Source organism: Williamsia herbipolensis, assembly GCF_000964005.1.
Taxonomy (GTDB): Bacteria; Actinomycetota; Actinomycetes; order Mycobacteriales; family Mycobacteriaceae; genus Williamsia_A; species Williamsia_A herbipolensis.
In genome coordinates, this window is sequence record NZ_JXYP01000030.1 from 56,789 (window position 1) to 114,459 (window position 57,671).

Here is a 57,671-nt window from a genome sequence, read left to right on the forward strand (position 1 = left end):
TATCGCAGCCTGACCCCGTACTCCGAGGCCGACGGCGACATCTTCTTCGGCCGCACCGACCTGTGGCGTCGGCTGCACGTCCGCGCGGTGCCCGGCGGCGGTCTGGTCACCGTCGTCGGTCCGACCGGAGCGGGCAAGACCTCACTGGTCCACGCCGGACTCGTCCCCGAGGTCCGCCGCAGCGGTTTGCGACGCGACGGCGAGCGTGTCGCCGCCACCGTCGCCACCATGACCCCGGGCTCCGCGCCGATGAGCGCGCTCGACGCCGCCCGCGGTGCCGCCGATCCGGACGATCACCCCCACGCCACGGCGTGCCTGCTGGTCGTCGACCAGGCCGAGGAACTGTTCTCCCTCTGCGATCGCACGACGCGTACGGAATTCCTCGCCGCGCTAAACCGTTTCGCCGCCGACCGACGTTTCGCGGTCGTCATCGTCCTGCGCGCCGACTTCTACGCCCGCGCGGTGGCCGAACCGGTGCTCGTCGGCACCCTCGACGATCGCGCGGTCGTCGTGCGCACGATGAGCGACGACGAACTCCTCGCCGCGATCGAATCGCCGGCCCGCACCCGTGGCGCCTCGGTCGAGGCGGGTCTCGGGCCCCAGATCATCGCCGATCTCCACGCCGCCGAGTCCGGCGCGCCGGACCTCGTCGCGCTCGGCATGACGATGGACCACCTCTGGCGCACCCGCGCCGACGACACGCTGACCGTGGCCGCCTACCGCGTTTCGGACCCGCTCGACTCGGTCGTCGCCGACACCGCCGAACGCGCCTGGACCCGGCTCACCGAGGCCGATCGGCGCACGGCACGGCTCGTCCTGCTCGCGACCGTGCGCGTCACCGCCGACGGCGAGGTGGTCGCGGCCGACGTCGCGCGGACCGATCTGCACACCCGGTTGGGCCGACACCGTCGTCTCGACACCGTCATCGACCACCTGGTCGGCGCGAACATCGTGCGGGTCGTCGACGGTCAGCTCCGACTCACCCACGACTCCCTGCTCTTCGCATGGCCCCGGTTGGCCGACTGGGCGGCGCAGCGCCGCGCCGACGCCCCGATCCGTGCCGCGGTGATCGCCGACGCCGGCCGCTGGGACGCCGGCGGCCATCCCGCCGACGAGCTCTACGACGAGGCGCGACTGCAGTCCGCCGACCGCGCCGTCGAACCGGTCGACGTCCTCGGTGCGCCGGCCGAGGCGTTCCTCGCCCGTTCCCGCGAGCGGGCGGCGTTGCGCCGATCCCGCCGTCGCGTGCTGCTCGGCGTGCTCGTGTTCGTCGCCGTCGTGTTCCTCGTCGTCGCGGTCACCTCGGTGATCGGTGGCAGCCATACGGCGTCGGAGCGCGACGCCGCCCGCACCGACGCCGCCCTCGCGCGGATCGGGGCGACGACCGCCTCCGATCCGACCGCATCGGCACGCCTGGCCCTGCAGGCCTTCCGTGCCGCCCCCGGCGATCCGCGCGCCGAGTCGGCGTTGCTATCCACGCAGTCGACGCCCTTGGCGCGTCCGCTGTCGTCGCTGCCGCCCTCGGTCGCGGTCGCCACCACCGGATCCGCCCGCTCGGACCGTGTGGCCCTCACCTCGGCCGACGGCACCGTCCGCATCACCGGCCCGGACGCCGCGGTGACCGCCACCGTCGACGACGCGACCACCGCCCGCGGACCGCAGTCGGTCGCCCTCGACGCGGGGGCCACGCTGCTCGCCGCCGCCGGTGACGCCGGCGCGGTGCGCCTGTGGCCCGTCGACGCCGCGGGCGCGATCACCGGTGCACCCGTCGTGGTCGGCGACGGACCGGCACCGGTCGAGTCGCTGACGTTCGCACCGAACCGTCCCTGGCTCGCCGCCGTCGACGCCGCCGGTGCGGTACGCGTCATCGACGTCGACGATCCACGCCGGCCGCTCATCCTGGCGACGCTTCCCGGCGGATCCGCCGCGCGCACCGCGGTGTTCGCGCCCCCGGCCACCCCCGCGGCCGCACCGACGCTCGTGGTCGGTTCGGCCGATCGCCGCGTCACCGCGTGGGATCTGTCCGATCCCCGTTCCCCCGTCGCCGACGACGCCCGGCTGGTGCTCGACAACCCGGTCGCGGCGGTCGCCGTGACCGCGGGAGGCGACACCCTCGCCGCCGCCGACGCCTCGGGCTCGGTCACGCTCGCCTCGCTGTCGGCGTCGGGACTGACCCGGGTCGGACCGGGGCTCGGCCGGTCGGGCGCCGTCGACCCCGGCGTCGACGACACCGTCGTCGGGGTGTCGAGCCTGTCGTTCGCACCCACCGGACACCGACTCGCGGTGACCTCGGCCGACGGCTCGACACGGGTCTGGGACGTCACGCACGCCGGTCTGCCCCGCGTGCTCACCGGTGACCTCCGGTCGGAGTCGACGACCATCGCCGCGGCGCGCTTCACCGACGCCTCGACGCTGGTCACCACGGGCAGCGGTGTGCCGCAGGTGTGGTCGCTGCCGCGCGGTTTGCTCGACGGTGGTTTCGGTGGCGTCGCGACCCCGGCGTGTTCGACGGCCAAGGCCGCGTGCGCGACGTCGTTCGTCGACGGACCGGTGCAGGTGTGGAACGCCGCCGATCCGTCGGTGCCGTTGGGCGGGTTGGTCATCGACGCCCCCGATCACTTCGACGGTGCGGCGATGAGCCCCGACGGCCGATGGATGATGACCGTCGACGCCGGGCACCTCGCCCAGCTGTGGGACGTCTCCGGTCCCGGTGCCCCCCTCGCGGTCGGTGCGCCCGTCGCGCTCGGACCGCAGCCGGTGGGCACCATCCGGTTCAGCCCCACGTCGTCGATGCTGGCGATGAGCCTGCGCGGCAACACCTCCGTGGGCGTCTACGGCGTCGATCGTCGCGGCCTCACCCCGGTCGCCGACCTCGATCTCGGTGGAGCACCGGTCGTCGCGGTGGCGTTCTCGGCCGACGCCGGACAGATCGCGCTCGGCGGCTCCACCGGCGTCCTCCGCACCCGCCTCACCCCGTCGGGCACCGGTCAGGTCTCGGGTCGGCTCACCCCGGGCTCGCCGGTCACCGCGCTCGGCTACGTCGACGGCGATGTCGTCGTCGGTGACAGCACCGGCGGCATCACCCGCTACCGGGCCGACACCGGCGGGCAGGTCGGACCGCGGACCCCGCTGGGTCGGTGGGCGGTCACCTCGATCGTCGCCCTGGGCACCACGACGGCCACGGCGTCGGCCGACGGCACCGTGCACCGCATCGGCGCCGACGGTTCGGTGCGTCGGGTCGGCAACCTCTACGGCACCGCCGATCAGGGCCCCGCGCGGCTGACCGCACTCGGCGACGACACCGTACTCGTCACCGGCGACGGAGGCGCGCAACAGTTCTGGTCGTTGCGCACCGACGACGTCGCCGCACAGGTGTGCCGGGCGACGGCGTCGGACGGGTGCGCGACGCCCTGACGCCCTAGGCGGGCCGCCAGTTCGACGACAGCTCGACCGCACGCGCCCACGTCGCGACCTGACGATCCCGCTCGTCGGCCGGCATCCGCGGCGACCACCGGGCGGCGGCCTGCCAGTTGCGGCGCAGCTGCGCGGTGTCGGTCCAGAACCCGGCGGTGAGACCGGCACCGTAGGCCGCACCGAGGGCGACGGCCTCGGCCATCCGCGGACGCACCACGGGCAGCCCGCAGATGTCGGCGATCATCTGCATCAGGAGGTTGTTGGCGGTCATCCCGCCGTCGACGACGAGCTCGGTCAGGCGGGTCGCGGCATCGGCGGCGGTGAGATCGTCGTTGACCGCCGCGATCATGGCCTGCGCCCCGAAAGCGTTCGTCTCCAACGCCGCCCGCGCGAGATGACCCCGGGTGACATAGGCCGTGAGACCGACGATCAGTCCCCGACTGCCCGACACCCAGTGCGGCGCATGCAGACCCGAGAACGCCGGCACGATGTAGCAGCCGCCGTTGTCAGCGACGGTGCCCGCGAGGGTCTCGATCGCCGCCGCGGTCTCGATCAGCCCGAGGTTCTCCTTGAGCCACTCGACCAACGCGCCTGCGGTCGGGTTCGAGCCCTCCAGCGCGTAACAGAGGGGTTCGCCGTCGATCTGGTAGGCGACGGTCGTGATCAGGCCGTTGCGCGAACGCACCAGCTCGGCACCGGTGTTGAACAGCAGGAAGCCACCCGTGCCGAGGGTGTACTTCGATTCGCCGCTCTCCAGCGCCGTCTGCCCCACCAGCGCCGACTGCTGGTCGCCGATCATCGTGGTGATCGCGACCCCCGCGACCGGTTCGGTGGTCACCCCCACCGCGCTCAGCGAGGGACGGATGTCGGGCAGCATCTGCTCGGGGATGTCGAACGCGGCCAACAGCTCCCGGTCCCACCGACCGGTCTCGATGTTCATCAGCATGGTGCGTCCGGCGTTGGTGGGGTCGGTGACGTGCAGACCGCCGTCGGGCCCACCGGTCAGGTTCCACACCAACCAGCTGTCCATGGTGCCGAACAGGACACGTCCCGCCCGCGCCCCCTCACGCGCCCCGGGGACCGTGTCGAGCAGCCACCGCAGCCTCGGTGCCGAGACGTAGTTCGACAGCGGCGTCCCGCTGCGGCGCTGGAGCTCGTCGGCGTGGCCGTGCGACCGGAGGTCCTCGACGAGATCGGATGTGCGTGTGTCCTCCCAGACGATGGCCCGGTGCAGGGGGATCCCGGTCTCGCGGTCCCAGATCACCGTCGTCTCACGCTGGTTGGTGATCCCGAGACCCACGATCTGTTCGGCCGTCGCGCCCGCCGACCGCAGCGCCTCGGGGATCAGCAGGCGCACCAGTGACCAGATCTCCGAGGCGTCGTGCTCGACCCAGCCCGGCCGGGGGAAGTACTGGCGGTGTCGGCGCTGGGCCACCGACACCAGCACACCCCCGCGGTCGTAGACGATGCAGCGGGTCGAGGTGGTGCCCTGGTCGATCGCGGCGACGTAGCGAGTGCTCACCGGATCCGCCCCCCGGTCGCGACACCGTGCCCGAGTTCCCGGGAGATCGATCGGGCCGCGCTGATCACGTTGTCCGCGATCGCGGTGCGCGGGAGCTCACCACGACCGCAGATGTCGTCGACACCCCCCATCACACCCACCGCGGCCATCACCGTGCCGCCGGCGTCGCGGATCGGGGCGGCCACCGCGGCCTGGTCGTGGACGAGATCACCCACCGCGACCGCCCATCCGGTGTCGCGGACACGCGCGAGCTCGGCGACCAGGACGCCCGCGTCGACGATCGTGCGCTGGGTGTGGGCCACGAGGTCGGTCCGCAGCACCGACCGCGCGAGGTGCGCGTCGTAGGCCAGGTGGACACGCCCCAGGGCACCGGCGTGTGCGGGCACCACCGAACCGGTCATCAGCGGTCGGGCACCGGCTCCGCGGGTTGCGAGCACGTCGTGCACCACCTGCACGGCGCCGCCCCGCACCACCGTCACCTGCGTGGCCATCGTCGACCGCGACGCCAACGCGTCGGTCCAGTTGAGGGCACGCGACCGGATCTCGTTGACATCCCACACGTCGCGGCGCGGGCCGAACGGATCGTCGGCCAGGCGGTATCGACCACTGCGTTCGTCCTGATCGACCACCCCGCCGGCCACCAAGGTGCGCACCAGGCCGTGCGCGGTGGACTTCACGACGCCGACCGCGGAGGCGATCTCGGCCAGGGTCATCGGCTCGTCGCGCGCGGCCAACAGATGCATCACCGCGGTGGCACGTTCGACCGACTGGATGAGACCCGGCACGTGGCCGACGCTACCCGCTGCGGGCCGTTCGACAATGCCGAACGCTGTCTCTCGTCACACCGCATGCCGGTGCATACCGTCAGAGTCACGGTGAGATCCAGATCACCGGTTCTCGATTTTCCCCACACAGCGTTGTGACTGACGGAAAAGGACCCATGACCAGCTACGTAGGCGCCATCGACCAGGGTACGACCAGTACCCGCTTCATGATCTTCGACCACAAGGGCGCCGAGGTCGCGCGCCACCAGCTCGAGCACGAACAGGTGATGCCGCAGGCCGGCTGGGTCGAGCACGATCCGATCGAGATCTGGGAGCGGACCTCGTCGGTGCTGCAGAACGGGTTGCGCAAGAAGAACCTCAAGGCCACCGACCTCGCCGCGCTGGGCATCACCAACCAGCGTGAGACCACCGTCGTGTGGAACAAGAACACCGGTCGGCCATACTACAACGCCATCGTCTGGCAGGACACCCGCACCGACAAGATCGCCTCGGCGCTCGAGCGGTCCGGCGCGGGAGACATCATCCGCGAGAAGGCGGGCATCCCGCCGGCCACCTACTTCGCCGCCGGCAAGGCGCAGTGGATCCTCGAGAACGTCGAGGGTGTCCGGGCCGACGCCGAGGCGGGCGACGCGCTGTTCGGGACCATCGACACCTGGGTGATCTGGAACCTGACCGGCGGCGTCGACGGCGGCGTCCACGTCACCGACGTCACCAACGCCAGCCGCACCATGCTGATGAACCTCGAGACCCTCGACTGGGACGACGAACTCATCGCCCTGTTCGACATCCCCAAGGCCATGCTGCCGACGATCGTGCCGTCGTCGCCGAGCGAGCCCTACGGTCACACCACCCGGACCGGCCCGCTGGCCGGCGAGGTCCCCATCGCCAGTGCGCTGGGCGACCAGCAGGCCGCCATGGTGGGCCAGGTGTGCTTCTCGCCCGGTCAGGCCAAGAACACCTACGGCACGGGAAACTTCCTGCTGCTCAACACCGGCGAGAAGCTGGTGCGGTCGAAGAACGGGTTGTTGACCACCGTCTGCTACCAGTTCGGTGACCAGCCGCCCGTGTACGCGCTGGAGGGCTCGATCGCGGTCACCGGCTCGGCCGTGCAGTGGCTGCGCGATCAGCTCGGCATCATCTCCGGTGCGGCACAGAGCGAATCGCTCGCCCGCGAGGTCCCCGACAACGGTGGCGTCTACTTCGTGCCCGCGTTCTCCGGACTCTTCGCCCCCTACTGGCGGTCGGATGCCCGCGGCGCGATCGTCGGGCTGTCCCGCTTCAACAACAACGCCCACATCGCCCGGGCCACACTGGAATCCATCTGCTACCAGAGCCGCGACGTCGCCGACGCGATGGAGAAGGACTCCGGGGTGAAGCTGGAGGTGCTGCGCGTCGACGGCGGCGTCACCGCCAACTCGCTGTGCATGCAGATCCAGTCCGACGTGCTCGGCATCCCCGTGAGCCGACCGGTGGTCGCCGAGACCACGGCGCTCGGCGCCGCCTACGCCGCCGGGCTGTCGGTCGGGTTCTGGGCGAACACCGACGAGCTCGAGACCCATTGGAAAGAGGACTCCCGCTGGGAGCCGCACTGGACCGAGGACGAACGCGCCGACTACTACGGCCGCTGGCAGAAGGCGGTCACCCGCACCCTCGACTGGGTCGACGTGTGATCCACATGCCCACGGCACCGTCACATCTCATCATCAGGAGAACACTCGCATGACCTTGCAACCCATAGCCCTCAACCCCGAATCGCGCCGCTCCGCACTCGCGTCGATGGCGGCCCAGGAGCTCGACGTGCTCGTCATCGGAGGTGGTGTCGTCGGTGGCGGCGCCGCCCTCGACGCCGCCACCCGCGGTCTGCGCGTCGGCCTCGTAGAGGCCATCGACTACGGCGCCGGCACCTCGAGCCGGAGCTCGAAGCTGTTCCACGGCGGTCTGCGCTACCTCAAGCAGCTCAACTTCTCCCTCGTCTTCGAGGCGCTGCGCGAGCGCAAGTTGATGCTCAACACCGTCGCGCCGCATCTCGTGCGTCCAGTGGAGTTCATCTTCCCGCTCGTCACCCCCGTTTACGACCGTGCCTACGCCGGCGCCGGCATCGGCTTCTACGACATCCTCGGCGCGGGACGCGGTGTGCCCCATCACCTCCGGCACATCGGCAAGAAGAAGACGTTCTCGATCTTCCCCGGCGCCAAGCGCGGCACCATCCGCGGCGGCGTGCTGTTCTACGAGGGTCAGGTCGACGACGCCCGGCACACGATGATGTTGTCGCGCACCGCGGCGAGCTACGGCGCACTGTGTGCCTCGAGCGCCCGCGTGACCAGCTACCTGCGTGAAGGCGACCGCGTCGTCGGCGCCCGCATCGAGGATCTCGAGTCCGGCGAGCAGATCCAGGTCCGGGCGAAGCACGTGGTCAACGCCGCGGGCGTGTGGACCGACGAGCTGCAGGAGATGGTGGGCACCACCAGCGGACTGCGCGTCAAGGCGTCGAAGGGCGTGCACATCGTGGTCCCGCGCGACCGCATCGACTCCGAGGTCGGCCTCATCACCGAGACCGAGAAGAGCCTGCTGTTCGTGATCCCGTGTCCGTGGAGCGACGACTTCTGGATCATCGGCACCACCGACACCGAGTGGAACCTCGATCTCGCGCACCCCGCGGCGAGCAGCGCCGATCTCGACTACATCCTGGCCGAGGTCAACGTGATGCTGGAGAAGCCGCTGGTGCGCGACGACATCGTCGGCGTGTACGCGGGCCTGCGTCCGCTGCTGGCCGGCGAGTCCGATCAGACCAGCAAGCTCTCGCGCGAGCACGCCGTGGTCCCGGCCGCGCCGGGTCTCACCGTGATCGCGGGCGGCAAGTACACCACCTACCGGGTGATGGCGGCCGACGCCATCGATGCCGCGGTCGAGGGTGTGCGCGGTGTCGAGCCGTCGCGGACCGACCGCGTCGCGCTCATCGGCGCCGACGGGTACGACGACCTGTGGGAGGCACGGGTGCGTCTGGCCAACGAGCACGACCTGCCGGTGAAGACCGTCGAGCACCTCCTGCACCGCTACGGCAGCGCGATCTCGGAGATCTTCGCGATCATCGCCGCCGAGCCCGAGCTGGCCCGCCCGGTCGCCGCGAGCGACAACCGGTACCTCGGTGCCGAGATCCGTTATGCGGTCACCCACGAGGGCGCCCTGCACCTCGTCGACATCCTCGCGCGGCGTACGCGTATGTCGATCGAGACCACCGACCGCGGTACCGGTGCCGCGGTGGAGGTCGCCGACATCGTCGCCGGCCCGCTGGGCTGGGATGCCGATCAGCGCGCGCGGGAGATCGAGAACTACCGTGCGCGTGTCGCGGCGGAGATCGAGTCGCAGCGTCAGCCCGATGACGCGACCGCCGACGCCGCCCGCATGGGCGCGCCAGGTGTTCGCGGCTCCGCCGCCGTCGCCGACGTCTCCGCGTGAGCGCCGTGAGCGACGGCCAGATCTGGCTGTGGGAGATCATCGGCACCGCGGTGCTGATCCTCCTCGGTGCCGGCGTCGTCGCGGGCAACAACCTGGTGAAGTCGGGCTTCCACAACAGTGGCGGCCTGTTCATCAACTTCGGTTGGGGTCTGGCGGTGTTCGCCGGTGCCTCCATCGCATGGCAGTCGGGTGCGCACCTGAACCCGGCGGTGACGCTGGGGCTTGCGATCGCGGACAAGACCCCGTGGTCGCAGGTCCCGATCTACATCTGCGCGCAGATGATCGGTGCGTTCATCGGGGCCATGCTCTGTTATGCGGCGTACAAGAAGAACTTCGACGCCGATCCACACCCGGAGAACACGCGTGGCATCTTCTGCACGGGCCCGCAGGTCAAGAACTACTTCTGGAACACCGTCACCGAGGTGATCGGCACCTTCGTGCTGGTGTTCTGGATCCTGCGGTCGCCGGCGATCTCGCAGAACGGCGGCACCCTCGATCTGGGAAACTCCGGACTGGGTTACGCCGGAGTCGCTTTCGTGGTGCTCGTGATCGGCAACAGTCTCGGTGGTCCCACCGGGTACGCCATCAACCCGGCACGTGATCTCGCTCCTCGTATCGCGTACGCCCTGATGCCCATCAAGGGCAAGGGCAGCCTCGAGTGGAACTACGCGTGGGTCCCGGTGGTCGGGCCGATCATCGGTGGTGCACTCGCCGGTGGCCTGTTCCTGCTCACCCAGAACGTCTGAGGCCGGACCCCTCGGCGCCGAGAACCGACACGACACATCCACCCGCCCCGAGCACAATGGGGCGGGTGGATGTGGATGTGATCGTCGTCGGCGCCGGTATCGCCGGTGTCTCGGCGGCCTACGAACTCTGTTCGGACCGTTCGGTGCTCGTGCTCGAGCAGGAGGCCACCGCGGCCTTCCACTCCACCGGTCGCTCGGCGGCGTTGTTCCTGGAGTCCTACGGCAACAGGCCGATCCGCGCGCTGACCACCGGTAGCCGTGGCGCGCTGGTCGACCCGCCCGACTGCTTCGACCGCCCCCTGCTGACGCCGCGCCCGATGCTGCAGTTCGCGCGACCCGGACGCGGTGACGCCGTACAAGACATGTTCGCGTCGGTCCGCACACTGGCCCCCGACGTCGAACTGCTCTCCCCCACCGATGCCGTCGCGTTGTTCCCGGCGTTGCGTGTCGAGGCCGTCGAGGCCGCACTCCACGAGCCGGGATCGATGGAGATCGATGTCCACGCCGTGCACCAGGGTTTCCTGCGCGGGCTGCGGCAGCGGGGCGGGCACCTCAGCGCCTCGTCGGCGATGACGCGCATCGGGGGCGTGTGGGAGGTGACGACCACAGCAGGCGACGTCCACCGGGCCTCGGAGGTGGTGAACGCCGCCGGGGCGTGGGCCGAAGCGGTGGCCGCGATCTCCGGCGCGCGGCCGGTCGGACTGAGTCCCCGTCGCCGCACCGTGTTCAGGGTCGCCCGGCCCGACGACCTCACCGGCGAGACGCTCCCCACGGTCAGCGACATCGACAAGTCCTTCTACCTCAAACCCGACGGCGCGCAACTGCTGTGCTCGCCGGCCGACGAGACCCCGGTCGATCCCCACGACGCACGCCCCGACGACCTCGAGATCGCCCGCGCACTCGATGCCATCGACGAGTGCACCACGATCGGTGCGCGACACGTGCGGTCGTCGTGGGCGGGACTGCGCTCGTTCGTGGCCGATCGCACCCCGGTCGTCGGACCCGATCCGGACGTGGTCGGCCTGCACTGGTGCGCGGGACGGGGCGGGTACGGGATCCAGACCTGCGCGGCCATGGCACGGGTGACCGCGGCCGCGGTCCGTGGCGACGCCGTCCCCGCCGATCTGGCCGCGCTGGGGGTGTCGTTCGACGACCTGTCGCCGGCCCGCGACGGCCTGCGAACTCCGTGAACGCGACACCCCTGTAGGCGCATTGTCCGAAAGGTCGCGAAACCTCCGCACCTGACAGCTCTTTCACAGGAAACCGATATCCGATTGTCAGGACGGCCGACCAGCGTGCAGTCGTGACCACCGACATCGCGCCTCCCACGAGCCCACCCGTAGCGACCAGCCCCTCGCCCGCGCAGCCGGCCCTGCCACCCGCGCGACCCCGCGACCGGATCGCCGTCGGCGTGCTGCTGGTCGCCACCGCCGTGTTCTACCTGTGGAACATCACCGTCAACGGCAGCGCCAACGTGTTCTACGCGGGCGCGGCGTGGGCGGGGTCGCGGAACTGGGAGGCGCTGCTGTTCGGGTCGGTCGATCCGTCGAACTTCATCACCGTCGACAAACCGCCCGTCTCCCAGTGGGTGATGGGTCTGTCGGGGCATATCTTCGGCTACTCGAGTGCGAGCATGCTGATCCCCGAGGCGCTCATGGGTGTCGCATCGGTGGCGCTGATGTACGCCGCGGGGACCCGGATCGCCGGTCGCCCCGCCGGTCTCGTCGCCGGCGCCGCCCTCGCACTCACCCCGGTCGCGGCCATGATGTTCCGGTTCAACAACCCCGACGCGGCGATGGTGCTGCTGATGACCGCGGGTGCGTACTGCGCCATCCGGGCCACCGCCGTCGCCTCGGCACGCTGGCTCGCGCTCGCCGGGGTCGCGGTCGGGTTCGCGTTCCTGGCGAAGATGCTCGAGGGCCTCATGGTGCTGCCCGCACTCGGCCTCGTGTACCTCGTCGCGGCGCCGACCGGTATCGGTAAGCGCATCCGGGACCTGCTCATCGCCGCGGTCGCGATGATCGTCTCGGCCGGCTGGTACGTGCTGCTGACCCTGTTGTGGCCCGCGTCGTCGCGCCCCTACCTGGCGGGGTCGACCGACAACAACTTCATGAACCTGGTGCTCGGCTACAACGGCCTCGCCCGTATCGAGGGCAAGCAGGGCGGCGGCGCGAGTCGATCGATCGCCGACTCACCGTTGGCGACAGAGTTGATGGAGCGGGTGCGCAGTCGTGCCGGTTCGCGCGGCGGTGGGTCGATGTTCGCCGACGGCCCCGGCATCACACGCCTGTTCACCGGCGAGTTCGGCATCGAGATCTCCTGGCTGCTCCCTGCCGCCCTCGTCGCCCTCTTCGCGGTGATCGCCCTGCGCGGACGGCTCCCCCGCACCGACATCGTGCGTGCCGGGGCCATCCTCTTCGGCACGTGGCTCATCGTCGACGGACTCGTGCTGTCGTACATGAAGTCCAACCCGCACCCCTACTACTCGCTCGCCATCGCCCCGCCGATCGCCGGTCTCGTCGGCATCGGTGTCGTGGAGTGCTGGCGGCAGCGACACCGCGCGGCGGCCGTCGTCGGTCTCGCGGCGATCGTGGCCGCGGCCGGGGTCTGGGGCTTCGTCCTGATGGAGCGTCAGTCGAGTTGGCTGCCCGGCATCGCCTGGACGGCACTGGTCTTCACGGTGATCGCGGTCGTAGCGATCCTGGTGATCGGCCTGCGCAGTGACCGACGACTGCTGGGGCGTCGTGCGCTCATCGGCGTCGCGGCCGTCGCGGTGTTCGCCGCGCTCGCCGCGCCGGCGGCCTACGCGGCCGAGGTCGTCGCGACACCGCACACCGGCGGCGGTCCGTCGGTGAGCCCGGCGTCGGAGGACCATCCCTCGAAGGGCGGCGGCGGGTTCGGGTCGTTCTTCGGGGGCGGCGGCGAGAAGTCGGCCGCGCTGACCTCGCTGCTCGACGCCACCACCTCGCGCTGGTCGGCGGCGGTCAGTCGGTCCTCGGCCGCCGCACAGATCGAACTCGACACCCGCACACCGGTGATGGCGATCGGCGGCTTCAACAACGATCCGGCGCCGACGCTCGCGCAGTTCCAGCAGTACGTCCGCAACGGCGACGTGACCTACTACCTGCTCTCGTCGTCGTCGAGCGGCCGGTCGGGGCGAACCTCGAGCCAGGCGACCCTCGGGCGCAGCCTCGGCCTCACCGCCCGCGAGACGTCGCAGGCGCAGGAACTGTTCTCCCGCTACAACTCCGGCTCGGTCACCGGCCAGATCCAACAGTGGGTCCAGGCGCACTACCGCGCGGAGAAGGTCGGCGGCTACGAGGTCTACGACCTTCGCCACCCGACCGCCTGAGCGCCGCTCGCGCTCCACTTCTCCAGTCGCGCTCCGCTTGCAAGTGGTGCGCAGCTCGGAAAGTGGAGCGCGAAGCCTCGATCCACAGATCGCAGGCCATGCACAGACGCGAACTGACCCGGGCGCTGCGTGGATGATCTCCGGTCGCCGACTGGTCTCATGTGGCGATGCGAGACCTGTCACCCGACCCCAGTGGACTCATACGACGCCGCGACGTCATCGCGGCCGGTGTCGTCGACGACTGGTCGCTCGCCGCCGCGACCCGAGACGGTGACCTCGACCGCCTCTACCGCGGGGTGTACGCCCTCTCGATGTCCGACAGCAGTCATGCCGCCCTCGACGAGCGGTACCTGTCGCGTGTGCGCGCGGCGGTGTCGATGGGCGAACCCGGCAAGGTCGTCAGCCATCACTCGGCTGCGGCCCTGCATCGGTTACCGACACTCGGCCGCACAGACGCACTGCATTTCAGCGTCAACCGTCGATCGGGTGGGCGTCGCAAGCAGCGCGCCTTCGTGCTGCACGCGACGCCGTGGGAGCCCGATGAGGTCACCGTGGTGGACGGGATCGCCGTCACCTCGATGGCGCGCACCGCCATCGACGTGTCGCGTTCGGGCACGTTCGTCCAAGCTGTGACCGTGCTCGACGGCACACTGCGACGGTCGGTGTCACCCGGGGAACTGGTGGCGGTGTCCGATCGCGGGCGGCGCCGTGTCGGTGCACCGGTGGCCAGACGCGCGTTGGCGATCGCCGACGGCCGATCGGAGAGTGTCGGGGAATCGGTGAGTCGGGCGCTGATGCGCGGGTTCACCGACGTTCCGGTGCCGGATCTGCAGGTCGACTACGTGATCGGGTTCGACGGACGCATCGCTCGTGTCGACTTCGACTGGGGTGGAGTCCTGGTGGGCGAGTTCGACGGTCGGACGAAGTACGGACGCGACGGCGATTCCGCAGACGACGTGTGGCGCGAGAAGGTGCGCGAGGACGCCCTGCGTGACCTCGGACTCGTCGTCATCCGATGGACTTGGGATGACCTCATGCACCCGGAGCGGTTCCACGCGCTGCTGCTCCGGGGCCTGAGACGCGCAGGACTCATCTGACGTTCGCTCGCGCTCCACTTCCACAGCCGCGCTCCACGTACAAGTGGCGCGCGGCTCGGAAAGTGGAGCGCGAAAGGTCTCAGTGGGCGAAGTGCCGAGATCCGGTGAGGTAGAGGGTGACACCGGCCTCGGTGGCGGCGTCGATGACCTCGTTGTCGCGGATCGACCCGCCGGGCTGCACGATGGCGCGGACGCCGGCGGCGGTCAGCACCTGCAGGCCGTCGGGGAACGGGAAGAACGCATCCGACGCACCGACGCTGCCCGCGGCGCGGTCACCGGCGCGCTGGACGGCGAGGTGCGCGGAGTCGACGCGATTGACCTGCCCCATGCCGACGCCGACCGACGCACCGTCGGAGGCCAGCAGGATGGCGTTGCTCTTCACCGAACGGCATGCACGCCAGGCGAACTGCAGATCGGCGAGGGTGGCGGCGTCGGCCGGTTCACCGGTGGCGAGCTGCCAGTTCTGCGGGTCGTCGCCGTCGGCGTCGACGATGTCGCGCTGCTGCACCAGGAGGCCGCCCGAGATGGGACGCAGCTCGTTGCCCGCCCGCTCCGGCGGGGTCGCCAGCAGGATCCGGATGTTCTTCTTCCGGGTCAGCACCCCGAGGGCGCCGTCGTCGAAGCCGGGAGCGACGAGGACCTCGGTGAAGATCTCGGCCACCTGCTCGGCCATCGCGACGCTCACCGAGGTGTTGGTCGCGATGACGCCGCCGTAGGCGCTCACGGGGTCACACTCGTGCGCCTTGCGATGGGCCTCGGCGATGTCGCCGGTCTCGCCGGCGACGGCGATGCCACAGGGGTTGGCGTGCTTGATGATCGCGACCGCGGGGCGGTCGAAGTCGTGCGCGGCGCGCCAGGCGGCGTCGGCGTCGGTGTAGTTGTTGTAGCTCATCTCCTTGCCGTGCAGCTGCTCGGCGCGGGCGAGGCCACCGGTGCCGGTGCCGTCGACGTAGAGGGCGGCGGACTGGTGCGGGTTCTCGCCGTATCGCAGGGGCGCCGAGAGGGTCCAGGAGCGCCCGGTCCACTCCGGTGCGGCGTCGCCGGCGAGCTGCGAGGCCAACCAACCGGCCACCGCGACATCGTATTCCGCGGTGTGCGCGAACGCCTTCGCGGCCAGGGAGGTCCGCTCGGCGAGGGTGAACCCGCCGTCGCCGACCGCCGCGATCACCTGCGCGTAGTCCGACGGGTCGACGACCACGGCCACCGAGGGATGGTTCTTCGCCGCACCGCGCACCATCGACGGACCGCCGATGTCGATCTGCTCGACACACTCGTCGAACCCCGCGCCGGAGGCGACGGTCGCCGAGAACGGGTACAGGTTGCCCACGACGAGGTCGAACGGCGCGATCTCCAGGTCGGCGAGCTGATCACGGTGGGACTGCTTGCGGGAGTCGGCGAGGATTCCCGCGTGCACCCGCGGGTGCAGCGTCTTCACGCGGCCGTCGAGGCACTCCGGGAAGCCGGTGAGGTCGGACACCTCGATCACCGGGACACCCGCGGCGGCAATTGTCTTCGCCGTCGACCCGGTGGACACGATCTCCACCCCCGCACCGTGCAGCGCGGCGGCGAGGTCGGCGAGACCGGCCTTGTCGTACACGCTGATCAGCGCGCGACGGATGGGGATGCGGGGGCCTTCACTCACGAGAAACGAACCTTTCGTCCTTCGGACACAACAGCTTTGGTCACAAACGAGGCGATGACCTGCACCAGCAGGACACGCTCGACGGTCTTGATGCGATCGTGCAGGGAGAACTCGTCGTCGGTGTCGTCGATCATCACCGGCGCCTGCGCGAGGATGGGGCCGGTGTCGACACCGTCGTCGACGAGGTGCACCGTCGCGCCGGTCACCTTGACGCCGTGCGCGAGCGCGTCGCGAACGGCATGCGCACCGGGGAACGACGGCAGCAGGGCCGGATGAGAATTGATGATCCGCCCGGCGAACCGGTCCAGGAAGGCCCGGCCGAGGATCTTCATGAACCCCGCGGTGACGACCAGATCGGCGCCGAGGTCGGCGACGACCTCGGTGAGCGCGGCGTCCCAGGCCGCGCGGTCGGCGTGATCGGCGACGACGCAACGGCGCAGCTCGATCCCCGCCGCACCGGCGAGCTCGGCGGCACGGCAGTCACGGTCGACGACGACGCCGGTGACCCGGGCGGGAAAGTCCTGGGCCGAGGTGGCGTCGATGATCGCCGCGAGCAGCGAACCCGTACCCGATGCCAGCACGACCACCGCGGGGCGGCCGTCGGGTGACGTGGCGTTCAGGGTCGACTCCTCGCGATGGCGTGTCGAGTCCGTCCCGCGATGCGGTCGGAGCTCGTGGCGCTTCCGAGACTAGTGGGCTGTCCGGTCGGCGAATCCACCGGATGCCACCCCGACCGAGCGCACGCCCGGAACCACGTCAGCCGACGATCAGCCGCGACCGTCGGGGTCGGTGTACTGCACGCCGAACACCATCGACGCCGGTGCGCGCACCGGCTCGACCTCCACGGTCGGGTCGTCGTCACCCGGGAAGGCGTCGCGGCCCTCGGCATCGAGGTCGCCCGACCCCGTTGCCAGGAGCCCGTCCGTGTCGTGATCGTCGGTGTCGTGATCGTCGGTGTCGAAGCGATCCCGGTCGAGATCATCCGAGTCGAGGTCGCCGTACTCGAGGTCCTCGGCATCGAGGTCGTTGTCGAGATCCGCGACCCCGTCATCGCCGGCGTACCAGGCGCGGCGTGCGGCGCGGGTCGACGGCAGGAGGCCGTGCACGAGGGTCACGACCATGCCGACGACGGCGAACCAGCCGAAGGTGAAGACACCGGTGGCGGGCACCGTCGCACCCGCGGAGCCCAGTTCACCGAGTTCGCCGCCACCGATCCAGGTGAGCAACACCATCGCGACGGCGGCGAGACCGGCGGTGGCGGCGACGGTCCGGGTGGCGCGCATCGGGTCGACGTGTGAGGCGCGGCGGGCGGCGACGATCGCGACGATCGCGGTGAGGAGCATGAGACCGGGCGCGGCCACCGAGACCGTCGAGGGCAGGACGGCGGCGATCGGCAACGGGGGCACCGACCCGCCGTGTGCGGAGAACAGGTCGCCGCCCGCGGTGCCGATGTGGGCGTCGGCGCCCACGAGGACCGCTGCCGCTCCGATGACCATGTTGGGTAGATAGAGGATCGACAGGACGGTGAGTCCGAGCGCCCCGGCGACGCCGTTGCCCTGCGTGAGGACGTCGCCGACGACCGAGAACTGCCAGACCAGCCGCACCACCAGCAGGAGTGCGCCCGCACTCAGCAGGCCGACGACCGCGACGGCGGCGGCGCGCAGCGCGTTCGGCGCCCAGTCGGCGACACCGAGACGCGCGCCGATCTCTGCCCACCGGCCATGGCAGACGCCGAGACCAGCACCGACACCGTGTACCGCAACGGTGCAGGCGAGCGCGACGAGGACGTTCGGGCTCGCGACCGTGAGGACGGTGGAGCCGTCCATCACCAGGGCGAGACTCAGGACGGTGATGAGCAGGGGTCCCGCGACGGCGGCGAGGAGGACCGCGGCGATCTCGGAGCGTCCGCGACGAGATGCGGCGCCGGCGGTCACACGGGCGACGATCGCGACGATCACCAGCGTCGGCAGCAGCGGGAGGATGCCGATGGTCACCTCGCTGATGGTCAGCGGGACCTGGTGGACGGAGAGCCACATGGCTCCGGCGGCGGCGGTCAACCCGGTCAGCGAGCTGCCCGCGGCGAGGAGGGACGCCAGGGCGAGGACGACGATGAGCAGCATCGTCGCGGCGCCGACACCGAAGGCGACGACGACGAGCTCGCGCGTGGAACCGGCACTGTGCGCGTCGTGTCGACGTTGCGCACGGCGCAGTTCCCGCAGACGGGTGGACAGGGTGTCGCCGGTGGAGATGACCATCGACGATCAGGGTGTCACCGAAGGGCCCTGACCTGGGTCAGGCGCGCCGAGTCACCTCGACGCGCCTGTCCGGTGGATCAGCGTGCGTCCGACGACCCGGGGTGTTCCGGGCTCTGGAACGAGGTGGTGCGCTCGCCGTACGGCGAGGGACCGGGCTGGGTTCCCGCGGTGGGCAGCCCGCTCGTGGCGTCGCCGCCCGTCGCCGACGCGCCCGTGCCGGACTCGGTGCCTGCCGACTGACCGTAGGTCGGCTGGGCGGTCTGCGACGGCTGCGCCTGGGCCGACTGTCCCTGCGCCGGGGTGGCTGCGGTCTGGCTCGCCGAGCCACCGGTGTGCGCGTCGGCGGAACCGGTCGACTGACCCGCGGACTGCCCCGTCGACTGGCCGTAACCGTAGGCCGAGGGGGTGACGGTGGTCTGCGCGGACGAGTCGGCGGTGGTCGACGCACGACCGGCATCGGCGGTGTGGTCGGAGTCCTGGCCGGCCGAGCCCTGCAGCGGCGCGGTCTTGAGGACCTTCGCGTCGACGAGCAGGAGGACGACGGCCACGACGGCCTGGATGAGACCGAACACCAGGAGCAGGATCGAACCGATACCGGCGCTGACGCCCTCGGGCAGGGTCACGATCTGGAAGAGCGCCATCAACGCGGCGACCACCGACAGCGGCGCGACGACATGGGAGACCTTCGCGGTGATGTTCGGCAGCAGCGTGGTGCCTGCGATCAGACCGGCACCGGCGAGCACGAGCAGCGGCACGCCGATGATCGATTGGAACAGCGTGCTGCTGCCCGCCGTGTCACCGAAGCTGATGCCGTTCGCGAAGCCGAGGAACAGGTTCACCAGGCCGAGCGCGGTCAGGATGTAGACGAGATAGGTGCCGATCGCCGCGGGCAGGCCCTGGCTGGGCTTCTTCGCCGGCGCGGGCTGACCCCACGGCTGCTGGCCGCCCTGTTGGCCCTGGCCCCAGCCCTGCTGGCCCCACGGCTGCTGGCCGTAGCCCTGCTGGCCGTACCCCTGCTGACCGGCGCCCTGCTGTGCGGGCTGCTGGCCGTAGCCCTGGTATCCCTGCTGGCCGGGCTGGCCGTAGGTCGGCTGCTGGCCGTAGCCCTGCTGACCGGGCTGCTGCGGCTGTCCGTAACCCTGCTGACCGCCACCCTGCGCGCCGGGCTGCTGGCCGTAGCCCTGGTACCCCTGCTGACCGGGCTGGCCGTAGGTGGGCTGGCCCGCCTGCTGGCCGGGCTGCTGGCCGTACCCCTGGGGGTAGCCCTGCTGGCCCCACTGCTGGCCGTAGGAACCCGGGTTCCCGTACTCCGAGCCGCTCGCGGGTGTCGATCCCGAGCCTGGTCGGTCGTGGCCCCCGCCGGATTGATACGTCATGTGGTGTCTCCTCACCGGATTCGTTCGCGTGTGACCGCGTTGGTGCACTCGTGACCTCAGGCGACCGCGTTCCCGCGATCGGCCGGCGGTCGATCGTCGCTGCCCACGCTAACGTACCGATGTCCGCGAGCAACCCCTCTGACATCGACGAAACCCGACACGACCGGCGGGTTCACCGGTCGTGTCGGGTGTGGTGTGTTTCAGCTGTACCAGGTGGGTTCGGGCAGTTCACCGATGAGCTGGTGGCGCCCGACCTCGCGACGCTTGTAGGCGACCGGGTCGTGGAGCGTGTGCGTCCGGACGTTGCGGAAGAACAGGTCGAGCCCCACCTTCGACGAGGTCGACCGGGCGCCGGTGACCTCGAAGATGCGCGTGGTGATCTCGAGCGCGACGTCGGTGGCGGCGGCCTTCGCGGCGGCCACGCGCACCTCGTGGGCGCCGCGCTCTTCGGCGGTGACGTCCCACGCGTTGTCGTGGATCCTCTGCTGCTCGACGGCCACGGCGTCGGCGAGCGCCTCGGCGGCCCACAGCTTCGTGGTCAGGTCACCGTAGGTGTCGATGACGTAGGGCTCGTCGACGGCACGGTCGAATCCCCCGTGCAGCCACGGGCGGGTCGTGTCGCGGGTGTAGTCGGCGGCGGTCTGCAGGGCGCCGCGGGCGATGCCGAGGTAGAAGTTGACGAACACCAACTGGATGATCGGCACGTTGAGCGTGTTGTAGACGCGGGGCTGGAACTCCTTGTCCACGAACCCGGCCGCCGAGGCCCACTCGGTGGTGACGTTGTCGATGGTGACGCTGCCGCTCTCGGTGAGGCGCTGGCCGAGATTGTCCCAGTCGTGGTGGAAGGTGAGGCCCTCGCTGTTGCTGGGCACGATCGCGAAGATGTGGGCGCCGGTGGTCTCGAGGACGCCCTCGAGGACGGTGACGTCGGAGACGTGCGAGCCGGTCGAGAACGACTTGCGGCCGGTGTAGCTGATGGTGTCGCCGTTGTCGGTGATCGTCACGTCGCTGTCGCGGGGGTTGACCGCGCCGCCGAAGAACCACGTGTTCTGCGTCGCCGCGGTTTCCACGGCCTCGATCTGCTCGCGCGTCCCGACGAGTCGCGCCGCCCAGAACCAGAGCAGGTGGTAGCCCAGGAGCTGGCCGATCGATCCGTCGCCGGCGGCGACGGCACGGATCACCTCGTAGGCGGTGACCCAGTTCTGGCCACCTCCGCCGTGCTCGACGGGGCCGAGGAGGGTGACCAGGCCCGACTCCTTGAGCAGGGCGACCTCGGCGTGCGGGGTCGCGCCGGCGCGGTCGCGCTCCACGGCGTCGGCGGCGAGGATCGAGGCGACCTCGTGGGCGCGTCGGATCCAGCCGGCGGAGTCGCTCGGCGTCTCGGTCCAGGCGCTGCGGTCGGGATGGACGGTGGTGTCACGGGAAAGGGTGGAAGTCATGGAGGACATGACAGCAACCGAACAGGTGTCTGTGACCCGTTGCGCGCGCGGTGAGTCCAACCCCGCTCACCAGCGGTGCGCGGCCCCCTGGGCGGTGAACCACTCGAGCAGTGACGGATCGTCCATCGATCGCGGGTCGATCGCGACGTCGGTGCGACCGGCCAGGATCCCGGTGACCGGGACCTCGAGTTTCTTGCCGGTGCGCGTGTGCGGGATGCCGGGGGCCTCGATCACCTCGTCGGGGACGTGCCGCGGGGACAGGCGTGTGCGGACGTCGGAGGCGATGCGCGCGATGAGTGCGTCGTCGAGGACGGCACCGTCGACGAGGGTGACGAACAACGGCATCCAGTAGGCGCCGTCGGGTCCGTCGACACCGAGGACGAAGGCCTCGGCGACCTCGGGTACGGCCTCGACGACCTCGTAGATGTCGGCCGATCCCATGCGGATGCCGTGGCGGTTGAGCGTCGCGTCGCTGCGTCCGTGGATCACGACCGATCCGCGGTCGGTGACCGTCACCCAGTCGCCGTGACGCCACACCCCCGGCGCCGGACCCTGGTCCCACTCGTGCTCGAAATAGGCTGCGCGGTAGCGGCTGCCGTCGTCATCGGCCCAGAACGACACCGGCATCGACGGCATCGGGGTGGTGATGACCATCTCCCCGACCTCGTCGACCAGTTCGGTCCGGTCGGGCGCCCAGCTGTGCAGGGCCACGCCGAGGTAGCGCACCGAGAGCTCGCCGGGGACCACCGGTTCACCGACGGATCCACCGGCGAAGGCGGTGACGACGTCGGTGCCCCCGCTGACCGACGACACCGCGACGTCGGCGCCGACGTTCTCGTCGACCCAGTCGAACAGGTCGGCGGCCAGCGTCGAGCCGGTGCTGCCCAGGGTCGCGAGGCGGTGCAGGTCGTGATCGGTGCCGGGGTGCAGTCCCGCCTTGCGGGAGGCCTGCAGCTGGCCCGGACTGGTCCCGAAGTAGGTGACGCCCTCGCGCTCGAGCAGCGACCACAGCTGGTCGGCGTCGGGATATAGCGGGGAGCCCGAATAGCAGATCACCGTTGCGCCGCAGAGCAATCCAGCGACCCGGTAGTTCCACATCATCCAGCTGAGCGCGGTCTGCCAGAAGAAGACGTCTCCCGGGCCGAGGTCGGAGTGCAGCGAGATGACCTTGAGGTGTTCCAGCACGACGCCGCCGTGGCCGTGGACGATGCCCTTCGGCCGGCCGGTGGTCCCGGAGCTGAAGAGCACCCACAGCGGGTGGTCGAAGGCGACGTCGGCGACCTGCGGGGTGCGGGCCTCGGCGACGACGGCGGCGTGATCGATGACGGTGACCTCACCCCATCCGTCGGTGCACAGGTCGGGGCCGCCCTCGATGTGCACCGTGACGATCGCGCGCAGGGTGGGCAGCGCGGCGACGAGTTCATCGACGTGCGACCGTTTGTCGATCCACTTGCCGTTGTAGCGGTAGCCGTTCGCGACGATCAGCGCGCTCGGGGCGAGCTGGCCGAGGCGGGCGGCGGCGCCGTCGGGTGCGTAGTCGGCGCCGCAGCCCGACCAGATGGCGCCGAGCGATGCGGTCGCGAGGAAGACGGTCATCGCCTCGACGACGTCGGGCAGGTAGCCGACGACCACGTCGCCGCGCCCCACGCCGGCATCGGCGAGAGCCGCGGCGAGAGCGCCGATCTGTCCGGGCAGGTCGGCACGGTCGACGACCGTCCGCTCCCCTGCCTCGTCGATCCCGACGAGCGCGGGTCCCTTCGCGTCCCGGGCGTGCCGCAGGACCTCGTCGACGTAGTTCAGCTCGACACCGGGGAACCACCGGGCCCCGGGCATCCCCGGGTCCGGGAGGACGGCGTCGTCGCCGGAATCCAGTGGTGCGCCGCGGTTCTCCAGGTCGAAGAAATCCCACAGTGCACGCCAGAATCGTGCGGGCTCGTCGATCGACCACTGCCACATCGCGGCGTAGTCGCCTCTCACACCGTCGGGGAGTCCGTCGGCGAACCGTTCGATCGCCGTGGTCATCGGGCGCTCACACCCAGCATCTGCGCCGCCTGTTCGCGCATCACCACCTTGCGCACCTTGCCGGTCACGGTCATCGGGAACTCGTCGACGACGTGGACATACCTCGGGATCTTGTGCTTCGCGATCACCCCGGACGCGAAGTCCCGCAACGACTCCGCCGTCATCGCGGGCGCGCCGTCACGCAGGCGCACCCACGCCATGATCTCCTCGCCGTATCGCTCGTCGGGGACACCGATCACCTGGGCGTCGAGGATGTCGGGGTGGGTGTACAGGAACTCCTCGATCTCGCGGGGGTAGATGTTCTCGCCACCCCGGATCACCATGTCCTTGATCCGTCCGGTGATCTGCACGTAGCCGTCGGCGTCCATCACGGCGATGTCGCCGGTGTGCATCCATCCGTCGTCGCCGAGCACCTCGGCCGTCTTCGCAGGCTCGTTCCAGTAGCCGCTCATCACGCTGTACCCGCGCGTGCAGAACTCGCCGGCGACCCCGCGGTCGACGATGGCGTCGTCGCCGTCGACGATCTTGATCTCGAGGTGCGGACCCACGCGCCCGACCGTGCCGACACGGCGGTCGAGGGAGTCGTCGGTGCGGGTCTGCGTCGAGACCGGTGACGTCTCGGTCATGCCGTAGCAGATCGACACCTCGTCCATGTTCATCCGCGTGACCACCTGGCGCATCACGTGTTCCGGACACGGCGAACCCGCCATGATCCCCGTGCGCAACGACGACAGGTCGTGGTCGTCGGCGTCTGGCGAATCGAGGAGGGCGAGCTCGGCGATGAACATGGTCGGCACACCGTACAGACTGGTACATCTGTGCTGCTCGACCGCACGCAGGGTCGCCGCCGGGTCGAAAGCCGGGGCGGGGATCACCATCGCGGCACCGTGACTCGTCGCCGCGAGATTGCCCATCACCATGCCGAAACAGTGATAGAACGGCACCGGGATCGCGATCCGGTCGGCCTCGGTGTACCCGCACAGCTCCCCGACGAGGTACCCGTTGTTGCCGATGTTCCGATGCGACAACGTCGCGCCCTTCGGGAAACCCGTTGTGCCCGAAGTGTACTGGATGTTGATCGGGTCGTCAGGGGACAGTCCCGCCGTCACCTCGGCGACCGCCGCCGACACCTCGGGTGTCGGCGGGGCGAGCAACTCGTCCCACTCCGGGTCACCCATCACGACGACCTCGCGCAGTTCCGGGCACGACGCACGCGCCGTGGCGAGCATGGCGCGGTAGTCGGAGTCCTTGAACGACGGCGCCGCGATGACCGTCGACGCCCCCGACTGCACGAGTGCGTACTCGATCTCGCGCTGCCGGTACGCGGGGTTGAGGTTGACGAGAATGACGCCGATCTCGGCGCACGCGTACTGGGTGACCACCCACTCCCACCGGTTCGGCGACCACAGTCCGAGGCGGTCGGCCGGGCGCAGGCCATGCGTGTACAGGCCGGCGGCGAGGGCGTGCACCGTCTCGGCGAACTCGCGATAGGTCCACCGCCGATCGGCCGCGCAGTCGATGAGCGCGTCGTTGTCGGGGACGCGGGCGACCGTGGCGGCGAGGGTGGCGGGGATGGTCGTCTCGAGCAGAGGCGGTCGTGCCTCGCCGCGCGCGTACGAGGGCTCAGGGGCGGACGGGGCGGAGGACTCGGTCATACCGACATGATGCATCCCTACGTGACACACGTCACGATCGCCGCCTACGGTGGTGTCACCGACACACGGTGACCCACCGAACACAAAGGACGGCCGCCCCCACCACCCCCGGGGCCGCGGCCGGACACATACGCAAAGGCCCAGGTGACCCCTATGACCCTCGCAACCGACCGTCGCAACGACGGCCCGACCGACCCGCACCGAGACGGTGCGACCGCGTTCTCCCTCGACGACCGCTACACCCGGGAGTCCGGCACGATCTACCTCACCGGCATCCAGGCGCTGGTCCGCATGGTCACAGACCGCGCCCGGCTCGATCGCCGCACCGGCCTCCACACCGCGTCGTTCATCTCCGGCTACGAGGGATCCCCACTCGCCGGCTACGACCTCGAGATCGGACGCCGACGTCGACACCTCGAACCGTGGGACGTCACCCATCGCCCCGCCCTGAACGAGGAACTCGCCGCGACCTCGGTGATGGGTTCACAGGTCGCCGCCCGGGTCGGCCACCTCGCCGCTGACGCCGGCGGCCACGACCGCGACGGCGTCGTCGGGTACTGGTACGGCAAGGCACCCGGTCTCGACCGCGCATCGGACGCCCTGCGCCACGCGAACCTCATCGGCACCCACCACCACGGGGGCGCGGTGGCCCTCGTCGGCGACGACCCGGGCGCGAAGAGCTCCACGGTCCCGTGCGCGTCGGAGATGGCGCTGGCCGACCTGTACATGCCGATCCTCTACCCCGCCGACTCGCAGGACATCCTCGACTTCGGCATCCACGCGGCGATGATGTCGCGGGTGTCGGGACTGTGGACGTCGATGAAGATCTCCGCCCACGTCGCCGACGGCGCATCGACCGCGGTCGTCGACCCCGAACGGATCGTGCCGGTCTACGGCGATCTGGGGACCAGCCCGCACATCCCGAGCGGCAAACTGCTCGGCGCAAACCTGATGGAGCTCGAACAGAACCAGCTGACCATCCGCAAGCCGCGCGCCGAGGAATACGCGCGGCTGAACCGGCTCAACAGGATCGTGTCGCGCACGGCCGACGATCGCATCGGCATCGTCGCCGCGGGCAAGACCTACCTCGACGTACGAGAGGCGTTGCGACTCATCGGTGTCGGCGACGACGAGCTGGGCGCGCTGGGGATCCGGATCCTGAAGCTCGGCATGGTCTACCCGTTCGAGCGCCAGATCCTCGACGAGTTCGTCGCCGGTCTCGACGAGGTGATCGTGGTGGAGGAGAAGCGCGATTTCATCGAGACGATGATGCGCGACATCCTATTTCGTCGACCAGAAGCCCCGGCGATCGTCGGCAAGACCAACGAGGATGGGTCCACCCTGTTCTCGCGGTTCGGGGAACTCGACACCGACGCGGTGGTACGCGGACTGGCGTCGCGCCTCGCCCGCCGCCACCACGTGCCCGCCGCGGTCGACTGGATCGAGCGCCAGAGCCGCAAACGCACCCGCATCGAACTGCCGCTCGCCGTGCGCAGTCCCTACTTCTGTTCGGGGTGCCCGCACAACAGTTCCACCAAGGTCTCCGACGACACCCTCGTCGGAGCCGGGATCGGTTGCCACGCCATGGTTCTGCTGATGGATCCGGCGCAGGTCGGCGACGTCACCGGCGTCACCCAGATGGGCGGGGAGGGCGCGCAGTGGTTGGGCATGGCGCCCTTCCTCACCGAACGCCACTTCGTGCAGAACGTCGGCGACGGCACCTTCATGCACTCGGGGTCCCTCGCGCTGCGCTACGCCGTCGCCTCCGGCGAGAACATCACCTACAAGTTGCTCTACAACGGCACCGTCGCGATGACCGGCGGCCAGGACGCCGTCGGCGCGCAGGGACTACCGCAACTGACGGCGTTGCTGCTCGCCGAAGGGGTCCGCCGCGTCGTGATCACCTCCGACGACCCGACCCGCACCCGCGCACTGGGTCTGCCGGCGGGGGTGACCGTCCGGCACCGCGACGACATGCTCGAGGTGCAGAACGAGCTGGCCGCGGTCACGGGCGTCACCGTTCTCGTGCACGATCAGCACTGCGCTGCGGAGAAGCGACGGAAGCGCAAGCGCGGCACCGCGCCGGTCCCGACCCAGCGCGTGATGATCAACGAACGCATCTGCGAGGGGTGCGGCGACTGCGGCGAGACGTCCAACTGCCTGTCGGTGCACCCGGTGGAGACCGAGTTCGGGCGCAAGACCCACATCGACCAGAGCTCGTGCAATCTCGACTTCTCGTGCCTCAAGGGCGACTGCCCGTCGTTCGTGACCGTGACACCCGGAACCGCACCGACCCGTCGCGCGGCCGTCGATGATCTCGCGGCCGACTCGGTGGCCGAACCGGCACACCGGCGCACCGCGACCGACGGCTTCCGCCTGCGTGTGACGGGTATCGGCGGCACCGGTGTCGTCACGGTGTCGCAGGTGCTCGCCACCGCGGGTGTCCTCGACGGCCACGACGCACGCACCGTCGACATGACCGGTCTCGCCCAGAAGGGCGGAGCGGTGGTGAGCGACGTCAAGATCGGGCCGCCCACATCCGACGGCCCGATCGAGCAGGCGGCGAAGATCGCCTCCGGTGACTGCGACCTGTACCTGTCGTGCGATCCGCTCGTCGGTGCCGACCCTGTGAACCTCAAGGTGGCGAGTCCGGACCGGACGACAGCCGTTGTGTCGACGAGCGCGATCCCGACCGGCGCCATGGTCGTCGACACCTCCGTCGGCTTCCCCTCCGACCAGCAGATCCACGACGCGATCGACCGTGCGACCGGACGGGCGGTCTACCTCGACCCGATGGCGTTGGCCACCGACCTGTTCGGCGACGAGCAGTACGCCAACATGCTGATGGTCGGGGCGGCGTATCAGACGGGGGCGCTGGCGATCTCGGCCGAGTCACTGGAACAGGCGATCGAGCTCAACGGTGTCGCGGTGGCCGCGAACCTGCAGGCGTTCCGACGCGGACGTCACGTGGTCGCCGAGCCCGATGCCGTGCGCGAGGCGATCGCGCAACGGCACCCGCAGCCGGTCGCGACGCAGCCCTCGGCCATCGCACGAGAGATGATCGCACCGCTGGGTGATCTCGACGACGAGGTGCGCGAGCTCGTGCTTCGGCGGGTCGACGAGCTGATCGCGTACCAGGATCGGCGCTACGCGCAGGCCTTCCTGGACGACGTCGAACGGGTCCGGGTGGCCGAGGCGGCCCTGGGCTCCTCGCGTCTCACGGTCGCCGTCGTGCGCCACCTGTTCAAGCTCATGGCCTACAAGGATGAGTACGAGGTGGCCCGGCTGACCGCCGACGCCACCTTCGCGGTCGAGGTCGCCGGCCAGTTCGGCGACGACGCGAAGGTCGCGGTGCGCTTGCACCCGCCGACGTTGCGGGCGATGGGCATGCGGAACAAGCTGTCGCTGGGCGGCTGGGCGCGACCGGCGCTCTCGGGTCTGGCGCGGGCGAAGAGGCTGCGGGGCACCCGACTCGACCCGTTCGGTCGGGCCGAGGTGCGCCGTACCGAGCGCGCACTCGTCGCGGAGTACCGCGAGCTCCTCGGCGCGATGGTCACAGCACTGCGGAGCGGGGAGATCGACAGAGATCGACTCGACGCCGCCGTGGCGCTGGCCGAGCTGCCCGACATGGTGCGCGGATACGAGTCGATCAAGATGGCGAACGTCGAGCGTTATCGGGCGGAACTGTCGCGACAGCGGGGTGCGCTGGGCGTCTGAGCGTCACCGCACCGGATGGGTGGTGAGCTCGGCAACGGTGTCGCGGTGGGTCCAGGTGATCGACCGGTCGGGGTGCATGTGGGCATGCCAGAGCCCAACGGTCTTCACGTGGTGATGGAGCACGCACAGCAACGCGAGGTTGATCCTGATCGTCCACCCGCCGGCGGTCGGGTTCGTGTGGTCGAACGGGATCTGGTGGTCGATCTCGCAGGCACCGGGCGGTTGGTTGCAGTACGGGAACCGGCAGTGCTGATCGTGATCGGTGATCCAGTTCCGTAGCGACCGTGACGGTGTGTAGGCGAGCGCACCTGGGGGCGGTCCGGGAGCCGGCGTGTGACCGGACGTCTGACGATGACCGTCGCGGATGCAGCCGACGGTGCCCGCGGGCTGGAGCGGTCCACGACGGGCACCAGCGGCCGACGTCGACGACTGGGCGGTGAGGATGTCATCGTACAACATTCGCCACGGCGCGTCCGCCGAGAGTGACAGCGCCAGTGCGGGGTCGATGGCACCGTGACCGTCGATCCACGGGGTCATCTCACCGCCATGGCCAATGAGCGTCGAGGCGTCGGCGTGCACGACGACGAGAGTGGGGGCCGGCACCAGCTCGGTGGAGGGTGCACCGGACGCACCGGGGCAATCGTCGGCGCCGCACCAGCACGACAGCGTGGTCTCGCCACGGATGAGTGCGAGGTGAGCTGCGGCTCGCTTCTGGCCGATGCGTCGGGAATCACCAGGGCACAGTGTGGCGACGAGCGCAGCGATGCGCCCGTCGATCTCGACGCCATCCTGCGCCGGAACACATCCGGTGATGGCGGAGTGGCCGTGCCGGTCGGGCTTCACGCGGAAGTCCTGCTGCTCGGCGAAGTCCCGTCGATCGCGTGCGGCCTGCTCGGGATCGAGCTCGATGCACATCTCTTCGAGCCTGTCGCGGAGTTGTCGGTGCGACATCGCCGTGTCGGCGTCGAGCCGGATGGCCTCGGCCTCGAGCTGTTTGCGCACGAGCGGCTCGTGGCCGGCGATGGTGGTGGCGATCATGTTCACGCGATAGAAGTCCATGTCGCCGTGGAGAAATGCGGCACGGAGGTCTGGGAGGTCGTCGAGCAGAATCGACAACCCGATGATCGTCGTGGCCTTCGACGTCGACACGCCGAGTGCGGTGGCGACCTCGACGGTGGCGCCCTTGTCGGCGATGTTGCCGAACTGCGGACCCATCCCGTCGTCGCCCGCCGAGATCGCCGCGAACCTGATCGCATGCAGACGACCCGCCGCGATGACCTTGGCTGCTGCGCAACGGTTCTCCGACCGCTGAGCGTCCTGCGCCATCTGCGTCGCGATACGGGCGGACGGCGACGCCACCAGGTCGTCGACCCCCGTGACATCCACCCCCGCGAACATGACATCAGCGTAGGGGCACCCTCCGACAACGCACCTCGGACGACAACTGCCACGGCACTCTGTCCACAGGAGCACTCCGTCCACAGACGCGCATCGGAGCGATACACCGGGTCCATTTTCTGACACCAGTGACAAATTATGAACAAGACTGCTAAATTCGAGCCGTGGCCACGACACCGACAGCCAAGCCGTCGACCTTCATCCAGGAGAAGCGCCGTCGGCAACTCGTCGACGCGACCATCACGGTGCTCGCCGAGACCGGTGTCGCAGGAGCCACCTTCGTGGCCATCGCCGCACGCGCGGGCGTGAGTCGCGGGGTCATCAACTACCACTTCGCCGATCGTGCGGCCCTGCTCGACGCCGTGGTGGTGCACATCTACTCGCTCGGCCGCGACGAGGTCGAGTCGTCCGTCCGGGGCGCGAGCTCACCGGCCGCCGCGATACGAGCGATGATCACCGGCAGCATCGCCTTCTACGCCCGGCACATCCACGAGATGATCGCGCTGTCGGCGATCTACCGCTCCGACGATGTCGACACCGTCGGACGTGGCGATCGCGGCGAGCACTCCGCCGAGATGGCAAAGCTGACGGCGATCCTGCGGCGCGGGCAGCGTGCTCGCGAGTTCCGCCGGTTCGATGTCGACGTGATGGCCGCGTCGATTCGCGCCGTTCTCGATTCGGCCATCGGCCAGTTGGCCGGCGGCGCCGATCCCACCCGCCTGGGTCGCGAGATCGGCAACCTGTTCGACGCAGCGACCCGATCGGAGACGTCATGAGGAAGACCCTCTGCACCCTCACCGCGCTCGCAGTGATGGCCACCGCGGCATGTGGTGACGACAACCGGCCCGCTTCGGTCCCCACCGACGCACCGCTGCGCGTGGAGACCAGCAGCGGTGTGCTGCAAGGGAGGGCCGACACGACCACCCGGCAGTTCCTCGGCATCCGGTACGCCCAGCCGCCCACCGGCGCGCAGCGGTGGACGCTGCCCACATCGGTCGACACCCCCGACGCCCGCGTGGACGCCACCAGACCCGGTGCGCAATGCGAGCAGGTCCCGACGCCGGGTGTCACGTCCACGTCGAGCGAGGACTGCCTCTTCGTGAACGTCACGACCCCGCGAAAGATCACGGCGGGCACGCCGCTACCCGTGATGGTCTGGTGGCACGGAGGCGGTTACACGACGGGCTCCGGCTCCGCCTACGACGCACAGCGACTCGCCGACACCGGCGACGTCATGGTCGTGACGGTGAACTACCGTCTCGGCATCTTCGGCTATCTCGCACTCCCCGGACTCAAGGGCGGCGGGGACTTCGGGTTGGCCGACCAGCTCGAGTCACTGCGATGGGTGGAGCGGAACGCGAAGGCGTTCGGCGGCGACCCCGGCAACGTCACCGTCTTCGGCGAGTCCGCCGGCGGGATGTCGACATGCGCAGCGCTCACCTCGCCGGCCGCGCGCGGCCTCATCGACAAGGCCATCGTCTCGTCGGGATCGTGTGCACTGGTGTTCCCCGCGGGGGCCTTCTATCCCGGAGTGCCGCAGCAGCGACCGTACGTACCCGCCGCGACCGCCATCGCGACGGGGACGACTGCCGCGCAGGCCCTGGGATGCGCCGGCACCACGACCCTCGACTGCCTGCGATCGCGGCCGACGTCGGCGCTTCTCGAGCAGAACGAGAACTTCAGCAACGATCTCGCCTTCGGGACCGACCTGCTCCCCCGTGATCCTCGAGCCGCCGTCACCTCGGGTGACACGCTACGTGTCCCGATGATCTCCGGCGGCAACCGCGACGAGAACGACGCCTTCACCGCCGGCGCGCTCGCCGCGACGCCGACCGCGTACACCACGGAGTCGTTCGCGAACGATCTCCGGGCCGCCTACGGCGCACGCGCCGGCGATGTCGCGCAACGGTATCCGCTGTCGCGTTTCGCCGGCGCACCGGCCGCCCTCGCCCGTACGTTCACCGATGCCGGTTGGGCCTGTCCGACAACGCGTTCCGCACAGCAGTACGCGGCGCACGCACCGGTGTTCAGCTACGAGTTCTCCGACGAGACCGGGCCCAACGTGAGCGGTGGATCGTCACCGCAGATCCCGAAGGCGGCATTCCACGCCAACGATCTGCCGTACATCTTCGACATCGGCGGACGGGATCTCGTGCCGAACGACCCGCAGGCAGCGTTGTCGCGCAGCATGATCGAGTATTGGACGTCGTTCGCGCACACGGGCACTCCCAGCACCGAGAACGCGCCGACCTGGCCCCGGACCACCACCGCGTCAGCGCCCGTTCTCGGGTTCACGTCGTCGGGCGTTCGCCTGGTCGACCATGCCGCCGACCACCAATGCTCGTTCTGGGCAGGTGTGGCTGTGCGCTGACAATGTGTATCAGCTGACGTAGCTGCTTCCGTTCCAGCGCAGGACCTTCGAGGTGACCGTGCCTCCCGCACAGGACGGTTCGCAGTCGTTGCTCGATTCCTTGATCGCGTACGCACCCGACGCATCGGGGCCCTGGAGGTCGGCGTAGTAATACCGCAACGGGCCGGTCGCGTAGTCGGCCCCGATCGGCGAGAAGCCGTCGGCTGTGGGGTGCAGCACGATGATGCCGTCGTATCGGCCCGGGTTGTACGTCACGAACATGTTGCTGTTCGAGTCCGGCGCCGATGCGGCCATCGCCCATCTGCTCTCGCCGTTGTTGTCGGCAAAACTCCAGCGGATCGTCCCGGATCCGTCGACCGCGAGGATGCAGGCCGGCTGCGGACCGATGCCCTTCCCCAGAACGGTGAACATGCGTGTCGGCCCCCACGACGGGTGCACGACATCGACGGTTCCGGTCACCTTCGTGTTCGCACACAGGGCCGGGGCGCCGTTCGTCGGAGGCTCCGCGGGCAGCGCGGCGGTGGCGGGCGGGGTGGCCGTGTCGGCGCCCGACGTCGTCCCGTCGCTGGTGGAATCTGCGGTCGGGTCGCCGCCCACCGATGTACCGGTCGACGCGGACGCTGTCACCGTCACGGTGCGCGCAACTGCCGGACCGTCGTCGGATCCGCAGCCGGCACACAGCGCGACCATCGCTCCCACCGCCGCCAGGGCTCCGAGAAGGCGGCCAGCACTGTTGACAGACATGTTCGTCACGGTAACGGCCCTGGCGTCCTCCGGCCCGGATTCGGTGAACTGTTCGCGCGAACGCAGTTCCTCCCTGCCGTAGCGTCGGACCCATGTCGACACCCCAGAGGTCCGGCCCGATCGCCACAGGCGTCACCGACTCCGCGCTCGCCGGACTGCGGCGGTGGAACATCGGTCTGACCGTGCTCCACGCGGCGCAGGCGGTGGCGATCCTGCTGTTGGGCAACGGTTTCGCCATCACCGTCAACTCGTCGTTCCCCACCGGTCCACCCGGCGCGGCCCAACCGCCGCCGTCGTCGTTGGTCGACGTGTCGATCGGCGCCGCGATCGCGGTGTTCCTGTTCCTCGCGGCCGCCGATCACCTGCTCACCGCGACCGTCGCACGCGGGATCTACGAGTCGGATCTGCGTCGCGGCATCAACAGGTTCCGGTGGATCGAGTACTCGATCAGCGCAACCATCATGATCGTGCTGATCGGTTTCTACTTCGGTCTCACCGATATCGGCACCGTGATCGTCGTGTGCGGCGCGAACATCGCGATGATCCTGTTCGGCTGGCTGCAGGAGCGCACGAACCCACCCGGCCGCGCCGACACCACGATGCTGCCGTTCTGGTTCGGATGCGTCGCGGGCGCGGCCCCCTGGGTCGCGATCGTGGTCAACTTCGTGGGCGCGGGCGACCGGGTGCCCGGGTTCGTGATCGGCATCTTCGTGTCGCTGCTCGTCTTCTTCTCCACCTTCGCGATCAATCAGTGGTTGCAGTACCGCGAGATCGGCCCGTGGCGCAGCTATGCGTTCGGCGAGAAGACGTACCTGGTGCTGAGCCTCGTCGCGAAGTCACTCCTGGCCTGGCAGATCTTCGGTGGCTCACTGGCCGTGTGACAAATTTTTCCCGTTCCGGAAATAGATGCAGTCTGCATATAGTTGGGCTATACATCTACCTATCCGACGACGAGGGGAACAGTCGTGTTCAAGGCCCTGACCACGCGGTGGCGAAAGTTCTACGGCTCGCTGCCGCCCGCCCTGCAGATGATCGGGCTGCAACTGTGGTTGCCCGTCTTCTTCCTGTTCGCGTTCTGCTTCTGCTATCTGTGGGCGTTCCACTCGCCGCAGATCCACGACGCCCCGGTGGCCGTGGTGAACTCCCCCGCCGCCTCGACCTTCACCGATCAGTTCTCGAAGGCGCAGCCCGGCATGTTCGATTTCCGGCTCTACCAGACCGCCGACGAAGCCACCGAGGCCGTGCGGGACGGCAGCGCCGCCGCGTCGCTCGCCCTGCCGTCGCAGGCGGGCGGCAAGCCGGTCGTCACCATCGCCAGCGCACACCAGTTCCAGGCCGCGCAGCTGATGAAGTCCACCTTCACCCAGACCTTCGCGCAGAACGGGGTGGCACCCCAGGTGAACGACATCGCACCGCTGCCCAAGGGTGACTCCTACGGTCTCGGGGCGATGTACCTGATGCTGTCGTGGTGCATCGGCGGCTACATGGTCGCGATGTTCATCGGCATGATGGGCGCACCGCTGAGCCACCTCACCCGCGTCAGCATCCTGGCCGGCGGCGCCGCGGTCGCCGCGCTGATCACCAACCTCCTCGCGGGCCCGGTCATCGGTGTCTACGAGGGCCACCTGCCGCAGATGATCGGCATCTCGTTCCTGTGGATCCTCGCGGTCGGCCTCGCGGTCAACGGTCTGTCGTACTTCTTCGGACGGTTCATCACGGCCGTCGCATTGCTGATGTTCGTGTTCCTCTCGATCCCGTCCTCCGGCGCGGCCTACCCGACGTGGATGGTGCCGCGGATCTTCGGCGACCTGAATCCGCTGGTCGTCGGCCACGGCATCACCGAGATGATCAAGCGCGTCCTGTACGGCGTCGGCGAACCGTACTGGCAGCCGTTCCTCCTGATGGGCGGGTACGCACTGCTCGGCATCGTCACGATGATCGTCGGCAAGCGCTGGCGTGAGAGCAAGGAGTTCGATCGGATCCTCGCGGGCAAGACGACCATGATGGCCGCCGCGCAGGGCGCCATGATGCGCAAGGGGATGGCCGACCGCGAGCGGATCCTCACCGCGCACGGTCTCGACTCCGACGCCAACCCGATCGAGGAGAGCCCGAACGAGAAGGACCGGTTGACCGACGATCCCGACACCTCGGAGGGGGGTCACTACTCCGTCGACGACATGGAGACGCAGTTCCGCGGTGACCCGATGCTCAACGGCAACAACCTCGGTGGCGGCTTCGCCGACGAGGAGCGCGAGTACGAGATGCGAGAGGCGATCCGCCACCCGAAGCACGAGGCGCCGCGGTAGCCGGCTGACGTCGACAGACATCGTCCGCCTGGGGTCCCACCGTGGACACATCGCCCACGGTGGGCCTCAGGACGGACGATGTCGGTTCGTTCAGCGCCGCAGCGCCCGCCGGGCGAGGGTGTTGCCCAGCCACTGACCGAGCTGCACCAGCACGACGAGGATGACGATGACGACCACGGTCAGCTTCGCGTCGAACTGCTGGTAGCCGTACTGCTGGGCGAAGTCGCCGAGGCCACCGCCACCGACATAGCCGGCCATGGCCGACATGTCGACGATCGCGACGAACACGAACGTGTACCCAAGGATCAGTGGCGCGAGTCCCTCGGGGACGACAACCGTTGCGAGCGTGCGCAGTCGGCTTGCCCCCATGGCGCGGGAGGCCTCGACCACACCGGGGTCCACGGCCACGAGATTCTGTTCGACCACACGCCCGATCACGAACGCCGCCATCACCGTCATGGGGAAGATCGCCGCCTCCGTCCCGATCCGGGTGCCCACGACCTCACGGGTCACCGGCGCCATCGCGGTGATGAAGATGATGAACGGGATGGGCCGCACGATGTTCACCGCGACGTTGAGCACGGTGTAGACCACGGGGTTCGCGAGCAGGTTGGTCGGGCGCGTCGCGTAGAGCAGGGCGCCGAGGCCCAGGCCCAGCACGCCGCCGATCACCAGGGTGAACCCGACCAGCGCGAAGGTCTCGAGCAGCGCGTCCCAGAGCAGCGGACGCAACTGCGGGGTGATGATGTCGCCGAGAAACATCCTCAGGCACCGACCTTCTCGTGCTCGATGACGTCGGTGACCGCGCGTAGACCGGCCACGGCGGTGTCGATCTGCTCGTCGGATCCCTGCAGAGCGACCGTGAACGCACCGAAGGGACGCTGCGACAGCTCCACGATGCCTCCATAGACGATCGACGCCTTGACCCCGGCGCGAGCGAAGTGGTCGGCGACGTCGATGGTGTTCGCACCGGTGTCGGCGTCGATCTCGGTCTCCCGGATGGCGACCGTGACGAACCGACCCTCGTGCCGCGTCCGCAGCCGCGCGAGCGTCTCGTCGGACGGCACGTCGCCGACGGCGCCACGGACGAGTCGCCGCGTAATCGCCGACCGCGGGCGGGCGAAGACGTCGTAGACGTCACCCTGTTCGATGAGTCGCCCACCGTCGAGAACGGCCACGCGATCACAGATCTCGCGGATGACGTCCATCTCGTGGGTGATGACGACGATGGTCGTGCCCAGCTCGCGGTTGACGCGGCGCAGCAACGCAAGGATCTCCGACGTGGTGTCGGGATCCAGTGCGCTCGTGGCCTCGTCGGCCAGCAGGATCTTCGGCGACGTGGCCAAGGCACGGGCGATCCCGACGCGCTGCTTCTGTCCGCCGGAGAGCGCACGCGGGTACTGCGTCGCCTTGTCCGCGATACCCACGAACTCGAGGAGCTCGGTCACCCGCGCCGCACGCTCCTCCTTGGCGACACCTGCTATGCGCAGCGGGAACTCGACGTTGCGTGCCACGGTCCGCGACGAGAACAGGTTGAACTGCTGGAACACCATGCCGATCTCACGGCGTACGCGGCGCAGCTCGTGCTCGCCCGCGGTGCTGATGTCCTCACCGTCGACGATGACCTGTCCCTCGTCGGGACGCTCGAGCCCGTTGATGAGGCGCACGAGTGTGCTCTTGCCCGCGCCGGAGTACCCGATCACACCGGTGATGGTGCCGGCCGCGATGTCGAGATCGACACCGTCGACCGCGGCGGCGACAGCAGGCTTCGACCGACCCGTGCGACGCGGCGCACCGAATCGCCTCGTGGCCCCACGAAACGAGATCGCGGGACGGTCGGTGACCGCGGGCTCAGCCACCGTTGTTCGCGACCTGCTTCTGCAGGTCGACGGTCAGCTGGTGGAGCTCGGCGGGATCGTAGTTCTTCAGGACACCGTTGTCGCCCAACGACTTCTTGACGGCTGCCTCGACGTCGGGGTCGTGGTAGATCGATACGAGCTTCTTGTAGGTCGCGTTGTCCTTGTCCTTCTCACGGGCGACGAAGACGTTGATGTAGGGCTTCGCGATGTCGCTGTTCGGATCGTCTTTGGCGATGATCCTGTCCTCGCCCAATTTTGCCGACGTGGCGTAGTTGTTGTTGACGATCGCGCCGTCGACGGAGTCGAGGCTCTGCGCGGTCTGTCCCGCGTCGATCGCCTTGACCGTGACCTTCGACTTCGCTTGATCGATGTCGGCGATCGTCGAGAATCCGTTGCCGCCGTTGCGGAGCGAGATCAGACCGGCCTGCTGAAGGACGAGGAGCCCACGCGCTTGGTTGGTGGGATCGTTGGGGATGACCACCGAACCGCCCTGCGGGATCTGACTGACCGAGGTGTGCTTCGTCGAGTACAGCGGCAGCGGGTAGACCGCGGTGGCGCCGATGGGGACCAGCTTCTGGTCGTTCTTCTGGTTGTAGGTCGCCAGGTAGAGCATGTGCTGGAACTCGTTGAGCTGCAGCTCGCCCTCGGCCAGTGCGGGATTGGGCTGGTTGTAGTCGGTGAAGTTCACGAGATCGACGGTGATGCCCTCGTCGGCGGCCTTCTTGGTGAAGACGGTCCATTAGCTCTCCGCGGCGTCGGCGACGCCGATCTTCACGGTGTCGGAGTCCGAGTCGGACCCGCATGCGGCCGCACTCCCCATCACCGAGACCGCCGCGACGAACGCGACCGCCAGCTTCTTCCAACCCACTCTTCTCTGATGCACTGCCCTGTCCTTCTCCACGCCGGGATCGCCGGCTCACGTGCGCGCCGATGATCGCGGCGCGTCGACATGGTAGACACGAACCGGACACGCACCTGACCACAGATACGTTGTCCTACAGCGGAACACGGATCTGACCAGCCGCGACGATGCGGGTGGGGCTTTCGCTCCGCACGATCGAAAACCAGGCGGAGGTTGGAGCCGCCGACGCGACCTCGTTGCGGCCGACCGGACTGTCGGTGATGCTGGGACGATGACGACGCCCACCTCGGATGGTTTTCGACCCTACGTCGACCAGCTCATCGATCAACATCGCGCGATCCTGCACGACAGCCTCGACGGCCTCAGCGAGGACGAGGCCAGACGCTCGCTGGTCCCGTCGGCCACCACCCTGCTCGGGCTCCTCAAGCACGCCACGTTCGTCGAGAAGGTTTGGTTCGACCAGGACATCAGCGGTCGGTCGCGATCGGAGATCGGGATACCCGAGTCCTCGGAGGACTCGTTCCTGCTCACACCCGACGACACCATCGCCTCGATACAGGCCGAACACCGTGTCGCGTGCGAACACTCGCGGCAGGTGGCCGCCGCCCTCGACCTCGACACCGAGGTCCGTGGCCGCAGACCGCACCCGCTGTGGGCGTCCTACATGCACGTCCTCCGCGAACTCGCCCACCACTGCGGCCACGCCGACATCCTGCGCGAGCAGATCCTCGCCGCACGCTGAGGGACTGGCCAGAACACAATTCAGCCCCGACCGGAACACCGGTCGGGGCTGAATCGAGAGCTGCTGTGACTACAGGCCCTTGTAGATCTCGCGTGCGAGGTCGGCGGTCTCGGACGGCGTCTTGCCGACCTTGACCCCGGCGGCCTCGAGTGCGTCCTTCTTCGCCTGGGCGGTGCCCGAGCTGCCGGACACGATGGCGCCGGCGTGGCCCATCGTCTTGCCCTCGGGCGCGGTGAATCCCGCGACGTACCCGACGACCGGCTTGGTGACGTTGGCCTTGATGTAATCGGCGGCCCGCTCTTCGGCGTCGCCACCGATCTCACCGATCATCACGATCACCTTGGTCTCGGGATCGGCCTCGAACGCCGCGATGGCGTCGATGTGGGTGGTGCCGATGACCGGGTCACCGCCGATGCCGATGGCGGTCGAGAAACCGATGTCGCGCAGCTCGTACATCATCTGGTAGGTCAGCGTGCCCGACTTCGACACCAGACCGATCTCGCCCTTGCCCGCGATGTTGGCGGGCGTGATGCCCACCAGCGACTCGCCGGGGGTGATGATGCCGGGACAGTTCGGCCCGATGATCCGGGTCTTCTCGCCCTTGGACTTGTTGTAGGCCCAGGCATATGCGCTGTCCTGCACCGGGATTCCCTCGGTGATGACGACCAGCAGCGGGATCTCCGCGTCGATCGCCTCGATGATGGCGTCCTTGGCGAACTTCGGGGGCACGAACGCGATGGAGACATCGGCGCCGGTCTCGGTGATCGCCTCGGCGACCGTGCCGAACACCGGCAGCTCCACGCCAACGTCATGCGACACGGTGGTCCCGGCCTTGCGCGCGTTGACACCGCCGACGACCCGGGTCCCGGCCTTGAGCATCAGGGCGGTGTGCTTGGTGCCCTCGCCGCCGGTGATGCCCTGGACGATGACCTTGGAGTCCTTGTTGAGGAAAATAGACATGAGTCAGCAGTCCTTTACTTGCTCGCCAGTTCGGCGGCCTTGTCGGCGCCGCTGTCCATGGTCTCGGCGAGCGTCACCAGCGGGTGGTTGGCGTCGGCGAGGATCGCACGGCCTTCGTCGACCTTGTTGCCGTCGAGACGGACGACGAGGGGCTTGTTCGCGTCGTCGCCCAGCTTCTTCAGCGCGCCGACGATGCCGTTGGCGACCGCGTCGCACGCGGTGATGCCACCGAAGACGTTGACGAAGACGCTCTTGACCTGATCGTCGCCGAGGATGACGTCGAGACCGGCGGCCATGACCTCGGCCGAGGCACCGCCACCGATGTCGAGGAAGTTGGCGGGCTTCACGCCGCCGTGGGCCTCACCGGCGTACGCGACGACGTCGAGGGTCGACATGACCAGACCCGCGCCGTTGCCGATGATGCCGACCTGTCCGTCGAGCTTGACGTAGTTGAGGTCGTTCTCCTTGGCCTTCTGCTCCAGGGGATCGGTCGCGTCCTTGTCCTCGAACTCGGCGTGACCTTCCTGGCGGAAGTCGGCGTTCGCGTCGAGGGTGACCTTGCCGTCGAGCGCCAGGATCTGGTCGTCGGGGGTGCGAACCAGCGGGTTCACCTCGACAAGGAGCGCGTCCTCCTTGATGAACACCTCCCAGAGCTTCTGGATGGTGTTGGCCGCGGCGTCGAGGACCTCGGCGGGCAGCTTGCCGGCCTCGGCGATCTCACGTGCGAAAGCCAGGTCGACACCCTTCACGGCGTCGACGGGGATGCGGGCGAGTGCGTCGGGGTTCTCCTCGGCGGTCACCTCGATCTCGACACCACCCTCCACCGAGCACATCGCGAGGTAGGTGCGGTTGGTGCGGTCGAGCAGGAAGGAGATGTAGTACTCCTCCGCGATGTCACTCGCCTCGGCCACGAGGAGCTTCTTGACGACGTGGCCCTTGATGTCGAGTCCCAGGATCGCCTCGGCGTTGGCGGTGGCCTCCGCTGCGTCCTTGGAGTACTTCACTCCGCCTGCCTTGCCGCGGCCGCCGACCTTGACCTGAGCCTTGACCATGACGGGCTTGCCGATCTCCTCGGCGATCTGCGTCGCCCCGGCCACCGTGTCGGTAACACGTCCGGCCGATGTGGGGACTTCGTGCTTGGCGAAGAGTTCCTTCGCCTGGTATTCGAACAGATCCATTCAGCTCACCATCTCTAGTGTTTGCCCGCTCCTGATAGTTGTTCTCCCGCGAGGATCGTCTGCGGTCGCGAGCCCCAACGGACTGTATCGCCGCCGTCTGAACGCCTCGGGGACAGTCCCGACGCATGTGCCCCAGATCACGTGCCCAGCGTAGGAGAGGTGCCGCACGAGCGATCGTTCGGGTCCGTTATCTCCCAATCCCCGCTGACCAGCGCTTCTTGTGATGCAGCTCACATCGATGACGAACTGTTCGCGCGCGGTTGCACACGCTGCAATCATTTCGTTACCGTCTCCAAGGCGCGTGGTCACGACCACATCTCCCCCAGGGGAACGCCAACGGAACTCAACCGGGGGTCGTCGCCGAAAGGCGCAGCTCACGCACACCATCGGGTCAGCTCGGCGGTGTCGTGTGTCGAATCGGAAGGTGCAGTCTTGGCAGTACGGATGCGACCTGAGGAGATCACCTCGATCATCCCGATCGATTGGGATGACCTCGACGCCGAGTTCGCCGACCCGTCTCGAGCCGACGCCCATCCGTACACCGCGACGTCGAACCGCCGCACCGACGAGGCCTACGCAGACGTCCGCTCGTCTGATGTCACCGACCGTCCTGTGCGCGACACCCCGCGCCGGCGGCCGCTGCCCGCGGAGGTCACCCAGGACATCCTGATCGCCGAGATCGAGTTCGACGAGACGGCTCATCACCATCCGTTCTCGGTCACCGGCGCACGACCGGACGACTTCGACCCCGCCGACGACGACCGCTCATTCCGGCGCCTCCCGCAGACCCGCGCCCCGCGCTCGGGTGGCAAGCACCGCATCTCGGCGCCGCCCACCGCCCTCAGGGGTCGTGCCGCGCTCCTCGCCGTCGCCGCCGGGGCGGCCGTGGTCGCCGTGAGCGGACAGATCGACACCGGCTCGACGACCGAGGCCCCGCAGAAGGCCGAGCCCGCGTCGGGCTCGGTGAACCGGGCCGCCGCGGTCACCCCGCTCGACCCGTCGGTCACCGGCGACGCCGCCGTCGCACCCGGTGCCGCGCCCACCGATCTCCACGACTTCACCGACCAGCTCGCCACCGGCGACAAGATGGCCCGCGACGCCAAGGCCGCCGACGCCGCGTCACGCACCCCGCTCTACGCCTCGCCGGTCGACATGGGCCTCTACCAGTTCACCTCGGGCTTCGCCTACCGCTGGGGCGCCTTCCACGGCGGCATCGATTTCGCCGCCCCGCTGGGCACCCCGATCCACTCCGCCACCGACGGTGTCGTGGTGGAGGCCGGACCGGCGTCGGGCTTCGGCAACTGGATCCAGGTGAAGGCGTCCGACGGCAGCATCTTCATGTACGGCCACATGGCGTCGAGCGGCGTCCTCGTCACCAAGGGCGAGAAGGTGATGGCCGGACAGGTGATCGCACGCGTCGGCAACGAGGGGTTCTCCACCGGACCGCACGTGCACGTCGAGCGCTGGGTCAACGGCATGAAGGTCGACCCGATGCCGTGGTTCCCCGAGCACGGGGTGCCGCTCTCCAACTACACCGGCTAGGCCGACCCGCCCGCTCGACGGGTCCCGGCTAGAGCTTGTCCACGGGCAGACCGCCCAGTGACATCAGCGTGATCCGGCCGCTGCTGCCGAAGTCGAAGGTCACCCGCTCGGTGGCCCCCGATCCCTCTTTCGCGACCACCTTGCCCATGCCGTACTTGGCATGGTTCACGCGGTCGCCGACCGCGACCGACACCTGGTTGTTGCGTCCCCGCGTGGGACTGGCCGAATACGAGCTGCGACCACGGGCCGAACTGCGCTCGCCACCCCCGTTGCCGTTGCCGCCGGAGCGGAACGAGTCGGAGCCGAAGAAGCCGCCGGAACTGCCGAACGACCGCTCACGGCGTCGGGGCTCGGTGCGGCGCCAATCGATGAGATGCTGCGGGATCTCCTGCAGGAAACGCGATTCCGGGTTCGACACGGGCTGTCCCCACGCCGAACGCACCATCGACCTCGTGACGTAGAGCCGCTTGCGGGCACGCGTGATGCCGACGTAGGCGAGTCGTCGCTCCTCGCTGAGCTCGGCGGGGTCGCCCAGGGCGCGCATGTGCGGGAACTGCCCGTCCTCCCACCCGGTGACGAACACGACCGGGAACTCCAGCCCCTTCGCGGTGTGCAGCGTCATCATCGTCACCATCCCCGCGGCGCTGTCGGGCACCTGATCGGCGTCGGCGACCAGCGACACACGCTCGAGGAACGCGGCGAGCGAACCGGGCTCGGGAAGGCCCTCCTCCGGGTCGGGGCGGTCGGCGGGATCGAGCGCGGCGGCGTCGGCGCTGAACTCCCGTGCGACGGAGATCAACTCGTTGACGTTGTCGAGGCGCGCGCCGTCCTGTGGGTCGCTCGAACCCTCCAGCTCGTCCCGGTACCCCGAACGGTGGGCGATGGCCTCGACGAGTTCACCGATGTCGGCGCTCTCCGAGCCGGCGTCGATGGTGGTGGTGTCGGCGTCGGGGGTGTCGGACTCGCCGAACACCGCCAGGAAGTCGTTGCGCAACCCCTCGATGAGGTCGACGAAGCCCGAGATCTGTTTGACGGCACGGCTGTTGAGCAGCGGCACGTTGCCCGCGGCGGCGTCGATCAGCGCCTGGTAGAAGCTGACGCCTGCGTTCTCGGAGTACACCGCGACACATGCCTGGGCACGGTCACCGATGGCGCGCTTGGGGGTGTTGACGATGCGTCGCAGGCTCACGGTGTCGTCGGGGTTGGCCACCACGCGCAGGTACGCGACGATGTCGCGGACCTCCTTGCGTTCGTAGAACCGGACGCCGCCGACGACCTTGTATGCGATGCCGAGGCGGATGAAGATGTCCTCCAGCGATCGCGAACCGGTGTTCGTCCGGTAGAACACCGCGACGTCGGAGTACGTGAACTCGCCACTGTCGCACAGCGAGTCGATCTCGCGGGCGATGAACGACGCCTCGTCGTGCTCGTTGTCGGCGACGTAACCGGCGATCAGCTCACCCTCGCCGGCGTCGGTCCACAGCTTCTTCTCGCGCCGGTTGGGGTTGCGTGCGATCACCGCGTTGGCCGCCGACAGGATCGTCTGCGTGGAGCGGTAGTTCTGTTCCAGCAGCACGGTCTCGGTGTCGGGGAAGTCGCGCTCGAACTCCTCGATGTTGCGGATCGTCGCGCCGCGGAACGCGTAGATCGACTGGTCGGCGTCACCGACCACGCACAGTTCCGACGGGCTGACCGCACCTTCGCCGGTGCCCACCAGCTCACGCACCAGGACGTATTGGGCGTGGTTGGTGTCCTGGTACTCGTCGACCAGCACGTGCCGGAAGCGACGTCGGTAGTACTCGGCGACCTCGGGGTGATTCTGCAGCAGCGCAACGGTTTCGCCGATGAGATCGTCGAAGTCGAAGGCGTTCGCCGCCCGCAGACGTGCCTGGTACCGCGTGTAGATGTCGGCGAGGGTGGTGGCGGTGTCGTCGTCGGCCTCGGCGGCGGTGGCGGTCGCCGACTCGGGGCTGATGAGCTCGTTCTTCAGGTTCGAGATGTGGATGCCCGAGCCGCGCGGGCTGAACTTCTTCGGGTCGAGGTCGAGGTCGCGCACGATCATCGCCAGCAGTCGCTTGGAATCGTCGGCGTCGTAGATGGAGAAGTTCGAGTTGCGGCTCTCGATGAGCGCGGCCTGCGCGCGCAGGATCCGCACACAGGTCGAGTGGAACGTCGAGACCCACATGCGGTTCGCGCGGGGACCGACGAGTTCGATCACCCGCTCCCGCATCTCGGCGGCGGCCTTGTTGGTGAACGTGATGGCGAGGACCTCGCCGGGCGAGACGTCGCGCTGGGCGAGCAGGTAGGCGATGCGTCGGGTGAGCACCGAGGTCTTGCCCGATCCGGCGCCCGCGACGATCAGCAGGGGGCCGCCGGTGTGCATCACGGCGGCGCGTTGCTGCGGGTTCAGGCCGTCGAGGAGTTCGCGGGCGCGATCGGTGAGGGCGTCGCCGGACATGCCGGAGACCACGGGATCGCCCCTGGTGAGGCCGGGAAGAGAGGGCTGTGGTGCGCGTGTCATCAGGGAACGATCCTACTCGCGCGGTCGGACAGGACGCCCGCGCCATGCGCACAGGTGTTCTAGTGGTCCGTCCGCGAGCGTCAGCGGATCAACGCGGGGTCGTAGACCTCGCCGACCACGCCGGCGGCGAGGTGTAGCGCCAGCCCGGGCGTGCGGGGACGGATCGAGACGGTCGTACCGGTGCCCGAGGCCTGCACCCACAGTCCGTGCAGGCCCGCCTCGACCGGCGCTATCACCGGGCTGCTGTCCCCGATCCGCACCTCGACCTGTCCGGCGGCGTTCGCGCAGTAGGCGAACTGCACGGTCCACCGCCATCGGATGAGCGGCCCGTCCAGATCGATCGCCGTCGGGCCGGTGACCTCGGGGCGGTCGCAGGCACCCGCGCCGGCGGCGAATCCGCGCGCCCGGGTCACCGAACCCGCGGTGACGGTGCCCTTCGGGCTCAGCACGCGCAGATCGCCGGTCCAGTCACCGAACTCGGGCCGCTTCGACAGCCCGGAGAAGACGTTCTCCACGAGGTTGTCCGGGTAGGCGACCGGGGTCAGCACCTCGAGCGGGACGGGTTGGGAGAACATCGGGGTGTCTGCCGAGGCGGCCAGCGATGCGCGCGCGGTGGTGACGTAGTCGCCGGTGGGGTCGTGGGCCCACGATCCGGCGAAGGTCAGCGTCGAGACCACCGAGCCGATGGCCGAGAACGCGACCACCGCCGCCCCGACCAGTCGTGGGCCGCGACCCGGGTGTCCACCCGACCGCGATGGCGCGGCGATGATCAGCGCGGCCGCCGCGACGAGCACGACGGCGGTGTCGGGGAGGTAGCGCAACGTCTGCGACAGCTCCAGCGCGGTGGTGGTGCTGCTGCGGTTCCAGCTGACCAGCGCCTGCGCCACCACGATGTAGCCGACGGTGCACACCACGATCGCCACCGCGCCGCGTCGAGCGCGGATCGCCGCGACCACCGCCCCGGCGACGACGAGCCAACCGACGATCTGCAGGCCGACGCCGGGAGTGCCGAACGGCGGGCTGGGTATCCAGCGATCCCATGTCCACGGCCCGCCCGCGACGGCCGGGACGATCCCCTCGCTCACCGAACGCCACACCAGTGCGGCGGTCTGCCGGATCGAGTGGTCACCGGCCGTCGGCCGTGCGACCACGACGAAGACCACCGCCCACACCGCGGCCACCGCCGACAGTGCGATCCACAGCCCACGGGCCCGCCGCCACACCACCGGCAGCGCGCGGGTCGGTTCCCCCGGGTCGCGCCCGAGCTGCGACAGCCGCACTCCGAGCAGGGCGACCGCGAACGCGACCGGCGCGATCAGCGCCGACTTCTCGAAGAACGCCAGACCGACGGCGAACACCACCGCGGAGCGGATCACGATCGTCCGATTCTCGATGATCGGGGACCGAGGGCCTCGCGGCGCGGCGCCGGCGCGGTCGCGGGTCAGCAGGACGGCGTCGGCGACGACCCACGCCATCGCCGCCTGCAACGGCAGGTTGTTGAGCCCCGACGCCCACCATGCGAACGACGGCACGACCATCGGCGTCAGGAGATAGAAGGCGAAGGCGACCAGCGCGGCCGGTCGACGGCCGGCGATGACGACGATCATCCGCGCCACCGACGCCGACGCCACGAGCTGCCCGACGAGCAGGGTCGCCGCGGCCACCGGCCAGCTCAACGGGGCCACGGCGGTGACGAGGTCGATCACCGCCATCGCCGCCGGCATCAGGTGGCCGTCGTGGTCGTCGAAGAGCAGCGACGGCGCGAGGAACCCGTGGGTGCCCGCGCGCGAGGTCAGGATCAGGTCGTCCCAGTAGAAGTTGCCCCGTACGAGCACGTAGGCGCGCACCACCACGTGGATGAGCAGCAGCAATCCGAGGGCGATCACCACACCACGACCCGCATGGGCCGGTGACCGGTGGGCGCGCACGTCGACCGACACCGCCGAGGTCGTGCTGGTCGGGTGTGCCACCGCTCATTGGTACCAGTCGCCCGCCCCGGGATCGCACGACACACGTGGCAAGATCGGTCCGATGAACGCCTCCGACGATGCGGCTGGCTCGCCGATCGACCTGAGCAGCTACGGACTCTCGTCCGACGTCGACGACCTCCCCGACGAGATCGACGAACTGCGCCTCGAGATCGACCGTCTCGACGCGATCATCCTCGGCGCCATCAAACGCCGGACCGCCATCTCGAAGAAGGTGGGACGCACCCGCATGGCGTCGGGCGGACCGCGCCTGGTGCACAGCCGCGAGATGAAGGTCCTGCAGCGCTTCTCCGAACTCGGCCAGGAGGGTCACACCCTCGCGATGATGCTGCTGCGTCTCGGCCGCGGACCGCTGGGACGGTGACCGGGACCCGCGACAGCGTCCTGTTCGTCCACTGGCACGATCTCGGACGCCATCTCGCCTGCTACGGCGCCGCCGGGGTGGTGAGCCCTCATCTCGACGCACTCGCCGCCGACGGTGTCCTGCTCACCGACGCCCACGCCGCCGCCCCGCTGTGCTCCCCCGCCCGCGGTGCGCTGTTCACGGGTCGGTACCCGCACTCGACCGGACTGATCGGGCTGGCCCACCACGGTTTCGAGTACCACGACGACGTGGCGACGCTCCCGGCGATCTTGTCGCGTGCGGGATGGACGACGCAGCTGTTCGGCATGCAGCACGAGAGCTCCGACCCGGCGCGGATCGGTTTCGACGACTGGGACGTCTCGGACTCCCGCTGCGATCACGTCGTCGCACGCAGCCAGGAATGGCTGGCCGACCACGGCGCCGACGGTCCGTTCCTGCTGACGGCGGGGTTCTTCGAGACCCACCGCCCCTACCCCGCCGACGAGTACCCGCCCGCCGATCTTGCCGGCGTCACGGTGCCGCCGTTCCTGCCCGACGCGCGACCGGTGCGCGAGGACATCGCAGGCCTGCAGGCGTCGGTGACGAAAGCCGATGCGGCCGTAGGACGGTTGCTGCAGACGGTCACCGACCTCGGCCTCGACGAGTGCACGTGGATCGTGTTCATCACCGATCACGGCATCGCGTTCCCCCGCGCCAAATCGACCCTCTACGAGGCGGGAACGGGCGTCGCCTGCATCATCCGTCCGCCGACGTCACGGATTGTCCCCGCACACCGGTACGACGACCTGTTCAGCGGCGTCGACCTGTCGCCGACGATCCTCCACGCGCTCGGGCTCGACGTGCCCGAGGACATGGAGGGCTTCTCCCACGCCGACGAGATGTTCGGCGCCACCCCGGAGACGGCGGACGCGGTGCGCTCGGAGGTGTTCACGGAGAAGACCTTCCACGACAGCTTCGACCCGATCCGGGCCGTGCGCACCTCCACGCACCGGTACATCGAGAACTACGCGCGACGCCCCGCGCTGAGCCTGCCGCTGGACATCCTCGACAGCCCGTCGGCGCTGGCGCTCGACGGGTCGCAGGACCTCCCGCGTCCCGAGCGCGAGTTGTACGACCTCCGCGTCGATCCCCTCGAACGGGTCAACCTCGCCGAGGATCCCGCGCACGCCGACATCCGCGACGACCTCGCCGAGCGCCTGCGCGCCTGGCGGACCGACACCGGCGACGAACTGCTCGACGAGGCGACCGGAACCGCGATCGCGGCGGAGTTCATGCGACGTCATCACGCCCAGCTCGACACCGAGGCCGCCCGACAGGACAACCGCTCTCTTCCGTCCCGCCGCCCCCTCGGCGAGCAGCGCGAACTGCGCACGAGGGATTAGGGCCTCCCGGCCCGAACGGTTCGGTCAGGGCCGGGAGACGGTACGGAAACCGATGTTGCCCGCCGACGACGCGGGGGTGGTGTGCGAGCGCGCCGCGACGCGGTAGCGCCGGCAGTACGAGTCGTCGCACAGATACGATCCCCCGCGCAGCACGCGGGTCGCTCCGCGGTCCGGACCGGCCGGGTCGGCGGTCGGACTGCGTCGATACCACCGCGGGTCGAAGCGGTCGGAGCACCACTCCCACACGTTGCCCGACATCTGGCGCAGCCCGAAGCCGTTGGGCGGCAGGGCATCGCCGGGCAGCGTCGGCGCCATCCCGATCCGCGACCCCGGGTGCGCCGGGAACGCCGATCCCCACCTCCCGGGGTCGTAGGTGTGACACAACTCGGCGCCCGACGGTGTCGTGCGGTCGTCACCCCACCCGAAGCGGGTCCCCTCGAGTCCGCCGCGCGCCGCGTACTCCCACTGCGCCTCGGTGGGCAGGGCCCGCGACGCCCACCGGCAGTAGGCGAGCGCATCGTCGTGCGACACGTGCACCACCGGGTGGTCGGCGAGGTCGGCGCGACGGTCGGGGCCCGGTCCGAAGGGGTGTCGCCAGTCCGCGCCGCGCACCTCCCACCACCACGGCGCGGTGGGTGCGGCACCGAGGACGTCGACCGACGCGGGATCGACCAGCGCGTGGAACACCGCCGACGACCCCGCCCTCTCGGCGGTCGTGCGGTATCCGGTGTCGTCGACGAACGCCGCGAAATCACTGGTGAGGACCGTGGTCTCGTCCATCGCGAACGCGGCGACGATCACGGGGTGGCACGGCGTCTCGCCGTCGGTCGCGACACCCTCGGCGTACGGGTCACCCATGTCGAAACGTCCCCCGGCCAGCGGCCGCTGCGCCACCCGGTGGGTGCCCGTCGTCGTGACGGGCACCGCGCCCGGGACCGCCGTCGAGGTGTCGGCGGCCGGCGAGCAGCAGGGTGCCGCCTGCGCCCGGTCCGCGAACCCCGTCATGGCCTACACCTTAGGGAGCCGTCGCCACCGACGGCGTGCGCGTCCACCGTGAACGGGGCGCGACGGCGCCACTAGGCTCATCGCGGAGAGGGTCACGAGCCCGCGCGACGCCAGAACCGAGAGGTCCACCATGACGAGCGACACCACCGAACACGATCACGACATCACCGGTACCCACGCCTGGCAGGAACTGTCGGCCCACCAGCCGCACGTCTACGCCATGCACCTGCGCGAGGTCTTCGCCGTCGACCCCAAGCGGGGCCGCGAACTCGTCATCGACGTCGGCGACCTGCACATCGACTACTCGAAGCACCGCGTGCTGCGCGAGACGCTCGATCTGCTGGTGTCGCTGGCGCGCGAGGTCGATCTCGAGGGCAAGCGCGACGCCATGTTCTGGGGCGAACACATCAACACCTCCGAGGACCGCGCGGTGCTGCACACGGCGCTGCGTCTGCCGCAGGGCGCGACGCTGAAGGTCGACGGTCAGGACGTCGTCGCCGACGTGCACGAGGTGCTCGAGGCGATGGGAACCTTCACCGACGCACTGCGCAGCGGCGAGTGGACCGGTCACACCGGCAAGCGCATCGAGACCGTGGTGAACATCGGCATCGGCGGGTCCGATCTCGGCCCAGCGATGGTCTATCAGGCCCTGCGGCACTACGTCGACGCCGGCATCAGCTGTCGATTCGTGTCGAACGTCGACCCCGCCGACCTCGTCGGCACCCTGGCCGATCTCGATGCCGAGACCACCCTCTTCGTCATCGCGTCGAAGACCTTCTCGACACTGGAGACCCTCACCAACGCGACCGCAGCCCGCACCTGGCTGCTGGAGAAGCTGGGCGTGGGACCTGACGACGGCGCCGTCGCCAAGCACTTCGTCGCCGTGAGCACCAACGCCGAGAAGGTCGCCGACTTCGGCATCGACACCGACAACATGTTCGGGTTCTGGGACTGGGTCGGCGGCCGCTACTCGGTCGACTCCGCGATCGGGCTGTCGGTGATGGCGGCGGTGGGCAAGGAGGCGTTCGCCGACTTCCTGCACGGCTTCAACGTCGTCGACAAGCACTTCCGCTCGGCGCCGCTGCACCAGAACGCGCCGGTCATCCTCGGCCTGATCGGCCTCTGGTACAACAACTTCTGGGACGCGCAGTCGCGTGTGGTGCTCCCCTACTCCAACGACATGGCCCGCTTCGCGGCGTACCTGCAGCAGCTCACGATGGAGTCGAACGGCAAGTCCGTGGACGCCCACGGCCATCACGTCACCGTCGACACCGGCGAGATCTTCTGGGGTGAGCCCGGCACCAACGGTCAGCACGCCTTCTACCAGCTGCTGCACCAGGGCACCCGGATGGTCCCCGCCGATTTCATCGGGTTCGCCTCGCCGACAGACGATCTCCCCGTCGACGCCGACGGTTCGGGGTCGATGCACGACCTGTTGATGAGCAACTTCTTCGCCCAGACCAAGGTGCTCGCGTTCGGCAAGACCGCTGACGAGATCGCCGCCGAGGGTGTCGACTCGCACGTGGTGGCGCACAAGGTGATGCCGGGCAACCGTCCGTCGACGTCGATCCTGGCGCCAAAGCTCACGCCGTCGGTGATCGGGCAGCTCATCGCGCTCTACGAGCACCAGGTGTTCGTCGAGGGCGCGATCTGGGGCATCAACTCCTTCGACCAGTGGGGTGTCGAGTTGGGCAAGACCCAGGCCAAGGAGCTCCTCGAGGTCCTCATCGACCCGGCGGCCCCGGCCGCGCAGGACGATTCGTCCACCGATGCCCTCATCCGGTGGTACCGAGGAGAGCGTGGACGCGACGTCTGAGCGCACCTCCGGCACCCGTCGGCCGCGCTTCGTCGATCGCGCGGCGGCGGCACGGTTGTCGGTCCTCGACGACATCTTCTACCGCGGCAACCACGGCCGCGGCGCGGAGGTCGTCATGCAGGGTGTGTGGCGTTTCGCCGAACCCATCGCGCCCGACGATCTCGCCGACCTGCACCGACTGCTCGCCGCCAGTGACCTGACGCGGCGGGTGGCGACGTCGCGGGTCCCGTTCGCGCGTCGCAGTTTCGTCGCCGACGCGATCGTCGCACCGTTGCGGGTCGATCCCGAACCGGTTGCGCCGCACGACGTGGTGGCGTGGGCCGACGACCGCGCCGCCGCGAGGTTCGACGTCGACCGCGGACCGGTGTGGGAGATCGCGATGCGCCCGGTCACCGACGGCGGGTCGGCGGTGACGGTCAGCTGTTCGCACGTGGTGACCGAGGGGCTCGGCCTGATCGGTGTCGCCCGGGCGGCACTCGCCGGATCCGATCCGAGCGCGGTGCGCACCCCGACCACACCGCCGCGGCTGCGCGACGACGTGATCGACGCGCTGCTGTTGTGGGTACACGTCGTCGTCGGCGTGGTGCGCAGCCTCGCACGAACCGTGACCGATCCGCAGGTCCGGACAGAACTGTTGGCCGCGGCCCGACCGCCAACGCGGCCCGCCGCAGCCCCGTCCGGACCGCCCGTGCGTGAGGTCCACGCCGTGCTCGATGTCGATGCGGCGCACTGGGATCGGTTCGTCGCCGACAGTGGCGCCACCTCCACCGCGGTCGCGACCGCTCTCGCCGCCGACCTCGTGCGCGAGGTCCGCGGACCCGGACCGGTCGAGGTCGCGATCCCCATGGCGGGCGGTGACGAGACCGGCGAGCTGATGATGGCGGAGACGGTGATCGACGACGCCGACGACGCGGCCGTGTGCGCCGGCAAGCTGCGCGCCGCCTACGCCGCGGCGGGCGGCGGGGCGTCCGGTTCCGGCCTGGGTCCACCGGGTGGGATGCCCGCCGAACTGCTGCAGCTCCTCGGCGACCGCATCGCGCATGCGATGGTCCCCGATCCCGGCGGACGCGAGGCCCTGGTGTCCCCGTTGGGCGATCTGGGCGGGGTGTTCGACGAGCTCGGTGGGCACCGCGCGACCGGCATGGCGGTGCGGTCGGTGGAGCCCCGACCCACCGACACGCCGTCACGGACCGTCGTGCGTCTGTGGTCGGGCCGCTCGGCGGGACGCATCACCCTCACCCTCGTGACACCCGGTCGCCCGAGGCGCGACGTCGCGATGGATCGCCACCGGCTCGGTGAACTCGGCGCCGCGGTCGCGGCGCGGCGGGGACTTGTAGCCATTCCATGGTGATCGCTGCATACGATCATTGACATGGTCACGTTGAGAACCGCTGTCACCTCCGCGCTCGCGATCGTCGGCACGGCCGCGACCCTGGCCGCCTGCACGTCCGGGTCGGAGTCGGCGGGCACCGACGCCCCGGCGCGGCCCAGCACGTCGGTGCCGGTGTCGGCGAACGTCGTCGCACCCGCGGGCCTGGTCGACCGCACCCCCACCGGCACGACCCTGGCCTTCGGCGCGAGTGCCTACCTCCCCGCAGACGCGTTCCGGCCCGCCGGTCAGCTCGCCATGTTCACCGTCACCGGCATCGAGCCCGGCTCGGCATCGGAACTGCCGGAGTCGGTGACCCATGGCGGCACCCCGTTCTACGTCCATGTCACCGTCACCCAGCTGGCGAACCGCCAGCTCGACGTGCCGTCGGTGGTGGGCCTCGCCGGCAGCAGCGACGGGCGCACCCCGACCCTGACCGAGACCCCGCCCGACGGATTCGACAAGTGCCGGGCGACGGAAGCCCCACGCACCCTGGGCCGTGGCAACTCCTACGCGACGTGTTTCGTCGCGGTGGCCGACAAGGGCGTCGATCTGACCCGGGTCATCTACTGGGCGCAGACCTCGACCGATCCCTCGGCCAACTACAAGGCCGCGCCCGTGGTGTGGTCCGACGGATCGCCGACCGCACCGGCATCGCCGCCGGCCACGACGGGCTGACCGCGTCCGTCCCCCCGCGGATCAGTGCGGCCACTGCGCCGGGCGCGGCGACGGGGACGGGTCGCCGGTGACGGCGGCGCCGTAGTCGTGTGAGCGGGTACGGACGGTGTCGCCGCCCGCGCGTTTGGCCTCGTACATCGCGGCGTCGGCGAGATCGGTGAACAGGACCGTGGTCATCAACGACCGATGACCCGGGAGGCGCCCGGTGAGGTGCACGACCCCGACACTGGCGGTCACCGGCGGATCGCTCGTGGTCGAGATGGTGTGCAGCACCTGATTGGCCAGACGCATCGGCTCGGTCCAGCGCAGGCTGTCGGCGACGACGAACTCGTCGCCACCGATCCGCGACACCACGCCGCTCACACCGAGCGTGGCGCGCAACCGTGTGGCGATCTCGGCGAGCACACGGTCGCCGTAGCGGTGGCCGAACCGGTCGTTGATCTCCTTGAAGTTGTCGAGATCGGCGACGATCACCGCGAGACCGTGCACGTTGTCGGGATCCATGCTGTTGAGCCGGTCGAGGGCACGTTCGAGCCCACGACGGTTCAACACGCCGGTGAGGGTGTCGAGTTCGGCCGCCGCGGCGTCCGATGCCAGCGCCTCCATGAGGAACTGTGTGGCCACGGGGATCGAGATCCCGATCAGCACCGCCTGGATGATGCCGACCGCGACACTCGAGGTCGCCGCGCCGTCGTCGGCGAGGATGAAGCCGGCGATCGCACTCGCCGACGCCAGCGAGAACACGAGGTGGGCGGCGAGCAGACGTGCGCCGTGGAAGAAGGCGATGTAGCCGCCGACGAGACCGAAGGCCGCACATCCGTAGAGGCCGCCCAGTGTCTTGTACTGCGCGAGCGAGCCCACCAGGATCGTGACATCGCAGACGCACACCCACGCACGCGATCGTGCCGGCGACGGCCACGGGAACAGCACCCACATCAACGACAGCCCCGACCCGACCACGATCGACGCGATGAGCATGGCCAGCAACGACGTCGTGAGGTCGGCGTCGATGAGGACGACAACGGGCACCAGGGTCACCATCGCGGCCGACAGGGCCAGGATGATGCGACTGGGTTCGATGAGCTGACGATCGGCGAGGTAGCTGGTGAACCAGGCGAACTGGTCCTGTCGTTTCCACCAGTGCGACAGGGCCCACCCGAGTTGACCCAACGCGACGGCGATGCGGATCACCTCGGATCCCCCACCATCGTCAGCCCCCCGTGATGCCTCCGGTCAGCGGCGCGTCCGGCGACGACGCGTCACGGCCGGTGAACGACCGCAATTGTGTGCGGTACCTGTCGAGAATGCTAACGCACGGGGATTTCACCGCCGTGAGCTACTTGAGCAGGCGGGACATCCGCCGGTCGGCGAGAATCTTGCCGCCGGTCTGGCACGTCGGGCAGTACTGGAACGCCCGGTCGGTGAACGACACCTCGCGCACGGTGTCACCGCACACCGGGCACGGCATGCCGGTGCGCGCGTGCACCCGTAATCCGGACCGTTTCTCGCCCTTCATGGTCGCGACCTCCGCACCCTCGAGTCGCACGATCGCGTCGGACAGGACGGCGTTCACCGCGACGAACAGCCGGTCGAGCTGATCGTCAGAGAGCGATTTCGCCGTCGCGAACGGGGAGATCTGCGCGGTGTGCAGGATCTCGTCGCTGTAGGCGTTGCCGACGCCGCTGATGACCCGCTGGTCGGTGAGGACGGTCTTGATACGCGCCCCCGTCCCGCCGAGGATCGCGGCGAGCTCGTCCCGCGTCAGCGACAGGACGTCGGGGCCCAGCGTCGCGATCCGTTCGACCTCGGCGGTGTCGCGCACGATCCACACGGCCAGGCGTTTCTGGGTTCCCGCCTCGGTCACGTCGAATCCCTCACCCGGCAGCCCGCAGTGGACGCGCAAGGCGATGGGCCCCTTGCCGCCGGGGCGGGGCGGTGTCTGCGACAGGTTCGACGACCACCGCAGCCACCCGGCGCGGGACAGGTGGATCACCAGGTGGATGACGTCGCGCTCGGCATCGGGGCCGGTGGGTGCCACCTCGGCCGGATCGGTGCTGATCACGAGGTACTTGCCGATGCGGTGGACACCGGCGACGATCCGGCCGGCCAACGCCGAGTACGGCGGGTCGGCGGTCTTCAGCACGGCGAGCGACGCGACGTCGACGCGACGTATCGGTAGTCCGGCCGCACGTCCGTCGACGTAGTCGGCGATGGCCTGCACCTCGGGCAACTCCGGCATGCGGTCCAGTTTCCCTCACCCGTCAACCGTTCGGCGCGATTCGACCGGCCGCGCACGACGACGGTCAGTACACGACGTTGCGATAGGGCATGAGCATGACGTCGTCGAGGGTCGGCCAGAGGTCCACGACATCGAAATCGTCGTAGTGGATGAACACGATCTCACCGACACGGAACCGCGGTGACACACAATAAAAGGCCTGCGCCTCATCGAACGACAGCAGATAGACCTCGTCCTCGCGGACGGGTTCGCCGTCGTACTCGCCGATGACGGCCTCCTCGGGCGCCACCCCGAGGTCTGCGAGTTCGAGTCGTTCGTACCGGGAGATCTGGTCGGCGGGTGTGCGGATCCCGTAGACGCCGGGCCACGTCAGTCCGAAACCCGGATGGGTGTTCCGTTGGAACGCCCGCAACGGCTCGGGCAGTACGTCCCAGATCGGCGAGACCTCGCCGAAGTCGCGCGGGTCGGTACCCACCCAGGGGGCGTAGGCGTCACCGTCGGTCGTGACGTAGACCAGCGCTGGATCCCCCACGATCATCGCGGGCACGACATCGATGAGCTGGTCGCGCATCAGGGCCGCAAAACGTGGCAGCAGATCGACGAACTCGTGATCCCATCGAGCCATGGCCGCGCTCACACGCTCGGGCGCCGACCTCGCTGCAACGATCGCCTGCCAGACCTCGGGGAGAGCCCGAGCCGCCTCCGAATCGGCATCGATCCATTCGACGTCGCCACCGACGATCAACGTGGCGACAGCGTTCCGATCGACACCCGGCCCGGTCACCGCGCCCCGCTCGACGTGGCCACGGCACCGACCATCCGCGCAGCGTTCGTCCCGTGCGCCCGGCGTGACATCGACACCTCCCAGAGGCGACCAACGAGACACGACAACGTGCCCTGCGAGAATGGATTTGGACGCCGGTACATTAACAGTTCATCTCGGTCGGACACCCGGTCCCGGTCTCGAGGTCTCGGCGGAAAGGTTCGGCCATGGCTCCTCCGCCGCAGGGTGCCTCGTCCACCGCACTGTCCGACGTCGAACTGGCCGCTCGCCTCGCCCGCGGCGCCGGTGAGGTGCTGGTCGCGGCTCGACACCGCTCGCTGCTCACCGGCCGCATGCTCGGCGATGTCGGCGACGCCGTCGCACAGGCGTGGATCGCGGCGGCGTTGGCCACCCATCGGCCATACGACGCGATCCTGTCGGAGGAGGCCCGCGACTCGGGTGCGCGGCTGCGCAGCGAACGGGTGTGGATCATCGACCCCCTCGATGGCACGCGGGAGTACGCATCCGGGCGCGACGACTGGGCGGTCCACATCGCGCTCACCGTCGACGGCGCACCCACCGACTGCGCGGTCTCGCTGCCCGCGACGGGTGAACTGTTCCGCACCGACGAGGTGTCGCAGGCCGATGAGCCGTCGGGCCGGCTCGTCGTCTCCCGGTACGGCCTGAACTACGACACGGCGTGGGTGGCCGACCGGCTGTCGCTGCGGCCCTATTCGGTCGGCTCGGCGGGCGCGAAGGCGATGGCCGTGGTCCGCGGCGACGCCGACGCGTACGTGCACGGGACCGGTCAGTACGAATGGGACAACTGCGCGCCCATCGGTGTCGCACTCGCCGCGGGCCTGCACTGCAGCCGCTTCGACGGGTCGCCGGTCGTCTACAACCGGTCGCGCCCCTACGTCCGCGACTTCGTGATCTGCCGCTCCGACATCGCCGACGAGATGCTGTCGGCGCTCGGCGATCTCTTCTGATCCCTCACCTGCGCCGGGGTCAGGGTTTGCGGAGCAGATAGATGTCCATGATCCAGCCGTGTTCGGCGCGGGCCCGCGCGCGTTCCTCGGCGATGCGGTCACCGACGTCGCCGACGG

At 69.4% G+C, this 57,671-nt stretch carries 43 protein-coding genes and 1 pseudogene (2 of these 44 running past the window's edge); 20 read left to right on the forward strand and 24 right to left on the reverse strand.

Translation table 11 applies throughout. The annotated features are described in order from the left end of the window. Window positions 1–3,414 carry the 3' portion of a WD40 repeat domain-containing protein gene (locus tag TU34_RS16650; protein ID WP_045824019.1) on the forward strand. Its footprint begins 183 nt before the window's first position, so 3,414 of the gene's 3,597 nt are visible here — the last part of the coding sequence; its start codon lies beyond the left edge, outside the window; its stop codon occupies window positions 3,412–3,414. A gap of 4 nt (window positions 3,415–3,418) precedes the next feature. Here TU34_RS16650 and glpK (TU34_RS16655) read toward each other — a convergent pair whose 3' ends face one another. Further along, window positions 3,419–4,936 carry a glycerol kinase GlpK gene (gene glpK / locus TU34_RS16655; RefSeq protein ID WP_045824020.1) on the reverse strand — a complete coding sequence of 506 codons (1,518 nt, stop codon included), beginning with the start codon at window positions 4,934–4,936 and terminating at the stop codon, window positions 3,419–3,421. Then, window positions 4,933–5,721, reverse strand: coding sequence for an IclR family transcriptional regulator (locus TU34_RS16660; protein WP_045824021.1), 789 nt, complete (start codon window positions 5,719–5,721; stop codon window positions 4,933–4,935). The genes glpK (TU34_RS16655) and TU34_RS16660 overlap by 4 nt, the downstream gene beginning before the upstream one ends. A 155-nt stretch (window positions 5,722–5,876) precedes the next feature. On the opposite strand from TU34_RS16660, the gene glpK (TU34_RS16665) reads away from it, so the two are divergent. From glpK (TU34_RS16665) to TU34_RS16690, 6 genes are all read left to right on the forward strand, one after another. Next, complete coding sequence (glpK, locus tag TU34_RS16665) at window positions 5,877–7,391, forward strand: glycerol kinase GlpK (protein WP_045824022.1); 1,515 nt, start codon at window positions 5,877–5,879, stop codon at window positions 7,389–7,391. 49 nt (window positions 7,392–7,440) lie between these two features. Beyond that, a complete protein-coding gene (locus tag TU34_RS16670) occupies window positions 7,441–9,177 on the forward strand; it encodes a glycerol-3-phosphate dehydrogenase/oxidase (RefSeq protein ID WP_045824023.1) in 1,737 nt (578 codons plus the stop codon). A 5-nt stretch (window positions 9,178–9,182) separates the two neighbouring features. After that, window positions 9,183–9,923, forward strand: coding sequence for an MIP/aquaporin family protein (locus TU34_RS16675; RefSeq protein ID WP_045824073.1), 741 nt, complete (start codon window positions 9,183–9,185; stop codon window positions 9,921–9,923). A gap of 56 nt (window positions 9,924–9,979) precedes the next feature. Beyond that, window positions 9,980–11,113, forward strand: a complete 1,134-nt coding sequence (locus TU34_RS16680) for an NAD(P)/FAD-dependent oxidoreductase (protein WP_045824024.1) — start codon at window positions 9,980–9,982, stop codon at window positions 11,111–11,113. 113 nt (window positions 11,114–11,226) lie between these two features. After that, window positions 11,227–13,275: an ArnT family glycosyltransferase gene (locus TU34_RS16685; protein WP_065973624.1), complete on the forward strand. Its 2,049-nt coding sequence runs from the start codon at window positions 11,227–11,229 to the stop codon at window positions 13,273–13,275. Window positions 13,276–13,442: 167 nt separating this feature from the next. Beyond that, window positions 13,443–14,372: a type IV toxin-antitoxin system AbiEi family antitoxin domain-containing protein gene (locus TU34_RS16690; RefSeq protein ID WP_045824075.1), complete on the forward strand. Its 930-nt coding sequence runs from the start codon at window positions 13,443–13,445 to the stop codon at window positions 14,370–14,372. A gap of 79 nt (window positions 14,373–14,451) precedes the next feature. On the opposite strand, the gene purH is transcribed toward TU34_RS16690, so the two are convergent. The 7 genes from purH to TU34_RS16725 all read right to left on the reverse strand — a co-directional run bounded on the left by purH (window position 14,452) and on the right by TU34_RS16725 (window position 24,761). After that, a complete protein-coding gene (purH, locus tag TU34_RS16695; RefSeq protein ID WP_082080373.1) occupies window positions 14,452–16,014 on the reverse strand; it encodes a bifunctional phosphoribosylaminoimidazolecarboxamide formyltransferase/IMP cyclohydrolase in 1,563 nt (520 codons plus the stop codon). Continuing rightward, window positions 16,011–16,601: a phosphoribosylglycinamide formyltransferase gene (gene purN, locus TU34_RS16700; RefSeq protein ID WP_420835193.1), complete on the reverse strand. Its 591-nt coding sequence runs from the start codon at window positions 16,599–16,601 to the stop codon at window positions 16,011–16,013. The genes purH and purN overlap by 4 nt, the downstream gene beginning before the upstream one ends. Window positions 16,602–16,781: 180 nt before the next feature. Continuing rightward, entirely contained in the window at window positions 16,782–18,269 is a 1,488-nt protein-coding gene (locus TU34_RS16705) for a cell division protein PerM (protein WP_045824026.1), read from the reverse strand. Window positions 18,270–18,346: 77 nt separating this feature from the next. After that, window positions 18,347–19,645, reverse strand: a complete 1,299-nt coding sequence (locus TU34_RS23940; RefSeq protein WP_052688994.1) for a DUF5336 domain-containing protein — start codon at window positions 19,643–19,645, stop codon at window positions 18,347–18,349. Between the two features lie 200 nt (window positions 19,646–19,845). Next, entirely contained in the window at window positions 19,846–21,084 is a 1,239-nt protein-coding gene (locus TU34_RS16715) for an acyl-CoA dehydrogenase family protein (RefSeq protein ID WP_045824027.1), read from the reverse strand. A gap of 66 nt (window positions 21,085–21,150) precedes the next feature. Then, window positions 21,151–23,106, reverse strand: coding sequence for an acetoacetate--CoA ligase (locus tag TU34_RS16720; protein WP_045824028.1), 1,956 nt, complete (start codon window positions 23,104–23,106; stop codon window positions 21,151–21,153). After that, window positions 23,103–24,761, reverse strand: a complete 1,659-nt coding sequence (locus tag TU34_RS16725) for an AMP-binding protein (RefSeq protein WP_082080374.1) — start codon at window positions 24,759–24,761, stop codon at window positions 23,103–23,105. Before TU34_RS16725 ends, TU34_RS16720 begins: the two co-directional genes overlap by 4 nt. Window positions 24,762–24,914: 153 nt before the next feature. Here TU34_RS16725 and TU34_RS16730 point away from each other — a divergent pair, with 153 nt between their 5' ends. Continuing rightward, the gene (locus tag TU34_RS16730) at window positions 24,915–28,478 is read left to right on the forward strand and encodes an indolepyruvate ferredoxin oxidoreductase family protein (protein ID WP_045824030.1); all 3,564 of its coding nucleotides are present in this window, start codon (window positions 24,915–24,917) and stop codon (window positions 28,476–28,478) included. Between the two features lie 3 nt (window positions 28,479–28,481). On the opposite strand, the gene TU34_RS16735 is transcribed toward TU34_RS16730, so the two are convergent. After that, window positions 28,482–29,876 (reverse strand): HNH endonuclease signature motif containing protein, encoded by a 1,395-nt coding sequence (locus TU34_RS16735; protein ID WP_045824031.1) that lies wholly within the window; start codon window positions 29,874–29,876, stop codon window positions 28,482–28,484. Between the two features lie 164 nt (window positions 29,877–30,040). Between TU34_RS16735 and TU34_RS16740 the strand changes: the two genes are divergently transcribed. Then, window positions 30,041–30,652: a TetR family transcriptional regulator gene (locus tag TU34_RS16740; RefSeq protein WP_052688995.1), complete on the forward strand. Its 612-nt coding sequence runs from the start codon at window positions 30,041–30,043 to the stop codon at window positions 30,650–30,652. Further along, window positions 30,649–32,247 carry a carboxylesterase/lipase family protein gene (locus TU34_RS16745; RefSeq protein ID WP_045824032.1) on the forward strand — a complete coding sequence of 533 codons (1,599 nt, stop codon included), beginning with the start codon at window positions 30,649–30,651 and terminating at the stop codon, window positions 32,245–32,247. The genes TU34_RS16740 and TU34_RS16745 overlap by 4 nt, the downstream gene beginning before the upstream one ends. A gap of 9 nt (window positions 32,248–32,256) precedes the next feature. Here TU34_RS16745 and TU34_RS22415 read toward each other — a convergent pair whose 3' ends face one another. Further along, window positions 32,257–32,991 (reverse strand): hypothetical protein, encoded by a 735-nt coding sequence (locus TU34_RS22415; RefSeq protein ID WP_150116576.1) that lies wholly within the window; start codon window positions 32,989–32,991, stop codon window positions 32,257–32,259. A gap of 92 nt (window positions 32,992–33,083) precedes the next feature. Between TU34_RS22415 and heR the strand changes: the two genes are divergently transcribed. Beyond that, window positions 33,084–33,872, forward strand: a complete 789-nt coding sequence (heR, locus tag TU34_RS16760) for a heliorhodopsin HeR (protein WP_052688997.1) — start codon at window positions 33,084–33,086, stop codon at window positions 33,870–33,872. An 84-nt stretch (window positions 33,873–33,956) separates the two neighbouring features. After that, complete coding sequence (locus TU34_RS16765) at window positions 33,957–35,297, forward strand: ABC transporter permease (protein WP_052688998.1); 1,341 nt, start codon at window positions 33,957–33,959, stop codon at window positions 35,295–35,297. A 90-nt stretch (window positions 35,298–35,387) separates the two neighbouring features. On the opposite strand, the gene TU34_RS16770 is transcribed toward TU34_RS16765, so the two are convergent. The 4 genes and pseudogenes from TU34_RS16770 to TU34_RS24360 all read right to left on the reverse strand — a co-directional run bounded on the left by TU34_RS16770 (window position 35,388) and on the right by TU34_RS24360 (window position 38,039). Continuing rightward, on the reverse strand, window positions 35,388–36,059 hold the full coding sequence (locus tag TU34_RS16770) for a methionine ABC transporter permease (protein WP_045824035.1): 672 nt from the start codon (window positions 36,057–36,059) through the stop codon (window positions 35,388–35,390). 2 nt (window positions 36,060–36,061) lie between these two features. Further along, entirely contained in the window at window positions 36,062–37,156 is a 1,095-nt protein-coding gene (locus TU34_RS16775) for a methionine ABC transporter ATP-binding protein (protein WP_238981359.1), read from the reverse strand. Beyond that, window positions 37,149–37,871 (reverse strand): annotated as a pseudogene (locus TU34_RS16780) (MetQ/NlpA family ABC transporter substrate-binding protein); the annotation flags it as partial. The gene TU34_RS16775 and the pseudogene TU34_RS16780, both read right to left, overlap by 8 nt. 24 nt (window positions 37,872–37,895) lie before the next feature. Further along, complete coding sequence (locus tag TU34_RS24360; RefSeq protein ID WP_238981361.1) at window positions 37,896–38,039, reverse strand: hypothetical protein; 144 nt, start codon at window positions 38,037–38,039, stop codon at window positions 37,896–37,898. 250 nt (window positions 38,040–38,289) lie between these two features. On the opposite strand from TU34_RS24360, the gene TU34_RS16785 reads away from it, so the two are divergent. Then, the gene (locus TU34_RS16785) at window positions 38,290–38,760 is read left to right on the forward strand and encodes a DinB family protein (protein WP_045824036.1); all 471 of its coding nucleotides are present in this window, start codon (window positions 38,290–38,292) and stop codon (window positions 38,758–38,760) included. A 69-nt stretch (window positions 38,761–38,829) separates the two neighbouring features. Here TU34_RS16785 and sucD read toward each other — a convergent pair whose 3' ends face one another. Then, window positions 38,830–39,720: a succinate--CoA ligase subunit alpha gene (gene sucD, locus TU34_RS16790; RefSeq protein ID WP_045824037.1), complete on the reverse strand. Its 891-nt coding sequence runs from the start codon at window positions 39,718–39,720 to the stop codon at window positions 38,830–38,832. A gap of 14 nt (window positions 39,721–39,734) precedes the next feature. Beyond that, window positions 39,735–40,898, reverse strand: coding sequence for an ADP-forming succinate--CoA ligase subunit beta (sucC, locus tag TU34_RS16795; protein ID WP_045824038.1), 1,164 nt, complete (start codon window positions 40,896–40,898; stop codon window positions 39,735–39,737). A 432-nt stretch (window positions 40,899–41,330) separates the two neighbouring features. Here sucC and TU34_RS16800 point away from each other — a divergent pair, with 432 nt between their 5' ends. After that, window positions 41,331–42,440, forward strand: coding sequence for a M23 family metallopeptidase (locus TU34_RS16800; protein ID WP_238981362.1), 1,110 nt, complete (start codon window positions 41,331–41,333; stop codon window positions 42,438–42,440). Window positions 42,441–42,468: 28 nt separating this feature from the next. Here TU34_RS16800 and TU34_RS16805 read toward each other — a convergent pair whose 3' ends face one another. Continuing rightward, complete coding sequence (locus tag TU34_RS16805) at window positions 42,469–44,961, reverse strand: UvrD-helicase domain-containing protein (RefSeq protein ID WP_082080376.1); 2,493 nt, start codon at window positions 44,959–44,961, stop codon at window positions 42,469–42,471. Window positions 44,962–45,041: 80 nt separating this feature from the next. Next, window positions 45,042–46,931: a hypothetical protein gene (locus TU34_RS16810; protein WP_238981363.1), complete on the reverse strand. Its 1,890-nt coding sequence runs from the start codon at window positions 46,929–46,931 to the stop codon at window positions 45,042–45,044. Between the two features lie 61 nt (window positions 46,932–46,992). Between TU34_RS16810 and TU34_RS16815 the strand changes: the two genes are divergently transcribed. Both TU34_RS16815 and TU34_RS16820 read left to right on the forward strand, forming a co-directional pair. Next, complete coding sequence (locus TU34_RS16815) at window positions 46,993–47,313, forward strand: chorismate mutase (RefSeq protein ID WP_045824084.1); 321 nt, start codon at window positions 46,993–46,995, stop codon at window positions 47,311–47,313. Beyond that, the gene (locus tag TU34_RS16820) at window positions 47,310–48,695 is read left to right on the forward strand and encodes a sulfatase family protein (protein ID WP_045824040.1); all 1,386 of its coding nucleotides are present in this window, start codon (window positions 47,310–47,312) and stop codon (window positions 48,693–48,695) included. The genes TU34_RS16815 and TU34_RS16820 overlap by 4 nt, the downstream gene beginning before the upstream one ends. Window positions 48,696–48,719: 24 nt before the next feature. On the opposite strand, the gene TU34_RS16825 is transcribed toward TU34_RS16820, so the two are convergent. Next, window positions 48,720–49,700, reverse strand: a complete 981-nt coding sequence (locus TU34_RS16825; protein ID WP_045824041.1) for a formylglycine-generating enzyme family protein — start codon at window positions 49,698–49,700, stop codon at window positions 48,720–48,722. A gap of 130 nt (window positions 49,701–49,830) precedes the next feature. Here TU34_RS16825 and pgi point away from each other — a divergent pair, with 130 nt between their 5' ends. From pgi to TU34_RS16840, 3 genes are read left to right on the forward strand one after another with little or no spacing between them, the layout of a single operon-like run. Then, window positions 49,831–51,516: a glucose-6-phosphate isomerase gene (pgi, locus tag TU34_RS16830; RefSeq protein WP_045824042.1), complete on the forward strand. Its 1,686-nt coding sequence runs from the start codon at window positions 49,831–49,833 to the stop codon at window positions 51,514–51,516. After that, entirely contained in the window at window positions 51,500–52,867 is a 1,368-nt protein-coding gene (locus tag TU34_RS16835; protein WP_045824043.1) for a hypothetical protein, read from the forward strand. The genes pgi and TU34_RS16835 overlap by 17 nt, the downstream gene beginning before the upstream one ends. Window positions 52,868–52,888: 21 nt before the next feature. Continuing rightward, window positions 52,889–53,563 (forward strand): hypothetical protein, encoded by a 675-nt coding sequence (locus TU34_RS16840; protein WP_045824044.1) that lies wholly within the window; start codon window positions 52,889–52,891, stop codon window positions 53,561–53,563. A 21-nt stretch (window positions 53,564–53,584) separates the two neighbouring features. Here TU34_RS16840 and TU34_RS16845 read toward each other — a convergent pair whose 3' ends face one another. From TU34_RS16845 to TU34_RS16855, 3 genes are all read right to left on the reverse strand, one after another. Then, window positions 53,585–54,754 (reverse strand): GGDEF domain-containing protein, encoded by a 1,170-nt coding sequence (locus TU34_RS16845; protein ID WP_045824045.1) that lies wholly within the window; start codon window positions 54,752–54,754, stop codon window positions 53,585–53,587. Window positions 54,755–54,899: 145 nt separating this feature from the next. After that, complete coding sequence (locus TU34_RS16850; RefSeq protein WP_045824046.1) at window positions 54,900–55,802, reverse strand: Fpg/Nei family DNA glycosylase; 903 nt, start codon at window positions 55,800–55,802, stop codon at window positions 54,900–54,902. Between the two features lie 64 nt (window positions 55,803–55,866). Continuing rightward, window positions 55,867–56,586: a hypothetical protein gene (locus TU34_RS16855; RefSeq protein ID WP_045824047.1), complete on the reverse strand. Its 720-nt coding sequence runs from the start codon at window positions 56,584–56,586 to the stop codon at window positions 55,867–55,869. Between the two features lie 206 nt (window positions 56,587–56,792). Here TU34_RS16855 and TU34_RS16860 point away from each other — a divergent pair, with 206 nt between their 5' ends. Continuing rightward, entirely contained in the window at window positions 56,793–57,554 is a 762-nt protein-coding gene (locus TU34_RS16860; protein WP_045824048.1) for a 3'(2'),5'-bisphosphate nucleotidase CysQ, read from the forward strand. Window positions 57,555–57,573: 19 nt separating this feature from the next. Here the strand turns inward: TU34_RS16860 and cobF are convergent, their stop codons facing one another. After that, window positions 57,574–57,671, reverse strand: the final stretch of a protein-coding gene (gene cobF, locus TU34_RS16865; protein WP_045824049.1) for a precorrin-6A synthase (deacetylating). It continues 691 nt past the right edge of the window; only the last 98 of its 789 coding nucleotides appear in the window; the start codon falls outside the window, past its right edge; the stop codon is at window positions 57,574–57,576.

Bases quoted from the DNA above. Each gene is read 5' to 3' on its own strand.
- glpK (WP_045824022.1), top strand. From the start codon at position 5,877: ATGACCAGCTACGTAGGCGCCATCGACCAGGGTACGACCAGTACCCGC.
- TU34_RS16670 (WP_045824023.1), top strand. From the start codon at position 7,441: ATGACCTTGCAACCCATAGCCCTCAACCCCGAATCGCGCCGCTCCGCA.
- TU34_RS16680 (WP_045824024.1), top strand. From the start codon at position 9,980: ATGGGGCGGGTGGATGTGGATGTGATCGTCGTCGGCGCCGGTATCGCC.
- TU34_RS16690 (WP_045824075.1), top strand. From the start codon at position 13,443: ATGCGAGACCTGTCACCCGACCCCAGTGGACTCATACGACGCCGCGAC.
- TU34_RS16705 (WP_045824026.1), bottom strand. From the start codon at position 18,269: ATGGTCATCTCCACCGGCGACACCCTGTCCACCCGTCTGCGGGAACTG.
- TU34_RS23940 (WP_052688994.1), bottom strand. From the start codon at position 19,645: ATGACGTATCAATCCGGCGGGGGCCACGACCGACCAGGCTCGGGATCG.
- TU34_RS16715 (WP_045824027.1), bottom strand. From the start codon at position 21,084: ATGACTTCCACCCTTTCCCGTGACACCACCGTCCATCCCGACCGCAGC.
- TU34_RS16720 (WP_045824028.1), bottom strand. From the start codon at position 23,106: ATGACCACGGCGATCGAACGGTTCGCCGACGGACTCCCCGACGGTGTG.
- TU34_RS16725 (WP_082080374.1), bottom strand. From the start codon at position 24,761: ATGACCGAGTCCTCCGCCCCGTCCGCCCCTGAGCCCTCGTACGCGCGC.
- TU34_RS16730 (WP_045824030.1), top strand. From the start codon at position 24,915: ATGACCCTCGCAACCGACCGTCGCAACGACGGCCCGACCGACCCGCAC.
- TU34_RS16735 (WP_045824031.1), bottom strand. From the start codon at position 29,876: ATGTTCGCGGGGGTGGATGTCACGGGGGTCGACGACCTGGTGGCGTCG.
- TU34_RS16745 (WP_045824032.1), top strand. From the start codon at position 30,649: ATGAGGAAGACCCTCTGCACCCTCACCGCGCTCGCAGTGATGGCCACC.
- TU34_RS22415 (WP_150116576.1), bottom strand. From the start codon at position 32,991: ATGTCTGTCAACAGTGCTGGCCGCCTTCTCGGAGCCCTGGCGGCGGTG.
- heR (WP_052688997.1), top strand. From the start codon at position 33,084: ATGTCGACACCCCAGAGGTCCGGCCCGATCGCCACAGGCGTCACCGAC.
- TU34_RS16770 (WP_045824035.1), bottom strand. From the start codon at position 36,059: ATGTTTCTCGGCGACATCATCACCCCGCAGTTGCGTCCGCTGCTCTGG.
- TU34_RS16785 (WP_045824036.1), top strand. From the start codon at position 38,290: ATGACGACGCCCACCTCGGATGGTTTTCGACCCTACGTCGACCAGCTC.
- sucD (WP_045824037.1), bottom strand. From the start codon at position 39,720: ATGTCTATTTTCCTCAACAAGGACTCCAAGGTCATCGTCCAGGGCATC.
- sucC (WP_045824038.1), bottom strand. From the start codon at position 40,898: ATGGATCTGTTCGAATACCAGGCGAAGGAACTCTTCGCCAAGCACGAA.
- TU34_RS16805 (WP_082080376.1), bottom strand. From the start codon at position 44,961: ATGACACGCGCACCACAGCCCTCTCTTCCCGGCCTCACCAGGGGCGAT.
- TU34_RS16815 (WP_045824084.1), top strand. From the start codon at position 46,993: ATGAACGCCTCCGACGATGCGGCTGGCTCGCCGATCGACCTGAGCAGC.
- TU34_RS16825 (WP_045824041.1), bottom strand. From the start codon at position 49,700: ATGACGGGGTTCGCGGACCGGGCGCAGGCGGCACCCTGCTGCTCGCCG.
- pgi (WP_045824042.1), top strand. From the start codon at position 49,831: ATGACGAGCGACACCACCGAACACGATCACGACATCACCGGTACCCAC.
- TU34_RS16840 (WP_045824044.1), top strand. From the start codon at position 52,889: ATGGTCACGTTGAGAACCGCTGTCACCTCCGCGCTCGCGATCGTCGGC.
- TU34_RS16850 (WP_045824046.1), bottom strand. From the start codon at position 55,802: ATGCCGGAGTTGCCCGAGGTGCAGGCCATCGCCGACTACGTCGACGGA.
- TU34_RS16860 (WP_045824048.1), top strand. From the start codon at position 56,793: ATGGCTCCTCCGCCGCAGGGTGCCTCGTCCACCGCACTGTCCGACGTC.